This is a genomic window from Stenotrophomonas sp. SMYL89 (assembly GCF_036319985.1).
GTDB lineage: Bacteria > Pseudomonadota > Gammaproteobacteria > Xanthomonadales > Xanthomonadaceae > Stenotrophomonas > Stenotrophomonas maltophilia_Q.
On record NZ_JAWIRW010000004.1, the window covers coordinates 291,772 to 336,727 of the forward strand.

At 67.1% G+C, this 44,956-nt stretch carries 38 protein-coding genes (1 of these 38 cut by a window edge); 17 read left to right on the forward strand and 21 right to left on the reverse strand.

Translation table 11 applies throughout. From position 1 onward, the window contains the following. The 4 genes from V3B41_RS07475 to grxC form a co-directional block, all read right to left on the reverse strand. On the reverse strand, positions 1–155 hold the 5' portion of the coding sequence (locus V3B41_RS07475) for an isochorismatase family cysteine hydrolase (protein WP_049431138.1). The gene continues 589 nt to the left of window position 1, outside the view; only the first 155 of its 744 coding nucleotides appear in the window; it begins with the start codon at positions 153–155; its stop codon lies off the left edge, out of view. A gap of 201 nt (positions 156–356) precedes the next feature. Then, a complete protein-coding gene (locus tag V3B41_RS07480) occupies positions 357–1,361 on the reverse strand; it encodes an isocitrate dehydrogenase (protein ID WP_099551263.1) in 1,005 nt (334 codons plus the stop codon). 373 nt (positions 1,362–1,734) lie between these two features. Beyond that, on the reverse strand, positions 1,735–2,127 hold the full coding sequence (locus V3B41_RS07485) for a carboxymuconolactone decarboxylase family protein (RefSeq protein ID WP_005408260.1): 393 nt from the start codon (positions 2,125–2,127) through the stop codon (positions 1,735–1,737). Beyond that, on the reverse strand, positions 2,124–2,414 hold the full coding sequence (grxC, locus tag V3B41_RS07490) for a glutaredoxin 3 (protein WP_049400919.1): 291 nt from the start codon (positions 2,412–2,414) through the stop codon (positions 2,124–2,126). The genes V3B41_RS07485 and grxC overlap by 4 nt, the downstream gene beginning before the upstream one ends. 88 nt (positions 2,415–2,502) lie before the next feature. Here grxC and V3B41_RS07495 point away from each other — a divergent pair, with 88 nt between their 5' ends. From V3B41_RS07495 to lpxH, 9 genes are all read left to right on the forward strand, one after another. Continuing rightward, the gene (locus tag V3B41_RS07495) at positions 2,503–4,203 is read left to right on the forward strand and encodes a M48 family metalloprotease (protein WP_180848843.1); all 1,701 of its coding nucleotides are present in this window, start codon (positions 2,503–2,505) and stop codon (positions 4,201–4,203) included. Between the two features lie 116 nt (positions 4,204–4,319). Further along, positions 4,320–5,009, forward strand: a complete 690-nt coding sequence (phoB, locus tag V3B41_RS07500) for a phosphate regulon transcriptional regulator PhoB (protein ID WP_005408258.1) — start codon at positions 4,320–4,322, stop codon at positions 5,007–5,009. 106 nt (positions 5,010–5,115) lie between these two features. Next, entirely contained in the window at positions 5,116–6,447 is a 1,332-nt protein-coding gene (gene phoR, locus V3B41_RS07505) for a phosphate regulon sensor histidine kinase PhoR (RefSeq protein WP_100443773.1), read from the forward strand. 4 nt (positions 6,448–6,451) lie between these two features. Next, complete coding sequence (gene ppk1, locus V3B41_RS07510; RefSeq protein ID WP_049431123.1) at positions 6,452–8,539, forward strand: polyphosphate kinase 1; 2,088 nt, start codon at positions 6,452–6,454, stop codon at positions 8,537–8,539. Between the two features lie 450 nt (positions 8,540–8,989). Then, entirely contained in the window at positions 8,990–10,516 is a 1,527-nt protein-coding gene (gene ppx / locus V3B41_RS07515; RefSeq protein ID WP_049430300.1) for an exopolyphosphatase, read from the forward strand. A 399-nt stretch (positions 10,517–10,915) separates the two neighbouring features. Continuing rightward, positions 10,916–13,840, forward strand: coding sequence for a TonB-dependent receptor (locus V3B41_RS07520; protein ID WP_049430302.1), 2,925 nt, complete (start codon positions 10,916–10,918; stop codon positions 13,838–13,840). Positions 13,841–13,982: 142 nt separating this feature from the next. Next, positions 13,983–15,128: a glycosyltransferase family 1 protein gene (locus tag V3B41_RS07525; RefSeq protein WP_049430305.1), complete on the forward strand. Its 1,146-nt coding sequence runs from the start codon at positions 13,983–13,985 to the stop codon at positions 15,126–15,128. Beyond that, positions 15,109–15,648 (forward strand): phosphatase PAP2 family protein, encoded by a 540-nt coding sequence (locus V3B41_RS07530; RefSeq protein ID WP_005408251.1) that lies wholly within the window; start codon positions 15,109–15,111, stop codon positions 15,646–15,648. Before V3B41_RS07525 ends, V3B41_RS07530 begins: the two co-directional genes overlap by 20 nt. 93 nt (positions 15,649–15,741) lie before the next feature. Then, positions 15,742–16,488, forward strand: coding sequence for a UDP-2,3-diacylglucosamine diphosphatase (lpxH, locus tag V3B41_RS07535; protein WP_049430306.1), 747 nt, complete (start codon positions 15,742–15,744; stop codon positions 16,486–16,488). Positions 16,489–16,542: 54 nt separating this feature from the next. Here the strand turns inward: lpxH and V3B41_RS07540 are convergent, their stop codons facing one another. Further along, positions 16,543–17,796: a zinc-dependent metalloprotease gene (locus V3B41_RS07540; RefSeq protein ID WP_295547623.1), complete on the reverse strand. Its 1,254-nt coding sequence runs from the start codon at positions 17,794–17,796 to the stop codon at positions 16,543–16,545. Positions 17,797–18,020: 224 nt separating this feature from the next. Between V3B41_RS07540 and V3B41_RS07545 the strand changes: the two genes are divergently transcribed. Continuing rightward, positions 18,021–19,478, forward strand: coding sequence for a DUF2235 domain-containing protein (locus V3B41_RS07545; RefSeq protein WP_329860579.1), 1,458 nt, complete (start codon positions 18,021–18,023; stop codon positions 19,476–19,478). 69 nt (positions 19,479–19,547) lie between these two features. Here V3B41_RS07545 and V3B41_RS07550 read toward each other — a convergent pair whose 3' ends face one another. The 7 genes from V3B41_RS07550 to V3B41_RS07580 form a co-directional block, all read right to left on the reverse strand. Beyond that, complete coding sequence (locus tag V3B41_RS07550; protein ID WP_049430311.1) at positions 19,548–20,372, reverse strand: ferritin-like domain-containing protein; 825 nt, start codon at positions 20,370–20,372, stop codon at positions 19,548–19,550. A gap of 9 nt (positions 20,373–20,381) precedes the next feature. Further along, the gene (purF, locus tag V3B41_RS07555) at positions 20,382–21,848 is read right to left on the reverse strand and encodes an amidophosphoribosyltransferase (RefSeq protein ID WP_049430313.1); all 1,467 of its coding nucleotides are present in this window, start codon (positions 21,846–21,848) and stop codon (positions 20,382–20,384) included. A gap of 30 nt (positions 21,849–21,878) precedes the next feature. Then, positions 21,879–22,658, reverse strand: a complete 780-nt coding sequence (locus tag V3B41_RS07560) for a CvpA family protein (protein ID WP_180851815.1) — start codon at positions 22,656–22,658, stop codon at positions 21,879–21,881. Between the two features lie 46 nt (positions 22,659–22,704). Continuing rightward, a complete protein-coding gene (locus tag V3B41_RS07565; protein WP_329860580.1) occupies positions 22,705–23,748 on the reverse strand; it encodes an SPOR domain-containing protein in 1,044 nt (347 codons plus the stop codon). An 81-nt stretch (positions 23,749–23,829) separates the two neighbouring features. After that, positions 23,830–25,101, reverse strand: coding sequence for a bifunctional tetrahydrofolate synthase/dihydrofolate synthase (folC, locus tag V3B41_RS07570; RefSeq protein ID WP_111111260.1), 1,272 nt, complete (start codon positions 25,099–25,101; stop codon positions 23,830–23,832). 41 nt (positions 25,102–25,142) lie between these two features. After that, complete coding sequence (locus V3B41_RS07575; protein WP_049430321.1) at positions 25,143–25,787, reverse strand: histidine phosphatase family protein; 645 nt, start codon at positions 25,785–25,787, stop codon at positions 25,143–25,145. Positions 25,788–26,000: 213 nt separating this feature from the next. Continuing rightward, complete coding sequence (locus tag V3B41_RS07580; protein WP_049430324.1) at positions 26,001–28,166, reverse strand: S46 family peptidase; 2,166 nt, start codon at positions 28,164–28,166, stop codon at positions 26,001–26,003. Positions 28,167–28,565: 399 nt separating this feature from the next. Between V3B41_RS07580 and tdh the strand changes: the two genes are divergently transcribed. Further along, entirely contained in the window at positions 28,566–29,588 is a 1,023-nt protein-coding gene (gene tdh, locus V3B41_RS07585) for an L-threonine 3-dehydrogenase (RefSeq protein WP_197633336.1), read from the forward strand. A gap of 180 nt (positions 29,589–29,768) precedes the next feature. Here the strand turns inward: tdh and V3B41_RS07590 are convergent, their stop codons facing one another. After that, on the reverse strand, positions 29,769–30,461 hold the full coding sequence (locus V3B41_RS07590; RefSeq protein ID WP_197633328.1) for a TorF family putative porin: 693 nt from the start codon (positions 30,459–30,461) through the stop codon (positions 29,769–29,771). A 198-nt stretch (positions 30,462–30,659) separates the two neighbouring features. Between V3B41_RS07590 and kbl the strand changes: the two genes are divergently transcribed. After that, positions 30,660–31,868: a glycine C-acetyltransferase gene (gene kbl, locus V3B41_RS07595; protein ID WP_049430327.1), complete on the forward strand. Its 1,209-nt coding sequence runs from the start codon at positions 30,660–30,662 to the stop codon at positions 31,866–31,868. Between the two features lie 84 nt (positions 31,869–31,952). Here kbl and V3B41_RS07600 read toward each other — a convergent pair whose 3' ends face one another. The 4 genes from V3B41_RS07600 to V3B41_RS07615 all read right to left on the reverse strand — a co-directional run bounded on the left by V3B41_RS07600 (position 31,953) and on the right by V3B41_RS07615 (position 35,031). Then, positions 31,953–32,288, reverse strand: coding sequence for a hypothetical protein (locus V3B41_RS07600; RefSeq protein ID WP_049430329.1), 336 nt, complete (start codon positions 32,286–32,288; stop codon positions 31,953–31,955). A gap of 85 nt (positions 32,289–32,373) precedes the next feature. Further along, positions 32,374–33,183, reverse strand: a complete 810-nt coding sequence (locus tag V3B41_RS07605; protein ID WP_049430332.1) for a pseudouridine synthase — start codon at positions 33,181–33,183, stop codon at positions 32,374–32,376. A 20-nt stretch (positions 33,184–33,203) separates the two neighbouring features. Continuing rightward, positions 33,204–33,710 carry a hypothetical protein gene (locus tag V3B41_RS07610; protein ID WP_049430334.1) on the reverse strand — a complete coding sequence of 169 codons (507 nt, stop codon included), beginning with the start codon at positions 33,708–33,710 and terminating at the stop codon, positions 33,204–33,206. A gap of 220 nt (positions 33,711–33,930) precedes the next feature. Beyond that, entirely contained in the window at positions 33,931–35,031 is a 1,101-nt protein-coding gene (locus tag V3B41_RS07615; protein WP_005408234.1) for an OmpA family protein, read from the reverse strand. Between the two features lie 357 nt (positions 35,032–35,388). Between V3B41_RS07615 and V3B41_RS07620 the strand changes: the two genes are divergently transcribed. The 5 genes from V3B41_RS07620 (at position 35,389) to V3B41_RS07640 (ending at position 40,824) form a co-directional block, all read left to right on the forward strand. Continuing rightward, positions 35,389–36,408, forward strand: coding sequence for a zinc-binding alcohol dehydrogenase family protein (locus tag V3B41_RS07620; protein WP_005412353.1), 1,020 nt, complete (start codon positions 35,389–35,391; stop codon positions 36,406–36,408). Between the two features lie 186 nt (positions 36,409–36,594). Further along, positions 36,595–37,239, forward strand: a complete 645-nt coding sequence (locus V3B41_RS07625; protein ID WP_329860581.1) for a hypothetical protein — start codon at positions 36,595–36,597, stop codon at positions 37,237–37,239. Between the two features lie 102 nt (positions 37,240–37,341). After that, the gene (locus tag V3B41_RS07630) at positions 37,342–39,372 is read left to right on the forward strand and encodes an FAD-dependent oxidoreductase (RefSeq protein ID WP_197633334.1); all 2,031 of its coding nucleotides are present in this window, start codon (positions 37,342–37,344) and stop codon (positions 39,370–39,372) included. A 297-nt stretch (positions 39,373–39,669) separates the two neighbouring features. Beyond that, positions 39,670–40,128 carry a cell wall hydrolase gene (locus V3B41_RS07635; RefSeq protein ID WP_004154513.1) on the forward strand — a complete coding sequence of 153 codons (459 nt, stop codon included), beginning with the start codon at positions 39,670–39,672 and terminating at the stop codon, positions 40,126–40,128. Positions 40,129–40,212: 84 nt separating this feature from the next. Further along, the gene (locus V3B41_RS07640; RefSeq protein WP_049430339.1) at positions 40,213–40,824 is read left to right on the forward strand and encodes a glutathione S-transferase N-terminal domain-containing protein; all 612 of its coding nucleotides are present in this window, start codon (positions 40,213–40,215) and stop codon (positions 40,822–40,824) included. A gap of 121 nt (positions 40,825–40,945) precedes the next feature. Here V3B41_RS07640 and V3B41_RS07645 read toward each other — a convergent pair whose 3' ends face one another. The 4 genes from V3B41_RS07645 to V3B41_RS07660 form a co-directional block, all read right to left on the reverse strand. Next, positions 40,946–42,001, reverse strand: coding sequence for a suppressor of fused domain protein (locus V3B41_RS07645; protein ID WP_049430341.1), 1,056 nt, complete (start codon positions 41,999–42,001; stop codon positions 40,946–40,948). A gap of 46 nt (positions 42,002–42,047) precedes the next feature. After that, positions 42,048–42,551: a hypothetical protein gene (locus V3B41_RS07650; protein WP_049430343.1), complete on the reverse strand. Its 504-nt coding sequence runs from the start codon at positions 42,549–42,551 to the stop codon at positions 42,048–42,050. A 195-nt stretch (positions 42,552–42,746) separates the two neighbouring features. Next, positions 42,747–44,627, reverse strand: a complete 1,881-nt coding sequence (gene prpE, locus V3B41_RS07655; protein WP_197620062.1) for a propionate--CoA ligase — start codon at positions 44,625–44,627, stop codon at positions 42,747–42,749. A gap of 147 nt (positions 44,628–44,774) precedes the next feature. Beyond that, on the reverse strand, positions 44,775–44,956 hold a 182-nt coding region (locus V3B41_RS07660), incomplete at its 5' end, for a hypothetical protein (RefSeq protein WP_329860583.1).

Below are 44,956 nucleotides of genomic sequence, written 5' to 3' on the forward strand. Positions count from 1 at the left end.
ATCACCAGCACGGCGGTCTTCGCGGCATCCAGCGAGGCCGCGACCGGCACGCCGGCCATGTCGCGGATGGTGGAATGGGACGGCTCGGCAGCGGCAACCGGGGCGGTGGCGGCCATGCCGATCAGGCTGGCCAGGCCGAAGGCGGTGAGGTTCATGGGAGGGTTCCTGTGTGGTGGGTGTGGGGGCACAGGATGCGTAGCGATTGGCGCACGGACCAGCCGTGCGGCGGTACATGATCTGTGCGGAAACCGCACAACCGATCATTCCGTCATCCACGCATGGCGTGGATATACCGGAAAACGCAACGGGGCGCCCGAAGGCGCCCCGTTGGGTTCCAACCGAGGTCGACCGGCCGCTTACAGGCGGGTGGCGATGGCCTTGGCGAAGCTCATGGTGGTACCGGTGCCGCCGAGGTCGCCGGTCAGCGAATCCTTGGCTTCCATCGTTGCGACGATGGCCTTGCGCAGGCGCTCGGCGTTTTCCGGCTGACCGATATGGTCCAGCATCTGCGCGGCTGCCAGCAGCAGCGCGCACGGATTGGCCTTGCCCTGGCCGGCGATGTCCGGCGCGGTGCCGTGCACGGCTTCGAAGATCGCCGCGTCCTTGCCGATGTTGGCACCCGGGGCCAGGCCCAGGCCGCCAACCAGGCCGGCGCACAGGTCGGAGATGATGTCGCCGAACAGGTTGGTGGTGACGATCACGTCGAACTGTTCCGGACGCATCACCAGCTGCATGCAGCAGTTGTCGACGATCATTTCCTGGAACTCGATGTCCGGGTACTGCGCGGCCACTTCACGGGCGACGTTCAGGAACAGGCCCGAGGTCGACTTGATGATGTTGGCCTTGTGCACGGCGGTGACCTTCTTGCGGCCGACGCTGCGGGCCAGCTCGAAGGCGTAGCGCACGATGCGCTCGGAACCCTTGCGGGTGATGCGGGTGCCGGAGAAGGCGGTCTCGCCGTCGGCCGACACTTCCTGGCCTTCGGCCAGGTACGCACCTTCGGTGTTCTCACGAACGGTGATCAGGTCGACGTTGTCGAAACGCGACTTGGTGTTCGGGAAGGTGTGGGCCGGACGCACGTTGGCGTACAGGTCGAAGTGGCGCCGCAGGCTGACGTTGATCGAGGTGAAGCCACCACCGACCGGGGTGGTCAGCGGGCTCTTCAGCGCGACCTTGTTGCGCGCGATCGATTCCAGGGTCACCGCCGGCATCAGGTCGCCGTGCTTTTCCAGGGCCACCAGGCCGGCGTCGGCGTCTTCGTACTCCAGGCCAGCGTTCAGCTGGTCGAGCACGAACAGGGTGGCGTCCATGATTTCCGGGCCAATGCCGTCGCCGCGGATGACCGTAATTTTCTGCGTCATTGATCGATGTTCCGAACAGGGGGAAAAACGCCGTCCGGACGTGCCCGGAAACGCCGGCGCAAAGGAAGTTTCACCGGCAATTATGCCTGAGCCGGGGCCGAGGTCCCAAATAGACCATGGTCCCAGTCCCCGGCTCAGGCAGAATTGCCCGCGCATTCCACCTTATCCCCGCGCCTGTCGGCGCGCCCCCTTGAACAACAAGGGGGCTCCAGGACTGTTGGATCGCGGGGCAGGCCCCCTCGCGGGCCCGGTAGTGGGGGGGGGGGGGGGGGCGCCCCCCCCCCGGCGGGGGGGGGGGGGGGGCGCGCCCCGGCCGGCCGAACCCCGGCCATGCCGGATTCAGGCGATGCCGGCCAGCGGCCGGCACTACCCCTCAGTGCTCGTGCGCTGCCGGGGCGGCGGCGCCGCCTTCGAGCTGGTCGAGGAAGTCGACCGCGCGGCGCAGGTGCGGGATCACGATCGAGCCGCCGACCACCAGGCCGACCGAGAAGGTCTCGAAGAACTCCTCGCGGGTCACCCCGGCGTCCTTGCACTGGGCCACGTGGTAGCTGATGCAGTCGTCGCAGCGCAGCACCATCGAGGCCACCAGGCCCAGCAGTTCCTTGGTCTTCACGTCCAGCGCGCCGGCCTGGTAGGTCTGCGTGTCCAGTGCGAAGAAGCGCCGCACCACCTGGTTCGGTTCGCCCAGGATGCGCTCGTTCATGCGCTTGCGGAAATCGGTGAACTCGGCGATGCGGTCCTTGCTGCCGTCGTCGGCCGCGCTCATGCCTGGCCCTGCCCGGCCAGCAGCGGCTCGAGCTTGCCTTCACGGTGCAGGGCCATCATGTCATCGTAACCGCCGACATGGACATCACCCACGAAGATCTGCGGCACGCTGGTCCGACGGGTCAGCGCCATCATCTTCTCGCGCTCGACCGGGTCCAGGTCGATGCGGACCTCGGTCCACTGCTGGCCCTTGCTCTTCAGGAAGTTCTTGGCGGCCACGCAATACGGGCAGACGGCGGTGGAATAGATGGTGATGGCGGGGGCACCGCCGGCGGTCTGGGCTGTCACGGGAAACTCCACGATGGATCGACGGTCTACATATGGTACCGGTGCGCTGGAATTTCCACGCCACCGACGCAACACTGTGGATTAACGAATGGTTGCCCCCTGCCCTGCCACGCTTGGCGCGCCCTGCCCGAGGATCTTCTGCTTGCGAGCCCTGCTGCTGACTACCGCCGTCACCCTGGCCCTGGCCATGCCGCTGGCCCAGGCCCAGGAGAAGCTGCCCGACATCGGTTCCTCGGCCGGCGAGCTTCTGACCCCGGCGCGCCAGGCCGAGTACGGCGCGATGATGCTGCGCGAGCTGCGCAACTACGGCTACCTGCTGGACGACCCGCTGGTGAACGACTGGTTGCAGACCATGGGCACCCGGCTTGGCTCCAACAGCGACCAGCCGCGCCAGCCCTACACCTTCTTCGTGATGAAGGACCGCCAGATCAACGCCTTCGCCACGCTGGGCGGCTACATCGGGGTCAATGCCGGCCTGGTGCTGACCGCCGAACGCGAGGACGAGGTGGCTGCAGTGCTGTCCCACGAAATCGCCCACGTCACCCAGCAGCACGTGCTGCGCGGGGTCGAGCGCGCCCAGCGCGACCAGATTCCGATCCTGCTGGGCATGCTGGCGGCGGTGGTGGCTGCCCAGGCCAGCAACAGCACCTCCTCGGGCAATGCGACCATGGCCGCGATCAGCTCGGGCATGGGCCTGATGCAGCAGCGGCAGATCAACTACACCCGCTCCAACGAATCGGAGGCCGACCGCCTCGGCATCCGCACCCTGTCGCGCAGCGGCTATGACGTGGACGCGATGGCCGGCTTCTTCGAGCGCATGTCGGCGGCGATGCGCGGCAACGAGGGCGGCTACAGCGTGCCCGAGTTCCTGCGCACCCACCCGGTCAACATCACCCGCATCAGCGAGGCCAAGGCCCGCGCCGAGCAGATGAAGAAGGACACGGTGCTGCTGACCACCAGCACCCCCAGCGGCGAGCGCAAGGAACGGGTGAATCCGGCCGACCCGGGCTTGGCCGAGCCGCTGCTGCGCGGAAACAACCCCCTGCTGCCCAGCAGCGTGCTGCGCATTCCGGTCGGCCAGCTGGCCCGTGGCGCCAGCGGCGACTTCGAGTGGGCACGCGAACGCCTGCGGGTGCTGAGCGCCGATTCCACCGCCGAGCTGGAGCGCGAATACGCAGATATGGCCAAGCGGCAGAAGGACGGCCTCAACGATGCACAGCGCTACGGCCAGGCGCTGGCGGTCATGCGCGGCGGCCGCAGCGGTGCCACGCAGGCCCGGCAGACCCTGGCCAGCCTGCTGCAGACCCGCCCGGACAACCTGTGGCTGGCACTGGGCCTGGGCGAGGCCGAATCGCGTGCCGGGCTGGGGGCGCAGGCCAACACCCGTTTCGAGCAGCTGCTGCGCGAGCACCCCAACAGCCGGCCCGTGGCCCTGACCTATGCCGAGATCCTGAACGAACAGGGCACCCGCGAGGCCGGCCAGCGCGCACAGGCCATGCTGCGGCCCCTGCTGTCGCAAAGTGGTAACGATCCGGTCTTCCAGCAGCGATACGCCCGTGCCAGCGAGCTGGCCGGTGACAGCGTGCGCGCCAGCGAGGCCTATGCCGAGGCCGCCTTCCTCAGCGGCCGCCCGGAGCAGTCGCTGATGCAGCTGCAGGCGCTCAAGCGCAACCCGGCGCTGGACTATGTGGGCCGGGCGCGGGTGGATGCGCGCATCGAGGCGATCACCCCCACCGTGCTGGAGCTGCGCCGCCAGGGCGTGCAGGACCCGGACCTGGACCGCCGCTGAGTGCTGCATGACCGGTCGATGGCAATCCCGACCGGTTCCGGCCAGGCAGTCACAAACATGTCATCAAACCGTAGTCTACTGGCACCACTCCAGTAACCGAGCCCTACGGTGTCCTCGTGCAGAAACGCATCCTGATCGTCGATGACGAGCCCGCGATCCGTGAAATGGTCGCCTTCGCCCTGCGCAAGGGCGATTACGAACCGGTCCACGCCGGCGACGCCCGCGAGGCCCAGACCGCGATCGCCGACCGCGTTCCCGACCTGATCCTGCTGGACTGGATGCTGCCCGGCACCAGCGGCCTGGATCTGGCCCGCCGCTGGCGCAAGGAGACGCTGACCCGCGAAGTGCCGATCATCATGCTGACCGCCCGCGGTGAAGAGAACGACCGCGTGGGTGGCCTGGAAGCCGGTGTCGACGACTACGTGGTCAAGCCGTTCTCGGCGCGCGAACTGCTGGCCCGCATCCGTGCGGTCATGCGCCGCGCCCGCGAGGACGACGAAGACGGCAGCGTGGCGGTGGGCCCGATCCGCATCGACGGCGCCGCCCATCGCGTGTTCGCCAACGACCAGCCGGTGCCGATCGGCCCGACCGAATACCGCCTGCTGCACTTCTTCATGACCCACCCCGAGCGCGTCTACACCCGCGCCCAGCTGCTGGACCATGTGTGGGGCGGCAGCGTGTACGTGGAGGAGCGCACCATCGACGTGCACATCCGCCGCCTGCGCAAGACGCTGGAACCGTTCAACGCCGAGAACATGGTGCAGACCGTGCGCGGCGCCGGCTACCGCTTCTCCACCGCCACCTGAGTCTCGTCGTGCCGGCGCCACGCACCCGCGGGTGCCGGCGCCGGCAACTCTGCTATAACCCTCGGTTCACCCCAGTGAACCGCCGCACCTCAACGACGAGATCGCAATGCCCCGCCACATCCGCTCTGCCTGGTTGAAGACCCTGGCCACCGTTGCCGCGGTACTGCTGTTCTCCGGACTGGTGGGGTGGTTCACGGGTCACCTGTGGTTGTGCATCGCACTGGGCGCGCTGGCCACCCTGGCCTGGCATTACTGGCGGCTGCGCAGCGTGCTGCGCCGGCTGACCGCGCGCCAGCGCTGGGACACCGCCGAGGAAGGCACCGGCGTCTGGAACGAGCTGGACCGCCTGCTGTACCGCAACCAGGTGGAAATGCGCGTTCGCAAGCGCCGCCTGCTCGACATGCTGCGCAGCTACCGCGCCGCCGCCGCCGCGCTGCCCGACGCCGTGGTGGTGCTGGACCGCAACAGCCAGCGCGTGCAGTGGTTCAACGAAGCGGCCACCGCCCTGCTCGGCCTGCATCATCCGGGCGACCTCGGCGAGGCCCTGGTCGAACGCCTGCAGCCGATGCCGCTTGCCCACTGGCTGGCCGGCGGCCGCAATGCCGAGCCGATCCTGGACGTGCCCTCGCCGGTCGATCCGGCGATCCGCCTGAACCTGCGCCTGATCCCCTATTCGTCGGACTACTGGCTGCTGATCGCCCGCGACGTCAGCAAGCTGCTGCGCCTGGAACAGGTGCGCCGCGACTTCGTCGCCAACGTTTCACACGAACTGCGCACGCCGCTCACCGTGGTCCACGGCTACCTGGACATGATGGACCCGGAGGATTTCCCGGGAACCGGACCGATGCTGGAAGAAATGCGCAAGCAGAGCCAGCGCATGGCCCAGCTGGTGGAAGACCTGCTGACCCTGTCGCGGCTGGAATCGCAGGAACACAGCGAGGAAGAGACCGTGGCCATGCAGCCGATGCTGGCCACGCTGCGCCGCGAGGCCGAAGCGCACAGCCAGGGCCGCCACCAGATCAGCATCGACGATCAGGCCGGCGTCGACCTGCAGGGCTCCACCAAGGAACTGCACAGCGCCTTCTCCAACCTGGTGACCAATGCGGTGCGCTATACCCCGGCCGGTGGCCGCATCGCGGTGGAATTCCGCCGCGAAGGCGACGGCGCGGTGCTGGCGGTGCGCGATTCCGGTTACGGCATCCCGGCCACCCACCTGCCGCGCCTGACCGAACGTTTCTACCGTGTCTCCAGCAGCCGTTCCCGCGAAAGCGGCGGTACCGGCCTGGGCCTGTCCATCGTCAAGCACATCCTCGGCCTGCACCACGCGCGGCTGGAGATTGAAAGCGAGGTCGGCAAGGGCTCGGTGTTTTCCTGCCATTTCGATGCCGACCACGTGCGCCCGCGCGAGTCCGCCCCCCTGACTTCCATCGAAGAATGACGCCATGAGCAGCCTCGGATCCCTCCCCCTCCCCGTGAGCCCGGACAACGATCCGTTGCGCGACCCGGCGCTCTACATCAACCGCGAACTGTCGCAGCTGGATTTCAACTTCCGCGTGCTGGCCCAGGCGATGGATCCGCAGGTGCCGCTGCTGGAGCGCCTGCGTTTCATGTGCATCTCCTGCACCAACCTGGACGAGTTCTTCGAGATCCGTGCCGCCGCCGTCCGCCACGCGCAGGAGTTCGGCCTGCCGCCGGCACCGGACGGGATGAGCCCGCAGGCCATCCTCAACGCCATCCACGACCGTGCCGCCGAACTGGTGGACCAGCAGTACCGCTGCTGGAACGAGACGCTGCGCCCTGCACTGATGGAGGCCGGCATCGGCGTACTCGGCCGGCATTCGTGGAACCACCGCCAGAAGCGCTGGCTGCGCGCGTACTTCCGCAACGAGATCATGCCGGTGCTGTCGCCGCTGGGCCTGGACCCGGTGCACCCGTTCCCGAAGATCCTCAACAAGTCGCTGAACATCGTGGTGGTGCTGAAGGGCACCGACGCGTTCGGCCGCGCCGGCCATCTGGCCATCGTGCGTGCGCCGCGCTCGCTGCCGCGCATCATCCAGCTGCCGGAGAAGCTCGGCGGATCGCAGAACTTCGTGTTCCTGTCGTCGGTGCTGTCCACCTTCGTCGATGAGCTGTTCCCGGGCATGGAAGTCCAGGGTGCCTACCAGTTCCGCGTTACCCGCAATTCCGAGCTGGTGGTGGACGAGGAGGAAGTGGAGAACCTGGCGCTGGCACTGCGCGACGAACTGGTCGATCGCGGCTACCGGCCGGCGGTGCGGCTGGAAATCGCGCAGGACATGCCGCGCGAGATCGTGCGCACCCTGCTGCAGAACTTCGGCCTGACCGAGAACGCGGTGTACCGCATCGACGGCCCGGTCAACCTCAACCGCATCATCCAGCTGTACGACCTGATCGCACAGCCGGACCTGAAGTACCCGCCGATGACCCCGCGCACACTGCGCGACAGCGACGGCATCTTCGAGACAGCCTCGCGCCAGGACCTGCTGCTGCACCACCCGTTCGATGCCTTCACCGCGGTGCTGGACCTGATCCGGCAGGCGGCGGTCGATCCCAACGTGCTGGCGATCAAGCAGACCCTGTACCGCACCGGCAAGGACTCGCTCATTGTCGACGCGCTGATCCAGGCCGCACGCAACGGCAAGGACGTGACCGTGGTGGTCGAGCTGCGCGCGCGCTTCGACGAGGAGGCCAACCTGGGCCTGGCCGATCGCCTGCAGGAGGCCGGCGTGCAGGTGGTGTACGGCGTGGTCGGCTACAAGACCCACGCCAAGATGCTGCTGATCGTGCGCCGCGAGGGCCGCAAGCTGCGCCGCTACGTGCACCTGGGCACCGGCAACTACCACAGCGGCACCGCCCGCGCGTACACCGACATCAGCCTGATCACCGCCGATGCGGACATCGGCAACGACGTGCACCTGCTGTTCCAGCAGCTGTCCGGGCTGGCGTCGAAGATGAAGCTCAAGCGCCTGCTGCAGTCGCCCTTCACCCTGCACACCGGCATCCTCGGCCGCATCGAGCGCGAAACGCGCATCGCCGCCGCCGGCCGCCCGGCGCGGATCATCGCCAAGATGAACGCTCTGAACGAACCGCAGGTGGTGCGCGCGCTGTACGCCGCTTCGCAGGCGGGCGTGCAGATCGACCTGATCATCCGCGGCGCCTGCACCCTGCGCCCGGGCGTACCGGGCATCTCGGACAACATCCGCGTGCGTTCGATCGTCGGCCGCTTCCTGGAGCACAGCCGCGTCTACTGGTTCGGCAACGACGGCGCACCGGAGATGTACTGCGCCAGCGCCGACTGGCTGGAACGCAACCTGCTGCGCCGGGTGGAAACCTGCTTCCCGATCCTGGACCCGGAGCTGGCCAAGCGCGTCTACCGCGAAGTCCTGCAGAACTACCTGGACGACAACCTCAACGCCTGGGAACTGGATGCCGACGGCATCTACCACAAGCGTGCGCCGGCCCACGACGAAGCCCCGCACTCTGCGCAGATGGCATTGATGCAGGGTCTCTGACCTGGTGTGTCGACCAAGGTCGACACCCACCATCAGATCGCAGAGAACTGTCGAAGGCGGGGTGGGTCCGGTGGCAGGGGTGTGAGCCGCATGGGCCCGAGGCATGCCTCGGGCGGGTTGGGCAGGACGCCCAACCCCGGTCTTGCCGTGTGCGCAGGACTGCGCACACGAGCAAGCGGCGACCAAGCCCCCATGGGTGAGGGCGCTTTGCTTGCGAAGCACTGCTTCGCGAGCGCCCGAACGCCCAGCCGCCAGCGGCTGGGCCGGCCTGGGGGTTCACGGCGTCCCCTGCCATCGGACCCACCCCGCCATCCCACGGATAGCCCGCTGTTGCTGTTGCCGTTGCTCTGGCCTCTGCAGGTGCAGGGCGCAGCCCTGCCGCACTCCCTCTTCCAAAATGTGAAGGCCACGCGGTGACGAGCACACCGCCCCTTCGGCTAACATTCGCCCATGCCGCATACCACCACGACTCCGCCCGCATTGCAGGATGGCGACCTGCTGGCCGCCATCGACCTTGGCTCCAACAGTTTCCACATGGTCATCGCGCGCTACACGCTCGGCCAGCTGCGGGTGATCGACCGCCTGCGCGAGACGGTGCGCATGGCCGACGGCCTGGATGGCAAAGGTGGCCTCTCCGCCGCTGCACGGCAGCGCGCGCTGGAATGCCTGGCCCGTTTCGGCCAGCGCATCCGCAATGTGCCGCCGCACCGGGTACGCGCATTGGCCACCAACACCGTACGCCAGCTGCGCTCGCCGCAGTCGTTCCTGGTCCCGGCCGAAACCGCGCTGGGGCATGCCATTGAAGTGGTCAGCGGCCGCGAAGAAGCACGCCTGATCTACCTCGGCGTGGCCCACGCGCAACCGCCCAAACCCGGCCAGCGCCGCCTGGTCATCGACATTGGCGGTGGCTCCACCGAGTTCATCATCGGCATGGGCATGCAGACCCTGGAGCGCGAGAGCCTGCAGGCCGGCTGCATCGCCAGCACCCGCCGCTTCTTCCCGGGTGGCAAGCTGAGCAAGAAGCGCTGGAAGGATGCGCTGGCCGAGATCGGCCGCGAGTTCCAGCCCTTCGCCAGCAAGTACCGCGCACTGGGCTGGCAGGAAGCCCTCGGCTCCTCGGGCACGCACAAGGCGATCAGCGAGATCTGCGCAACGATGAAGCTGAGCAAGGGCGCGATCACCGCCGAGGCCCTGCCCCAACTGCGCGACGAACTGCTGAAGGCCAAGAAGATCGACGACATCCAGTTGCCGGGCCTGTCCAGCGACCGCCGCCCGATCATTGCCGGCGGCATCCTGGTGCTGGAGGCCGCCTTCCAGGCACTGGGCCTGCAGAAACTGCTGGTCAGCAAGGCGGCGATGCGCGAAGGCATCCTGTACGACATCGTCGGCCGCGCCGGTGAGAACGACCTGCGTGACGAATCGGTGGCCGCGCTCAGCCAGCGCTACGGCATCGACACGGTACAGGCCGACCGCGTGCAGGACACCGCGCTGTCGCTGCTGGAGCAGGTGCAGGAGCGCTGGAAGCTCGACGCCGACGACGCACGCATGCTCGGCTGGGCCGCGCGCCTGCACGAACTGGGCCTGATGATTGCCCACAGCGGCTACCACGTGCATGGCAGCTACGTGCTGGAGCACTCGGACATCGCCGGCTTCTCGCGGCAGGAGCAGCAGATGCTGGCGGCACTGGTACGCAGTCATCGCCGCAGCGTGACCAAGACCGCCTTCGACCCCCTGCCCGAGCGCCTGCTGCTGACTGCACGCCGGCTGGCCGCCCTGCTGCGCCTGGCGGTACTGCTCAACCGTGCCCACGAGGACGATCCGCTGCCGGCATTGGAACTGACCGCCGACGACAACCGCCTGTCGCTGATCGTGCCGCAGGCCTTCATCGACGCCCGCCCGCTGCTCCGCGCCGACCTGATCGGTGAGACCGACGGCCTCGCCGGCCTGGGCATCCAGTTCCGTCCGTTCGTGGCCTGATCCCTACTGCCAGAGCGGCGCGTCAGAACGCGTCGCCTTAGGCCTCCTCCGCGCGTGTTCGACAAGCTGTTGAAGCTCTACGACCACGGCCCTTCGGGGCCGTGGTTTTTTTCTGTTTCCGCGCAGGTTGTCGCTCCCTGCAATTGCCATGACGCTTTCAGTCCAGAGTCGAGGCGAGGATGCTTCGTCCGTCGCTCCCACGTCGATCAGATCAATCGATTGATTCACTTCCGGTTTGTGCGGAAGCGTCATGCCGTGCCATGGCGATTTCGTCCATTTCCCATACCTCTCCCCCTCCTCCTTCACTAGGTTCGAACAACCACCGCCTGCGGTGGCGTTGGCGCAGCCCGCTTGGCCGCGCACCGAAGACTTCGAAGACTGAGAGAGAGAGAGAGACCCATGACCATCCGTATTCCCGAACTCGGGTTGGCGATCCGTCGTGCACTTGCGATGACGGCAACCACTGCCCTGGCGGCTCCTGCCTTCGCGCAGCAGGCCCCCGAAGCCACCACGCTGGACCGCATCGAGATCACCGGCTCACGCATCCGCCAGGTCGACCTGGAAACCGCACAGCCGGTGCTGACCGTCAGCCGCGCCGACATCGAGCGACAGGGCTTCAACTCCGTTGCCGACATCCTGCAGAACCTTACTGCGACCGGCAGTCCGGCATTGAGCCGCGCCAGCCCACTGAGCGCCGGCGAAGCCGCCGGCGGCAGCTACGTGGACATGCGCGGCCTCGGTGCGCAGCGCACCCTGGTGCTGGTCAACGGCAAGCGGCTGGGCATGACCACCAGCGGATACCAGGACATTTCCAGCATTCCCGCCGCTGCGGTGGAACGCATGGAAGTGCTCAAGGACGGTGCCTCGGCCATCTACGGGTCCGATGCGATGGCCGGCGTGGTGAACATCATCACCCGCCGCAACGTCGAAGGCGTCACCGCCAACGTCTATCACGGCCAATACAGTGAAGGCGACGGCGCACGCACCCAGTACGACGTGGTTGCCGGCTGGTCCAATGACCGTGCTTCCATCAGCATTGCTGCCGAACATGTCGAAGAAAAGGGCGTCTGGGCCAGGGACCGTGGCTTCAGTGCCTATACCTATACCGACCGCCACGCGGATGACGGCTGGACCACGGTCGGCCAGTGGGGCCGCATCACCGGCTTCAAGGGCCCCGGCTGCAGCAACAGCCGGGGCTGCAGCTATTCGCTCGACCGTGGCAGCCTGCCGGGTGGACCGGACAGCTTCCACCTCAGCGACAACACACCATTCACCGGTGATGTCAGCAACAGCAACGAGCAGATGCATCTGCAGACGCCGATCAAGCGCGATTCGATCTTCGTCGATGCGCGCGTGGATCTGAACGACCAGGTCCGTTTCAACACGCAGCTGGCCTACAACCGGCGCACCACCACGCGCCAGATCGCCGGCTACCCCTTCCAGTCCGGCCCAGCCGGCATCACCCCGATGTCCGCCGACAGCTGGTTCAACCCGTTCGGCAGCCACCACGGCTACGACACGCCCAGTGATGTGCATTGGAACCGCCGTACCTGGGAAATTCCTCGCGTCAGCACCAGCGATCTGACCACCTGGCAGGCCGTCGCGGCATTCGAGGGCAACTTCGAATTCGGCGGTCGCGACTTCGACTGGGAAGCGGGCTACCAGTACAACCGCAGTGAGCTGACCCAACGTGCCACCGGCAACCTGCACAAACAGCGCGTGGCCGATGCCACCGGCCCCTCGTTCTTCAACCCGGAAACCGGCAGGGTTGAATGTGGCACCCCGGAAGCACCGATTGCCGGCTGCAAGCCGTGGAATCCGCTGGTTCCGGAGGGCCAGAATGATCCTTATGGGCTGACCGGCAATCCCGAACTGCAGGAGTGGCTGTTCCCGGAAGAACTCACCCGCGGGCGCACCACCACCCGCAATCTGTTCGCCAACCTCAGCGGCAGCCTGGCCACTCTGCCGGCAGGTGAACTCGGCTTCGCAGTGGGCGCGGAGAGCCGTCGTGAGGACGGTCGCTTCATCCCCGACCCGCTGGCGCAGACCGGTGCCACCACCAACCTGGCAGCCGGCCCGACCGGCGGCAGCTACCGTGTCGACGAAGCCTACCTGGAGCTGAGCGTGCCGGTGCTGCGCGACCTCGCCGGTGCCCGCGAGCTGACCCTCAACGCGGCCACGCGGTACTCGGACTACTCCACCTTCGGCGGAACCCTCAACAGCAAGTTCGGCGTCACCTGGAAGCCCATCGATCAGCTGCTGGTCCGCGGCACCTGGGCCCAGGGCTTCCGCGCGCCAACCATCGCCAACCTTTACGGCGGCGGCTCGGAGACGTTCACCACCGGCTTCCGCGACCCCTGCGACACGGTCTACGGTGCAGCGGCCAGCAGTCCTGAAGTGCGCGCGCGCTGCGCCGCCGACATCGCCAATGCCGACACCTACCGCCAGCTCGGCCAGGGCAATGAACCCATCACCGGTAGCAGTGGACAGACGCCCCTGCCCTTCACCAACGGCTCCAATCCGGACCTGCAGCCGGAAACCTCGACCAGCCGCACGCTGGGCCTGGTCTGGAGCCCGACGTTTGCCGAAGGGCTGAACATCGCTTTGGACTGGTGGAGGATCCGCATCGACAACACCATCGTTTCCGATCATCCCAATGACATCCTCCGCGACTGCTACGAGCTGGGCATCGCCGAGCGCTGCGGCAGCTTCACCCGCGATCCGGAGCTGGGCATTGTCAACAAGCTCAACTACGGCAACCGCAACAGCGGCTTCCGCCAGGCGGAAGGCTATGACCTGGAGATTGGCCACAAGGTCGAAACCCGCTGGGGCACGTTGAGCGCCGACTGGAAGACCACCTATGTGGTCAACGCCGAAGAGAAGACCACCAACGAAGCCGGCGTACCGGCCATCCCCAGCAACGGCATCGCCACCAACGGCGGCATCGGCTTCCGCGTTCGCTCCAACGCATCGCTGGGCTGGGAGCATGGCAATCTCGGCCTGACCTGGGGACTGCGCTACTTCTCCGCGGTCAAGGAACGCTGCCTGGGCGCGGAGGATTATCCGAACGAGTGTTCCCACCCCGGCCAGCGCGCGCCGTGGTTCAGCGGTACGCGCGACTACAACCGTCGTGGATCGGTCACCTTCCATGACGTGCAGGCGCGCTACAACCTGCCATGGGACGCCACCGTTTCGATCGGTGCCAACAACGTGTTCGGCCGCCAGGGGCCGGTCATGTACAGCCAGCCGAGTTCCAACTTTTCCTATTACGGCGGCTTCGACATCGGCCGTTTCATCTATATGAAATACCAGCAGCGCTTCTGATCCACGCACCAAACACGGTGCCCACCATGGCCCCTCGGGGCCGTGGTGGCGAGGGCCCCCGACCGCGTCATCTACTGGTCGCAAAGCGGTCATATCGGCTACATCGCCAGACCCGAGCATGCCGGAAACCCGGAGGCCCGCCATGCGCTATGCCATCGTCACCGAGACCTATCCGCCGGAAGTTAACGGCGTTGCCCTCACCGTGCAGGGACTGGAGCAGGGACTGCGCAACGCCGGCCATGAGATCGACCTGATCCGGCCCCGCCAGGCCAACGAAGCGTTGGACTCCGCCCCGGGCACCCTGTTGGTTCCCGGCGCCGCCCTTCCGCGCTACCCCGGCCTGCGCTTCGGCATGCCGGCACCGATCCGGCTCGGCCGCCATTGGCAGCAGCAACGCCCGGATGCCGTCTATGTCGCCACCGAAGGCCCACTGGGCTGGTCGGCGGTGCGCACCGCACGGCGCCTCGGCATCCCGGTGGCCAGCGGCTTCCACACCCGCTTCGACGAGTACCTGCCCGATTACGGCGTGGCCTGGCTGCAGGCCGCCGCGATGCGCTGGATGCGCCGCTTCCACAACCAGGCCGATGCGACGCTGGTACCCACCCGCGAACTGCAGCAGTTCCTCGGCGAACAGGGTTTCGAACGCGTACGCCTGCTGGCACGTGCGGTCGACAGCCAGCAGTTCGATCCGAGCCGCCGTGACCCTGCGCTGCGCGAGGAGTGGGGCGTGGACGGCAACGGCCTGGTGGCGATCTACGTCGGCCGAATCGCCGCCGAGAAGAACCTCGGCCTGGCGGTGAAAGCATTCCGCCGGCTGCAGCAGATCCGTCCCAAGGCGCGCTTCGTGTGGGTGGGCGATGGCCCGGCCCGCGAAAAACTGGCGCACGAGAATCCCGACTTCATCTTCTGCGGCATCCAGCGTGGCGAAGCCCTTGCACGTCATTTCGCCAGCGGCGATCTGTTCCTGTTCCCCAGCCGCAGCGAGACCTTCGGCAACGTGACCCTTGAAAGCATGGCCAGTGGCGTGGCAACGGTGGCCTTCGACTACGGCGCTGCGCGCGAGTACCTGCGCAATGGCGAGAATGGCGCCGCAGTGGACAACGATGAGCAGTTCATCGAAGCGGCCGTGCAACTGGCCGCGGATGACGCACAGCGCCACGTGCTGGGCAACAACGCCGCACGCGCCATGAAGCGTCTGCATCCGCAGCAGGTGGTGGCGGAGTTCGACGCCCTGCTGGCCGAACTGGCCCAGTCGCGGAGGACCGGCCATGCGCACAACGCGGCTTGAACTGCTTGCCGACCGCGAGGCACGCCTGTGCCGGCGGGCCAACCACTACTGCCGACGTCGCCGCGTGCGCCGCCTGTTCGCGGTCATCAGCCGGCTCGGTGATGGTGTGTTCTGGTATGTGCTGATGGGCGCGCTGGTGCTGCTTGATGGCTTCGACGGCCTGCGCGCATCCGTGCACATGGCCGCCACCGGCCTGGCCGCGCTGTTGCTGTACAAGGGCCTCAAGCGCTGGACCCGGCGACCGCGCCCGTATGCCGCCGACCTGCGCATCCGCGCCTGGGTGGCACCGTTGGACGAGTTCAGCTTCCCTTCCGGGCATACCCTGCACGCAGTGTCGTTCACCATCGTGGCGCTGGCCTACTACCCGTGGCTGGCGCCACTGCTGGTGCCGTTCACGGCGGGCGTGGCGCTGTCGCGGGTGGTACTGGGCCTGCACTACCCGTCCGACGTGCTGGCCGCCACCGGCATCGCCATCGGGCTGGCCTCGGCCAGCCTGGCCTGGTTGCCGTTGCCGGTGTAGCCCCCGGGGGCAGATCCCTTCTCCTTTGGAGAGGGTTCTGGCCCCACGATGCCGGCGTCGCTGCCGTCATCGTTGATGCCCTAGAATGCCCGCATGACCACGCTGTTCATTTCCGACCTGCACCTGGACCCCAGCCGTCCGGAGATCACCGATCTGTTCCTGCGCTTCCTGCGCGAGCAGGCACCCGGCGCCGATGCGCTGTACATCCTCGGCGACCTGTTCGAAGCCTGGATCGGCGACGACACGCCCTCGCCCGCCGCCGATGCGGTGGCCGATGCACTGAAGGTACTGTCCGACAGTGGCGTGCCGGTGTACTTCATCCGCGGCAACCGTGACTTCCTGCTTGGCGAGGACTACGCGCGTCGCGCCGGCCTGCGCATCCTGCCCGACCCGTGCATGATCGACCTCTACGGTCGCCCGGTGCTGCTGCAGCACGGTGACCTGCTGTGCACCGATGACATTCCTTACCAGCAGTTCCGTGCACAGACCCGTGACCCGGTGTTCCAGGCACAGTTCCTGTCACAGCCGCTGGCCGCGCGTATCGCCTTCGCGCAGAAGGCGCGCGAAGCCAGCCAGGCCCGCCAGTCGGAAATGAAGCAGGGTGATCGCGCGCAGTTCGAGACCGTCACCGACGTGGCTCTGTCCGAAGTCGATGCCACCTTCGTGCGCCATGGCGTGGACACCATGATCCATGGCCACACCCATCGTCCGGCGATCCACTCGCTGCAGGCGGGTGGTCGCGCCTGCACCCGCATCGTACTGGGCGACTGGTACGAGCAGGGTTCGGTGCTGCGCGTGGACGCCAGCGGCTGGTCGCTGGATACCCTCGCCCGCGGGTAATTCCCGCTGGCAGGAAATCCGCGGCCGCGCAAGGCGGCCGCGGACCGTACGGACTCAGCGGAAGGCCGCGATGGTGGCCTTGGTGTTGACCAGCACGCGTTGGTTGTCGGCGGTACTGGCGTTGCCCATCGGGATGCCGTTGTAGCTGATGTTCGGGTTGGACCAGTAGTTCAGGCGCGGGCAGCTGCGGGTGCAGTTGTAGGCCATGATCGTGCGCCAGCCGGTGCCGGTGGCCGGTTCATAGCGGTAGCCGTGGCCATAGGCGTAGGGCGAGGTGCTGGAGTCGGTGGCGATGTCATGCCGCGCGCTCTGCAGGTGGCCGATCTCGTGCGCGAAGGAGTAGTAGCCGGTCGCGCAATCCCAGTACACCGCGGCGAACGCGGTCGATGCGGTCGAGCCGATGCCCGAAGCGAGGCCACAATAGGCGCTGTTGTTGATCAGCAGTACGCCCACATCGGCCGCCGTGTTGTTGCGGCTGGTATGGATGCTGTCCATGTAACCGTCACTGGTGCCACGGAAGCGCGCCAGGTCGGTATCGAAGCTGCCGGACTCGGTGTAGCTGGTGGTCTCGTAACCGGCCAGCTGCATGGTGATGCCGACGTTGCTGTTGACGTAGCCCTGGTTGGACTCGGCCACTGCCAGCTGAACCAGCGATTGCATGTTGCCGCCATAGGCGGTGACAGCAGCGTTGGTCGCCACCACCAGCACGCGGATCGTCGCCGGCGTGCCGGACGAGGCCTGCGCGATGCCGATGTGGTCGTTGTCGACCATCGGGATCTTCGGCAGCTGGTTGTAGTCAGCCGGGTGATCGGCCGGCATCCGCGATTCGTCCACTTCCACCAGCACGTGGCGGTTGCCCAGCGGACGCAGGCGATAGAGCTTGCCGTCCTTGCGGATCGAACCGGTGATGGTGTCGCCCGAACGCACCAGGATCAGCGAATTGCCCGGATCGTCCTGGCCGTTGGAGGTGGCCGCGGTCAGCCGGTCGGACGGCGAACGGAACTGGCCGTACCAGATGCTGCCGCCGTCGGGCAGCGCTTCGACCTTGCTGCGCACCGCCTGCACGCGCTTGCCGAGCAGCTCGAATTCCAGCTGCGGCTGCGCGGTGGCCGCCGCGTCGACACGCACTTCCTGCACCGTCGCCGTGGACGGGGTGGCCAGCAGCTTGCCCAGGGCAGGCTCACTGTTTGCCGATGCGCGGCTGATGACCGTTACCGGTTCGAACAACGGTGCCGCATGCGCGGCCGCTGCCACCGACAAACCCAACACGAGGCCACCTGCCGCTTTGCCAATCGATCTGGACAACATTGCGTCGCTCCTTGAATGATGTGAACAGCGTTGATGCAGCACGCCCGGTTTGCCGGGTTTGGCCATATGGCCTGCGCGGGTCGTGTGAATTCAATAGAAGATGGGAATGAAAATCAGGAACTGTGATCGACCGCATCTGCGTTCAGTGAGGTCAATAGCGTCACTACACTTCGCCAATACACCGCTTTCGCGCTACCGTGACGCAGCCACGACGGGGAATGCACATGGCACCATCGCAGGACACGGACGAAGATGTCGGCTTGCTGCGGATCGGCCTGTTCTTCGACGGCACCCGCAACAACGCACACAACCTGGCGCGCGGTCGCCCGCAGGTCCCGCAGCCGCGGCCGGCGCAGCTGCGGGCCGATGATGATTCGACCTACCAGAGCCGGCTGACCAGCAGCTACGACAACGGCCTGACCAACATCGCGCGCCTGCAGCAGCTGTATCCCGACAGCCGCCGTGATGCGGTGGCCGCCCCCTCGTTGTCGATCTATGTCGAAGGCGTGGGTACCCGCGATGATGCCGACGACGATCTGATCGGGCTGGCCTTCGGAGTCGGTGCCAGCGGCGTGCGGGCGAAAGTGCAGCGCGCGCTGCAGGTGCTGCTGCCGACCGCACTGGCGGAACTGTCCACGCGCTGGCAGCGACCGCTGCAGGGTGTGCAGCTGGACCTGTTCGGTTATTCACGCGGTGCTGCTGCCGCACGTGACATCGCCAACCAACTGCAGGGCTGGAACAGCGTGCGCTGGCGCCAACTGCTGCAGACCGCCGGCCTGTCCTGCACTGCGAACTTCGCCCCCGCCACACCGGTGCTGCGCTTCATCGGACTGTTCGACACCGTAGTCGCAGTCAATGGTGGCCGCGCCGACGAGCAGCCGCAACTGGCTCTGCGCAGTGGCATCGCACGCCACGTCGTGCAGCTCACCGCGCGTGATGAACATCGCCAGCACTATGCGCTGACCAGCGTGGCACCGCCGTTCACCGAGATCGCGCTGCCCGGCGTGCATGCCAACATCGGTGGTGGCTACAACCAGCTGGAGGAAGGCCCCAAGCTGCTCAGTCGTCCACGCCGGCAACAGCTGCGTCGGCCAGCAGTGGCTGACTACCAGACGCCACCGCTGGCCCTGCTGCAGGCGACCACGGCCTACGCTGAAACGCAGGCCGATGCCGAGCGCTGGCGGCAACAGCTGGGCGTTGGGGAAAAAGAGATCTGGGTGGATGTCTGGCACCAATGGCAGCAGCAGCGCCGTGCCGGCAGCCGCAGCGTGCTGCTGTCACCGGTGCTGTATGTGACCGCTGCAGTAGTGCTGCGCCGGAGGATCGACTGGCGCTACCAGCTGATCGCACTGCAGGTGATGCAGCAGCAGGCCATCAATGCCGGCGTGCAATGGACCGCCAATGCCGCCGAAGTTCCCGGGTGGGAGCTGCCGTCGGCCCTGCAGCCGATCGCACGGCGGCTGGTCGACGGACAGGCACTGACCCAGACCCAGGAAATGCTGCTGCGCCGCCGCTACCTGATGCAGTCGGCACACTGGAATTTCGATGCGCTGGGCGACACCGCACTGACCTACGCCGCCGATGCCGGCGTCAGCGAACTGCCGTACCGGCCAGGGCCGGGGTTGTTCTACATCAATCGGCCGACCGTGGACGGCAAGCGCGTGGTGCTGCCGAATGCTTAGGAAAAGGGGGACGGAGGGGATTAAGTCGTTTGTGGCATTAACGACTTAATCCCCTCCGTCCCCTTTTTCTCAACCCGCCTGCTCGACCAGGTTGGCGAGCTCATCCGCATCGAACCCTGCCAGCAGGCGCGCTTCGATGTTGAACGGCCCGTGCAGGTAGCCGCCGGCGTACTCCACCAGCAGTTCCTTGAAACGTGTGCGCGGTTCGACACCGGCGCGATCGCAGTACCAGCGGTACCAGCGCGAACCGGCAGCGACGTGCGCCACTTCCTCGCGCAGGATCACTTCCAGCACATCGGCGGTTTCGCCATCGCCGACATTGCGCAGCTTCTCGATCATGCCCGGCGTCACGTCCAGGCCTCGCGCTTCCAGCACGCGCGGCACCAGCGCCATGCGTGCCAGGCCATCGTGCGCGGTCTTTTCGCACATTTCCCACAACCCGTTGTGCGCGGGGAAGTCGGCATAGTCGTGGCCATGCACCTGCAGGCGCTCGCGCAGCAGCATGAAGTGCCGCGATTCGTCGTCGGCGCAGCTGACCCAGTCGGCATGGAATGCCGACGGCAGGCCGCGGAAGCGGTATACCGCATCCCAGGCCAGGTCGATCGCGTTGAGTTCGATATGCGCGATGGCGTGGATGAAAGCGGCCCGCCCTTCCACACCACCCAGTCCGCGCCGCGGCACTTGGCGCGGGTGCACCAGCACCAGCTGCGTCGGCCGGCCCGGCATGCGGATCGGCTCCGGCGGTAGCGCGTCGGCGGCCACCTTCAGGCGGCCGGCACGGAACGCAGCGGCGTAGGCCTGGGTCAGCGCAACCTTGCGCAGAGGTTCGGCTTCGGCCAGGCACTGCTGCGCAGCGCGCAGCAGGTCGCCACCAACGTCGGGCACATCAACCACGCCTGGACCTCAGGCGCGGCGCTTGTGCTTGGCGTCGTCCGAACGCAGCTGCTGGATGCGCTCGAAGTAGCCCGGTTCGATGCCGGTCGGGTAATGGCCGTTGAAGCAGGACGAGTCGAAGTTGCGCAGCGCCGGGTTGCCCTCGCTCACTGCCGCTTCCATGTCTTCCAGGTCCTGGTAGATCAGCCAGTCGCAGCCCAGGTGGGCTTCGATCTCTTCCACGCTGCGGTTGTGCGCGACCAGTTCTTCTGCAGCCGGCATGTCGATGCCGTAGATGTTCGGGTAGCGCACCGGCGGCGCGGCGCTGGCCAGGTAGACCTTGCGTGCGCCCGCATCACGGGCCATCTGCACGATCTGCTGGCTGGTGGTGCCGCGCACGATCGAGTCGTCCACCAGCAGCACCACGCGGTTGCGGAACTCCAGGTGGATCGGGTTGAGCTTGCGACGCACCGACTTCACGCGTTCGCCCTGCCCCGGCATGATGAACGTACGGCCGATGTAGCGGTTCTTGATGAAGCCTTCGCGGTACTTCACCCCGAGCACGTTGGAGATTTCCAGCGCGGCATCGCGCGAGGTGTCCGGGATCGGGATGATGGTGTCGATGTCGTGGTCCGGGCGCAGGCGCAGGATCTTCTCGCCCAGCTTGATGCCCATGCGCATGCGCGCCTTGTGCACCGACACGTTGTCGATCATCGAATCCGGGCGCGCGAAGTACACGTACTCGAAGATGCACGGGGTGTGCTCGGCCGGCTCGGCGCAGATCTCCGAGAACAGCTCGCCGCGCGCGGTGATCACCAGTGCTTCGCCCGGCTGCACGTCGCGCACGCGCTGGAAGCCCAGCACGTCCAGTGCGGCCGATTCGGAGGCGACGATGTACTCGTCCCCTTCGGCATGGCTGCGCTTGCCCAGCACCAGCGGGCGGATGCCATGCGGGTCGCGGAAGGCCACCAGGCCCAGGCCCAGCACCACGCTGACCACCGCATAGCCGCCCTTGCAGCGACGGTGCACGCCGGCCACGGCACGGATGGCCGCTTCCGGGCTGAGCTGGCGCTGCTGTTCCAGTTCGTAGGCGAACACGTTCAGCAGCACTTCGCTGTCCGAATCGGTGTTGACGTTGCGGCGGTCCTGTTCGAACACCTGCTGGCGCAGCGCCTCGGTATTGATCAGGTTGCCGTTGTGGGCCAGCGCGATGCCGTACGGCGAATTGACGTAGAACGGCTGCGCCTCGTCCATGCCTTCCGAACCGGCGGTCGGGTAACGCACGTGGGCGATGCCGACGCTGCCTTCCAGGGTGGACATGGTGCGGGCATCGAACACATCGCGGACCAGGCCGGTGGCCTTCTGCACGCGCAGGCGGCTGCCATTGGCGGTAGCAATGCCCGCCGCGTCCTGGCCACGGTGCTGGAGGACGGTCAAGCCGTCATACAACTGCCCGGCGACGTTCTGGTTGCCGACGATTCCGACGATGCCACACATGGTGCGAGGTCTCCGCTGGGCTGTGCCCAGTTACAAGGAAGGTGGCCGTACCTGGCCGCGGTGGTCGCCGCGCCTGCGGTCGACATTGGCCGGATCGCCCGGCTCGATACTGTCCGGCAGTGCTGGGGCGTCCGGACGCACTTCGGCCGGATCGTAGGAATCGCCCTGTTCCGCTTTCGCAGGCCGCAGCCATCCGCTGCCTGCCACTACCTGGTTGAGGATGCCATTATCGCCTGCCGCGCCCGGCTTTCCCAACCCGGCGCCTGCGTTCCTGCCCAACTCCATCAATGCAGATGGGGACAGCGCGTCGGTCGGCAAGGCCTTGGGCAGCAGATCGGCCCCGGGAACCTCCCAGTGCGGCAGCTTGCTGTTCATCCAGGCAACAGTGGGGTTCAGCAGTGGGCGCACTGCCGAACGCTGCCAGGAAGGCTCGGCGGTCAGCGGGGTGAAACTGCCCAGCAGCAGCAGGATCGCGGCGATCAGGCCGCCACGGACCACGCCCAGCACGCCACCCAGCAGGCGATCCAGGCTCGTCAGCATGCTGCGGTGGACCAGGGCCTTGATGACCATGCCGACCACGGCGACCACGATCATCACGCCGATGCCGACGCCCAGGTAGCCACCAACGAAGTGTTCGCCGCCTGGTGCGGCCGGCGCGGCCCACCAATGGGCCGCGTCATTGCCGAAGGCGAAGGCCGCCCACGCGGCCAGCAGCCACGACAGGGTGCCGATGACGATGCCGACGAAGCCGCGCAGCATCCCCAGCAGCGCCGAGGCGGCGATCACGATCAGCAGCACCACGTCGATCATGGCGCCCCGCTCCTTCGGCGGCGCTGGCAACGGGGCTGCGCGTGGGTCATGGGTGCGGTCGCACCATGCCGGCCACGCCGACCTTGGCGGCGACCTGCGCCTTCAGCTGCTCGGCATCGGCGCGGTTGGCCACCGGCCCGACGCGGACGCGATGCAGGGTGCCCTTTTCAGTGCGCACCTGCTCGACAAAGGCGCTGAAGCCCGCGGCCCGGACCTTGTCGCGCAGGGCGTTGGCATCGTTGGCCTGGCCGAACGCGCCCAGCTGCACGGCAAAGCCGACGCCGCTGGCCGCCGGTGCGGCGGGCGTGGTCGGGGCCGTTGCCGGCTTGCTGGCGGCGGCATCAGTCTTCGGCTCCGGCTTCGGGGTTTCGGGCTTCGGCGCCGGCTTCGGCGGCTCCGGCTTGGCGGCCGGGGTGGTCGTTGCGGTCGGCGTACTCGGCGGCAGGCTTTCGCTGCGCACCGGGTTGCTGCTGGCCGACGGCGCGGTGGCTGCGGACGGGGTGCTGGCGCCTGGCGTGGCCGGTGCCGGGGTGGCTGCCACCGGGGCGCTGCTGCCCGCTGCGGCATCCAGGGTGATCACTTCGGCCTTCACATCGGCGCGGATCTTCACCGCCTGCAGGCGGGCCGCCTCGGCCTGTGCGCGATCGGCATACGGCCCGACACGCACGCGCCATGCCTGGCGCCCGTTGATGGTCGCCGTTTCGGCGAAGCCCGGCAGCTGCGAGCGTTTCAGGTAGGCGATCACTGCGTCGGCGTCGGCCTTGCTGCCGTAGGCACCGAAGGTGACCGCATAGTTGCCGGCGGCAACCGCCGGCGAGGTGTCGACAGTCGGCGGCGTGGCAGGTGCCGCAGCCTCCGCAAGCGGCTTGGCCTGGCCGGTCTGCAGCCCCGTGGCGCCGCCCGCAGGGGCCACCAGCGGCAGTTCACGGGTTTCGAACTGGCCATCGGCCGGTGCATCCGGCGCGGCGATCGGCACATTGGCGACGCCGCTGTCCGGTGCGGGTCCCTTGACCAGCATCGGCAGGAAAATCACGGCCAGTGCCACCAGCACGATGGCACCAATCAGACGCTGTTTCAGAGGCGTATCCACGTGAGGCAGGCAACTGTCCGGAGATTGCCGTCGATTATACGGGTGCCGGACCGGACGGCGTCGGCGTTGGCTGAACGCGTATCAGGTGGCGCCCTGCAGCCATTGCAGGGCGGCGGCGGCGGTATGGAAGGAGCCGAACACCAGTACCCGGTCCCCACGCTCGGCCTGTGCCAGCACCTGCGCCAGCGCCTGCTCGACGCTGCCAGCCAGCAGCGCAGTGGCGGCGGCCGTGCCGGCCAGGCGTGCCTGCAGCTGGGCGGCGCTCTGCCCACGCGGGCCTTCCAGCCCGGCCAGGGTCCACTCACCCACCACGTCCTCCAGCGCCTGCACCACGCCCGCTGCGTCCTTGTCCTGCAGCGCGGCGTACACCGCCAGGGTGCGCCCGGCCGAGACCTCGGCCTTCAGCGCACGCGCGAGCTGGCCGGCGGCCTGCGGGTTGTGGCCCACGTCCACACGGATCTGCACGCCATCGCGCTCGAATGCCTGAAGCCGGCCGGAAATGCGCGCCGCTGCGACACCGGCGGCCCACGCCGCGCGCGGCACCGGCTTGTCCAGCGCGCGCAACGCGGCGATGGCGGCACCCGCGTTGGCAAGCTGGATCGGGCCGGCCAGCGCCGGGGTCGGCAGTTCCATGCGCAGGCCGACATCGCGCCAGCGCCAGCGCTGGGCATCGATCGGCTCGTAGAAATAGTCGCTGCCGCCACGGATCGCATTGGCGCCGACCAGATAGGCACGGCGCAGCACGCTCGACGGCGGATCGGTCTCGCCCAGGATCACCGGCTTCCAGCCACGGATGATGCCGGCCTTCTCGGTCCCGATCGCCTCGCGATCCTCGCCCAGCCATTCGGCGTGGTCGATGTCCACGGTGGTGATCACGGCCACGTCGGCGTCGATGATGTTGACCGCATCGAGGCGACCGCCCAGGCCCACTTCCAGCACCGCCAGATCCAGCCCGGCGTCGGCGAACAACTGCAGCGCGGCCAGCGTGCCGTACTCGAAATAGGTCAGCGTGGTCTGGCCACGCGCGGCCTCGATGGCATTGAACGCAGCGACCAGCGCGGCATCGTCCACGTCCTGGCCGTCGATGCGCACGCGCTCGTTGTAGCGCAGCAGGTGCGGCGAGGTGTACGCGCCGACCTTCCAGCCGGCGGCACGCGCGATGGCTTCGATGAAAGCCACGGTGGAGCCCTTGCCGTTGGTGCCACCGACCACGATGGTGCGCTTGGCCGGCGCGCCCAGGCCCATCGCCGTGGCCACGGCGCGCACGCGCTCCAGGCCCATGTCGATGGTCGCCGGGTGCTGGCGTTCAATGTAGTCCAGCCAGTCGGCCAGGGTGGTCGGGGTGTTCGTCACGGCAGCGGTTCCAGCAGAAGCAGTTGATGCGGGGGAATGGATCAGAGGGCGCGGTGCTTGGCTTCGCCGAAGAACGGCGTGTGGTGGGCGCAGTCGTTCAGGCGCACCACTTCCAGGCTGTCCAGGTCGGGGCCTTCGAGCAGGTTGAGCGTGGTCGGTGCCTGGCGGAAGGTCCACAGGCGGGAGATCGGCAGGCCCAGAACCTTGCACAGGATCACGCGGTTGACCGCATCGTGCGCAACCACCAGCAGGGTGTCGTGTTCGCCGAGGCCTTCGGTGGCACGCGCCAGCCCACGCCAGCTGCGCTCCAGCACCAGGCGCAGCGATTCGCCGCCGGGCATCAGCACGGTATCGGGTTCCTCGCGCCAGGCCTGCAGGCGCGACGGATCCTTTTCGTTGATTTCGCTGGCCAGGAGGCCTTCCCACTCACCGTGGGCGATTTCCTGCAGCTCCGGCTCGGTCAGCAGCATGTCGGCACGGGCGGCGCCGAGTGCCAGCTGCGCAGTGCGCTGCGCGCGCGACAGCGGCGAAGCGACGGCACGGGTGATGTCCACCGAGGCCAGCCGGGCACCCAGTGCCTGGGCCTGGGCTTCACCGATCGGCGAAAGCGGGATGTCGATCTGGCCCTGGTAGCGGCCTTCGGCGTTCCACGGCGTTTCGCCGTGACGGGCAAGCAGGATGCGCATGCGAACAAGGGGTCCTGGGGGGAGGAGGTTTCCGCGTTTCGTTCACATCCTGTGAAGTCCGCGGAACAGGGATGATACCTGTTCGGCGGACCGGGCCGGGCCGGGCATGAAAAAACCCCGCGACGTGGGTCGCGGGGTTGGTAGATCCACGCCACGCGTGGATGAATTGCGCACCGGGCGTGCCGGCGTTGCCGGCCAGCGGCCGGCACTACCTTACTTCGCCAGGTTCAATTCCTTCAGCAGCTCCGGTGCCGGCGCCACCTCCTGCATGATCCACTGCATGTAGCGGCTGTCGACCGAGATCATGCGGGTCATCACCGGGTCGAACACCCAGTTGGAGCTGACCGATTCCCAGTTGCCGTCGAAGGCCAGGCCGACCAGCTTGCCGTTGGCGTCCAGCACCGGCGAACCGGAGTTGCCACCGGTGATGTCCAGGTTGGACAGGAAGTTCACCGGCACCGAGCCGATCCGCTTGTCTTCCAGGCCGCCGTAGCGCTTGGCCTTGACCGCATCGAGCAGCGCCTTGGGCGCATCGAACGGATCCACGCCGGTGTCCTTGGCGACGATGCCTTCCAGCGTGGTGAACGGGGTGTAGGCCACGCCGTCCTTGGGCTCATAGCCCATCACGTTGCCGAAGGTGATGCGCAGTGACAGGTTGGCGTCCGGGTACACGAACTCACCCTGGCTCTTCTTGTAGTCGGCCAGTGCCTGCAGGTACAGCGGGCGCGCGGTCAGCGACTCGCCTTCGCGGATCTTCTTCTGCTCTTCCTGCTTCAGCAGCGACGGCATGATCGCCACGGCGTACTGGATGGCCGGATCGCTGCTGGCTTCGAACGCGGCGCGGTCGGCCTTGAACCACTTCAGGCGCGCGTCCAGGCTGCCCAGCTCGGTGCCCGACAGCTTGGTGACCAGTGCCTTGACCGCGTTGGCATCGCTGCCGCCCAGCCAGGTGTTCAGCACGTCATTGTTGCGCTGTGCGGCCGGCAGGGCGACGTACTGGTCCAGCCAGTAGGTCTGCAGCTGCTGGTCCATCTTCGCCACGTAGCGGCGGTCCATCTGCTTCAGGCCGCCTTCCAGGGTCGGCAGGTCGCGCTGCTGGTAGCCGACTTCGCGCTCGGCGTCCGGCTTGGTGCGCTCGATCGACAGGCGATACAGGCCGATGGCGGCGCTGACCGCCTGGGTGTTGTTGAACTGGCCGACGAACAGGTCACGCTCGCGGGTGGCCTTGCTGGTGTCCAGGTGCTTGACCAGCTGCGCGTGCGCGGCCAGCGCCGGCTTGCCGGCGGCGCCCTGCTTCTTCAGCCACGCCAGCACAGCGGCTTCTTCCGCCTGCTTCTGGCCGGCCGCGTCGATGCGCTTGAAGCCTTCCAGCTGGCCCGAGTAGTTCTTGGCCACGTTGTTCATGCTGGCGGCGGTGGCGGCGTACTTCACCTTGACGTCGGCGTCGGCCTTGCCGGCCTCGTCGATCATCTTCAGCACCGCGTTGTAGTGCTTGGCGATGGTCGGGTAGGTCCAGTTGGCGGTTTCGTTGAATTCGCCGGCCAGTGCGTAGCGGTTGGTGCGGCCCGGATAGCCGGCCACCATCACGAAGTCACCGGCGCCCAGCGGCTGGTCGGTGAACTTCAGGAAGTGCTTGGGCTGGTACGGCACGTTGTCGGCCGAGAACGCCGCCGGCTTGCCGTCCTTGCCAACGTAGGCGCGGTAGAACGAGAAGTCACCGGTGTGGCGCGGCCACATCCAGTTGTCGACGTCGCCGCCGTACTTGCCGACGCTGCCCGGGGGCGCGTAGACCAGGCGCACGTCCTTGATTTCCATGTTGCGGAACAGGCGGTAGGTGTTGCCGCCGGAGAAGGTGTACAGGCGGCAGCGGAAGCCTTCCTCGGCTTCACAGGCGGCGACCTGGGCCTTGTCGAAGGCGTCCAGCGCGCGGCTGCGGGCCAGCGGGTCGTTGCCGGCGGCGGCAATCGCGGCCTTGGCCTGCGCGGTGACGTCGGTGATCTGGTCGAGCACGTAGACGCGGGCGTTCGGGCCGGCGCTCAGTTCATCGCTGTGCTTCGGGGCGTTGAAGCCGTCCTTGATCAGGTTCTTCTGCGCGGTCGAATTCAGCTGGATGGCGCCATAGGCGCAATGGTGGTTGGTCACCACCAGGCCCTGCGGCGAAACGAAGCTGGCGGTGCAGCCGCCCAGCGCAACCACCGCGCCCATCGGGTCGCCGGTGAGGTTGGACAGCTGCTCCGGGGACAGCTTCAGGCCGGCCTTCTGCAGCGGGCCGGCGATTTCCGGCAGCTGCTGCGGCACCCACATGCCTTCAGCGGCATGGGCGACCTGGGCCAGCCCGAGGCTGGCGACGATGGAGAATGCAAGCAGGTTCGAGCGCATGGAGCGGCCCCTGGTAGTGGAACCCTCGATTGTAGCCCGCCGCCCTGCCCCGGCCCGAACCCCGGAAGTCATGGGCCTGCTTCTTGCTCTGCCACGCGCACGCCGGCCGCGCACACGGAAATCGTCCAGAGGGGGCGTGGTCACCCTGGACGGGACCGTTGGCGCCATGGATGGCGCCATCGAGCACCATGGATGGGCTTTTGCGTGTCCCGGCCAGGGTGACCACGCCCCCTTTCCCGGATCAGGGAGGCGCCGCTGTTCGCAGTACGTTCGAAACGCCCGCCGGCGCACGCCTTTCGTTCCACCACTGCACCCGCAGCGCAACATGGGAAATCCGCGCGGCACCCTATAATCCGCGCTTTCCCCCTGATGAGTTCCACCCCGATGGCGCAGCAAACGATGAAGGCCCTGGTCAAGCGCGAAGCGGCCAAGGGCATCTGGCTGGAAGAAGTTCCGGTTCCGACGCCGGGCCCGAACGAGGTCCTGATCAAGCTCGAGAAGACCGCGATCTGCGGCACCGACCTGCACATCTACCTGTGGGACGAGTGGAGCCAGCGCACGATCAAGCCGGGCCTGACCATCGGCCATGAATTCGTCGGCCGCATTGCCGAAATCGGCCCGGGCGTGACCGGCTACGAGATCGGCCAGCGCGTCTCGGCCGAAGGCCACATCGTCTGCGGCCACTGCCGCAACTGCCGTGGCGGCCGCCCGCACCTGTGCCCGAACACCGTAGGCATCGGCGTCAACGTCAACGGCGCCTTCGCCGAATACATGGTGATGCCGGCCAGCAATCTGTGGCCGATCCCGGACCAGATCCCGTCGGAGCTGGCGGCATTCTTCGACCCGTACGGCAACGCCGCGCACTGCGCACTGGAGTTCGACGTGATCGGCGAGGACGTGCTGATCACCGGTGCCGGCCCGATCGGCATCATCGCGGCGGGCATCTGCAAGCACATCGGCGCGCGCAACGTGGTGGTGACCGACGTCAACGACTTCCGCCTGAAGCTGGCCGCCGACATGGGTGCCACCCGCGTGGTCAACGTCGCCAACCAGTCGCTGAAGGACGTGATGAAGGAACTGCACATGGAGGGCTTCGACGTGGGCCTGGAAATGAGCGGCAACCCGCGCGCGTTCAACGACATGCTCGACTGCATGTACCACGGCGGCAAGATCGCCATGCTCGGCATCATGCCCAAGGGCGCCGGCTGCGACTGGGACAAGATCATCTTCAAGGGCCTGACCGTGCAGGGCATCTACGGCCGCAAGATGTACGAGACCTGGTACAAGATGACCCAGCTGGTGCTGTCCGGCTTCCCGCTCGGCAAGGTGATGACCCACCAGTTGCCGATCGACGACTTCCAGAAGGGCTTCGACCTGATGGAAGAAGGCAAGGCCGGCAAGGTCGTGCTCAGCTGGAATTGACCCGAAGGGTCAATTCCCCCGCATGTTTCCTTATCCCCGCGCCTTTGGCGCGCCCCCTTGAACAACAAGGGGGCTCTTCCCCAGATGAGATCAGGAACACCGCGGAATTGAAAAAGGCGCCCAATGGGCGCCTTTTTCGTAAAGCGTGCCAGGCAAGCCTGGCACCTACCGGAGCACGGGTTATTTGCCGATCGCCACGGTCAGCAGCACGCGGCTGTGTGCCAGCTTGCCCGAGTTCTCGCGGCCGTTGCTGTCGGTGCCGTAGTAGCCCAGGCCGACGTTGAACAGGCCGAACTGGCGCGCGACGCCGACGTTCCAGTCGGTGTAGTCTTTGGCCAGGCCCTTCTCGAAGCTGCTGCGGCCGACATTGGCATTGAGCGTGAACTCCTTCGGCAAGCCCCACTGGCCGCCGACACCGTAGTACCAGCCGTCGGTGCCGCTGTTCCACTGGTCGTTGGTGTAGGCCACGGTCAGCTTGTAGGTCTCGTCCAGCGTGGTGGTGGTGACCAGCTCGTTGTAGTTCTGGTGGCTGGCACCGATGTAGGTGTAGCGGTTCAGCAGCACATCGAAATTAACGCGCGGGGTGACGTCCACGCCGTAGCCGATCTGGTAGTCGACCTCGGTGTTCGGATCACCCGGGCCGAAGTCCACGCCCGAACCCCAGACACCGGCGTACAGACCCACCGGCGAGGTGTAGGTGAAGCCCGCCTGCAGCGTCGGCTTCTCGTCAGTCTGCGACACACCACGGAACAGGTAGTCCGACACGGCGGTGACGTTCCAGCTGTACGGCGATTCGTTGTCCTGGGCGCTGGCGGCGAACGGCGCGAGGGTCAGGGCGGCGGCAATGGCGAGGCAGGCACGGGCGTGCTTCATGGGCGTCTCCGAGGGTGGCGGGGGCGGGAAGGGGGGAGCGGGCAACCGGTGCCAGACAGGCGCGGTTCACGAATTTTTAACCCGTTTGCTATTGCGATGCAACATGTGCCGCCCGTGGCGGTGCCCCGCCCGGCACGGTCGATGGCCGCCGTTGCCCGGTAGAATCGGCGGTTTCCCGTGCTGAGCCGTGCCCACGCCATGACCGACGCCTCCTCCGCCCTGACCCGCCACTATGCCGAGGAACTGGACGCCATCCGCGCCCAGGGCCTGTTCAAGTCCGAGCGGATCATCACCAGCCCGCAGTCGGCCGAGATCACCCTCGACGACGGCCGCAAGGTGCTGAACTTCTGTGCCAACAACTACCTCGGCCTGGCCGACCATCCGGACCTGATCCAGGCCGCCAAGGATGCGCTGGATACCCACGGCTTCGGCATGGCCTCGGTGCGCTTCATCTGCGGCACCCAGGACCTGCACAAGCAGCTGGAGAAGCAGATCGCCGACTTCTTCGGCAAGCAGGACACCATCCTGTATGCGGCCTGCTTCGACGCCAACGGCGGCCTGTTCGAACCGCTGCTCGGCGAGAACGACGCGATCATTTCCGATGCGCTGAACCATGCTTCGATCATCGACGGCGTGCGCCTGTGCAAGGCCAAGCGCTTCCGCTACGCCAACTGCGACATGGCCGACCTGGAAGCGCAGCTGCAGGCCGCCGATGCCGCCGGCTGCAAGACCAAGCTGATCACCACCGACGGCGTGTTCTCGATGGACGGCTTCATCGCGCCGCTGGACGAAATCACCGCGCTGGCGAAGAAGTACAACGCGCTGGTGCACATCGATGAGTGCCACGCCACCGGCTTCCTCGGTGCCACCGGCCGCGGTTCGGCCGAGGTCAAGGGCGTGCTGGAGAAGATCGACATCATCACCGGCACCCTGGGCAAGGCCATGGGTGGTGCGCTGGGTGGCTTCACCTGCGCCAGCGCCGAGGTGATCGAACTGCTGCGCCAGCGTTCGCGCCCCTACCTGTTCTCCAACTCGCTGCCACCGCACGTGGTCGCCGCCGGCATCAAGGCGTTCGAGATGCTGGCCGCCGCCGATGACCTGCGCGACACCCTGGTGGAGAACACCCGCCACTTCCGCGAGAAGATGGTCGCCGCCGGTTTCGACATGAAGCCGGGCGTGCATCCGATCAGCCCGGTGATGCTGTACGACGCACCGCTGGCGCAGAAGTTCGCCGAGCGCCTGCTGGAAGAAGGCATCTACGCGATCGGCTTCTTCTTCCCGGTGGTGCCCAAGGGCCAGGCGCGCATCCGTACCCAGATCAGTGCCGCGCACACCCGCGAACAGCTGGACCGCGCGATCGATGCGTTCACCCGCATTGGCGTCGAGCTGGGCGTGATCAAGGGTTGATCCCAGCGGTCAAAGCGTGCCGACCAAGGTCGGCACCTACCGGAGCTTGAGGGCGTGCCGACCGAGGTCGGCACCTTCCCGGCATCACTTCTTTTTCTTCTTGCCCTTCGGCTCGTCCTTGCTGGCCACCACCACCGGCTTGGCGGCAGCGTCCTGCGCGTTGCCCTTGGCCACGCGGATGCCGTTGGCCTTCATCCAGGCATCGAACTCGTCGGCGGTCATCTTCTGGTCGCCGTTGCTCATCATGAAGCGGTAACTGCCGCGACCATCCAGCTCCGGGGTCTTCACTTCCACCACCGGGGTCTCGGCCGGCGTTTCCGCCTTGGCCACCTTTTTGTGGCCGCCGCACGCGGTCAGCAGCACCATCGGCAGCAGCAGGCCTGCGCAGCGCAGGGTTTGATTGAGGGTCGGGTGGTACATGGGCAGGCTCCGTTCGGGAAATTCAACAACCAGGCGCCCCCTAGGCCTGGAACGGTGGCCGGCAGCTGCCGGCCGCGGGCGATGATCAGCCCGGTGCAGCGGCCCCCAGCCGCTGCTGGTCGCTGACCTCCAGCACCCGCCACTGCCCCTTGCCGAGATCGCCGAGCTGCAGCCCACCGATCGCGACCCGGACCAGGCGCAGCACCTGCAGGTCGAAGGCCGCCAGCAGGCGGCGGATGTGGCGGTTGCGGCCCTCGTCGAGGACCACCTCCAGCCACGCGGTCTTGTCGCCGCTGCGCAGCACGCACACGGCCTGGGCGACGAGGAATTCGCCCTCGTCCTCGACACCGGCGCGCAGCGCAGCCAAGGTGTCCTCGTCGGGCAGGCGGTCCACCTGCACGTGGTAGGTCTTCTGCGGGCCGGTTTCCGGATCGGTCAGGCGCGCGGCCCACTGCGGATCGTTGCTGAACAGCAACAGCCCCTCGCTGGCCTTGTCCAACCGCCCGACCGGTGCGATCCACGGCAGGCCTGCGCCATCGAAGCAGCGATAGACGGTGTCGCGGCCACGCTCGTCCTGCACGGTTGTCACCACCCCGCGCGGCTTGTTGAGCATCAGGTACAGGCGCTGCGGCGCGCCCAACGGCTGGCCGTCGACCTCGATCGGCGGCGCCGGCTGTGCAATCGGAAACTCGGGGTCACGGACGATGCGCCCGGACACGCGTACGCGGCCATCGGCAATCCAGCGCGCGGCCTCGCTGCGCGAGCACACGCCGGCCTTGGACAGCACGCGCGCCAGGCCATGACGGACACCGGCGGCTGCGGCAGCGGGAGTCGCACGCCCACGCGGTGCGTGGGAGCGGGCGGCGGGGGCGGCAGGTGGGCGGCGCGTGCGCAAGCCTCTGCTCCCCGCAGCGCTTACTTCTTGTCGACCGGCTTGGTCTCAGCCGGTGCTTCGGCCGGAGCCGGCGTGGTGGCCGGAGCCGGACGCGCCTTGACCACGCGCACGCCGCGCGCCTTCATCCAGGCGTCGAACTCTTCGGCGGTCATGCGCTTGCCGTTCTGGCTCATGTCGAAGCGCCAGGGCGTGTTGTCGAATTCGGTCTGCGGCTTGTAGGCCGCCGGATCGTTCGGCTTCACCGCCGGTGCGCTCGGAATGGCCTTGGCGATGTTCTGGCAGCCGTCGATGCGCAGGCGCTGCAGCACCTGGTCCAGCGACTGCGACGGATCGTAGTTGCTGCTCAGCACACCGGCCGGCATGCCCAGCTGGTTGCCACGGATGTACAGCTCGTCGGCCACCGGCGCGATGGTCGTGGCCGGCAACGGCAGCGGCGAGGCGCTGGCGTTGACCGAGCAATCGACCGCAGCGTGGGCGGCGGGAACCAGGGCCAGCGCCAGGAAGGCGGCCGATGCAGAGCGCAGCATGAGGGGCATCCACGAAAGGAAGTGACGCGGCGAGTTTAGCAATGCCGCGACAGCTTTCAAGCGCCACTTTCAATGAATACGGCAACTCATTGGTTTTACGGACAAAAACCCGACGAACGGTTGCTCCCGGGCCCAGCACTACCTGGATTCCGGGCCGCAGAAACAACAAGACCCGGCCGAAGCCGGGTCCTGCTGTGTCCTACTGGCAGAGCGTCAGAACTTAGTTCTGGACGTTCAGCTCGGTACGACGGTTCTTGGCGCGACCTTCCGGGTTGTCCGAACCATCCGGGTTGGTGTTCGGAGCAATCGGACGGCTCTCGCCGTAGCCGATCGGGCCGACCAGGCGACCGGCGTCAACGCCGTTCTTGGTCAGGTAGTTGTACACGGCGGTAGCACGACGCTCCGACAGCTTCTGGTTGTAAGCGTCGGTACCCTTCGAGTCGGTGTGACCGGCGACTTCAACGCGCAGATCCGGGTAACGCTTCAGGATCTCGGTGGCTTCGCTCAGGATCGCCACGGCGTCCGGACGCAGGTTCGACTTGTCGAAGTCGAAGTTGACGCCCTTCAGGTCGATGGAGACCGGGACCGGGCAACCGTCCGGACCGATGGTCTGACCCGGCTGCGAGTTCGGGCACTTGTCGTCGCAGTTGTTGACGCCGTCACCGTCGTCATCCAGGTCGGCGCAGCTCGGGGCAACCGGAGCCGGGGCCGGAGCAGCCGCGACCGGAGCCGGGCCCAGCGGGATCACGACGCCGACCGAAGCCAGCACGTCGCCGAACCAGCTTTCATCGTTGCCGGCACGCTTCGGGTTCACGCTCTGGTCGTCGAAATCAGCGCGGTAGGCGACTTCGGCGCGGACAGCAACGCGCTTCTCGAAGGTGGTCTGCAGACCGACGCCGACCTTGGCGGCAAAGTTGCCGTCCTTGCGGTCAGCCAGGCCACCGCTGATCGGGTTGTACTCTTCTTCCGACTTCTGGTAGCCCAGGCCGGCCAGCAGGTACGGGTTCCAGCCGCGGCCTTCCTTGATGAAGTGGCGACGCAGGTCCAGCGAGACGCCGTACTGCGACCAGTTCATGTCCTTGTTGGCGTCGAAGTTCGGGTTCTGGTAGTTCAGCTCACCGTCCAGCGACCAGTTCGGGCTGATGAACTTGCCCAGGCCCAGGGTGACGAACGGAGCGTCATTGGTCAGGCGGTCGCTGTCCTGGAAGTTGAAGCCGGCCGAACCGGTCAGGTACCAGCGGTCATCGAACTCCTGCGCGGACGCAGCCTGGGCGAAAGCCAGACCACCCAGCAGCGCGGCAGTAAGGATCTTCTTGTTCATTGAGTACAGCTCCTATTTCGGGGGTATGAAACCGGTAGAGGCATGGGCCAGCACTAGTGCGTCGATGTTCGACAGCCGATTCAGCACGCCACCGCCGCGAACATTATGCTCAGGCGGGTGAAGGTCATGTTAACAGTCCCGTAACATGTGAAGTGTTGTGCCCGACCCTCCACCGGTCCGACGTTGAAACCCTATACAGGATGATGAAAAACCGCAAGACCCTCACGCCGCAAGGGTTTGACGGGGTTTAGGTGCGGAATACGACATATTGCGCAACAGGTTGCTCCACGCGATTCAGCACATCTGCTGAAACGTGAGGAACTCTATGATGGAGCCACGAACCCAGCCGGAGCCGAGATGAAAGCCGTCGCCCTGAGTCGTGAATCCGCCCCCGCCCTCTGCGATATCCACCTGCCTCCGCCGCTGCCTCCGGGTGGCCGCGACCTGCTGATCCGGGTCGAAGCCGTCTCGGTGAATCCGGTCGACGGCAAGCAGCGGGCGGCCACCGATCCAGCCACGCTCGAAGCACCCCGCGTGCTCGGCTGGGACGCCGCCGGCGTGGTCGAAGCGATCGGCGAGGACGCCAGCCTGTTCGCGTCCGGCGACGAGGTCTACTACGCCGGTGATGTCACCCGCCCGGGCTGCAATGCGCAGTTCCATCTTGTGGACGAACGGCTGGTAGCGCGCAAGCCGACCACGCTCGACTTCGCCGAAGCGGCCGCCCTGCCACTGACCACGCTCACCGCATGGGAACTGCTGTTCCAGCGCATGCCATTGCAGCTGGATGACCGCCGCCATGCCGGCCAGCACCTGCTGGTGATCGGCGGAGCAGGCGGCGTTGGATCGATGGCGATCCAGCTGGGCCGGCATGCAGGATTCGAGGTGATCGCCACCGCCTCGCGCGAGTCGTCGATCGACTGGTGCCGGCAGATGGGTGCCCAGCATGTGATCGACCACCGGCAGCCGCTGCTGCCCCAGCTGCAGGCATTGGGCATCGACGCAGTACAGGTCGCCCTCAACCTGGCCGACACCGACCATTACTGGGACGCATTGGGCCAGCTGCTGGCGCCACAGGGCCATGTCGGCCTCATCGTCGAACCGCGCGGTGCGCTGCGCATCGGTGATCCCTACAAGGCCAAGTGCATCGGCATCCACTGGGAATTCATGTTCGCGCGTTCGCGCTTCGCCACTGCGGACCGCATCGAACAGCACCGCATCCTCAGCCGCGCGGCCAGCATGATCGACGCTGGCCAGCTGCGCGGCACTCTCAGCGAAACGCTGGGCACGATCAATGCGGCGAATCTGGACATCGCGCATCAGCGCCTGGCCAGCGGACGCACGGTCGGCAAGCTGGCGCTGGCGGGCTGGGGCGATTGAGCCAGGCTGGAACGCCGGTGTAGAGCCGAGCCCATGCTCGGCTGCTTTGCCTGGCATCGCCAGCCGAGCATGGGCTCGGCTCTACAGGTCCCGCCTGTGGCGGCGGATTGGCCGGCATCTGTATCTATGGCGACGGATGAATCGGGATTACGGTGGAAACAGATCCCCCTCTCCCCGAGCGCCGCCATGCCCACCGCCCTGCCCCTGCGTCTGCTGCAACTGATCATCGGCCTGTTCCTGTATGGCTTCGGCGCCTCGCTGATGATCCGTGCAGCGATCGGCGTGGCCCCGTGGGACGTGTTGTCGCAGGGCATCGCCACACAGACACCGCTGTCGTTCGGCCTGGCCACCAATGTGATCGGTGCGCTGGTGCTGCTGCTCTGGTGGCCATTGCGACAGAAGCCGGGCGTCGGCACCGTGCTCAACGTGATGCTGATCGGCCCGTCCGCGCAGTTCGGTCTGTGGCTGCTCCCCCCGGCGGTCGGCCTTGGCTGGCAGCTGGCGATGTTCTGCGCCGGCATGCTGCTGGTCGCCCTGGCCACCGGCCTTTATATCGGCGCCAAGCTGGGGCCCGGCCCGCGCGATGGCCTGATGACCGGCCTGCACGCCCGCACCGGCTGGCCGATCTGGAAGGTACGCAGCCTGATCGAGGGCAGCGTGCTGCTGCTGGGCTGGTGGCTCGGCGGCAACGTCGGTGTCGGCACCCTCGCCTTCGCCCTGCTGATCGGCCCCCTGTGCGGGGTAACGCTGGGCTGGTTCGGGATTGGCCGGCCGCTGCCAGCGGGTAGCGCCGGGCCACGCCCGGCGAGCGCGCAGCGCGGCCACGGGTAGCCGCGTCGCCGGCCATGGCCCGGCGCTACCGATTCGCCAGCCCCTTGCCCCGGCCGCCGTTTCCCGGCACGCTTCGCGCTTCCGTACGCAAGCGTATCGACCATGTCGCCAGCCAACGAAAGCGCCTATCCCCATCTGTTCGCCCCGCTGGACCTGGGGTTCACCCAGCTGCGCAATCGCGTGCTGATGGGTTCGATGCACACCGGCCTGGAAGATCGCGCCCGCGACTTCCCGCGCCTGGCAGCCTATTTCGCCGAGCGCGCCGAGGGCGGTGTCGGCCTGATCGTCACCGGCGGCTTCGCGCCCAACGTGGTGGGCTGGCTGAAGCCATTCGGCGGCAAGCTGTCCTGGCCCTGGGAAGTACGCCCGCACCGGCAGCTCACCGCCGCCGCACACCAGCATGGCGCGAAGATCTGCCTGCAGCTGCTGCATGCCGGCCGCTATGCCTACCATCCGCTGTCGGTGGCACCGTCGAAGCTGAAGGCGCCGATCAACCCGTTCACCCCGCGTGCGCTGTCGGCCAGCGGTGTCGAGCGGCATATCGCCGACTACGCACGCAGCGCAAAGCTGGCCCGCGAAGCCGGCTACGACGGCGTCGAAGTGATGGGGTCGGAGGGCTACCTCATCAACGAGTTCATCGCCCCGCGCACCAACAAGCGCTCCGACCGCTGGGGTGGCGACGCCCACCAACGCATGCGTTTTGCGGTGGAGATCGTGCGCCGCATCCGCGAGGCCTGCGGGCCGGACTTCATCATCATCTACCGCCTGTCGCTGGTGGACCTGGTGGAAGACGGCAGCAACTGGGAAGAGATCGTGCAGCAGGCGCAGGCCATCGAGGCCGCCGGCGCGACGATCATCAATTCCGGCATCGGCTGGCACGAGGCGCGCATTCCCACCATCGCCACCTCGGTGCCGCGCGCGGCCTTTGCCGGTGTCACCGCCAAGCTCAAGCCGCATGTGAAGGTGCCGCTGGTGGCAACCAACCGCATCAACATGCCCGAGGTCGCCGAGCGCATCCTGGCCGATGGCGGCGCCGACATGGTGTCGCTGGCGCGCCCGCTGCTGGCCGACCCGCAGTGGCCGAACAAGGCCCGAGCCGGTCGCCCCGAGGCGATCAACACCTGCATCGCCTGCAACCAGGCCTGCCTCGATCACGTGTTCGAGAACAAGCTGGCCAGCTGCCTGGTCAATCCGCGTGCCGCACACGAGACCGAGCTGGTCTACCACCCTGCTGCCACGCCGAAAAAGGTCGCGGTGGTCGGCGCCGGCCCGGCCGGCCTGGCCTGCGCCACCGTGGCCGCCGAGCGCGGCCACCAGGTCACCCTGTTCGATGCCAACGACGAGATCGGCGGCCAGTTCAACGTGGCCAAGCGCATCCCGGGCAAGGAAGAGTTCCACGAGACCCTGCGCTATTTCCGCCACAAGCTGGCTGAAACCGGAGTGCAGCTGCGCCTGGGCACGCGAGCGGATGCGGCCAGCCTGGCCGGCTTCGACGAGGTGGTGCTGGCCACCGGCATCACCCCGCGCAGGGTCGACTTCCCCGGCGCCGACCACGCCAAGGTGGTCAGCTACCTGGACGTGCTGCTGGGCCGGGTCGAGGTGGGTGCCAATGCAGCGATCATCGGCGCCGGCGGCATTGGCTTCGATGTCGGCGAGTTCCTCAGCCACGCCGGTGAGTCCCCCTCGCTGGACCCACAGCGCTGGATGGCCGAATGGGGCGTGGACAGTACCTTTGAGACCCGCGGCTCCCTGGCGCGGGCGCAGGCAGAGGCCTCGCCGCGCCGGCTGTGGCTGCTGCAGCGCAGCCCGGGCAAGCCCGGTGCGCGGCTGGGCAAGACCACCGGCTGGATCCATCGCGCCACGCTGAAGGCCAAGGGCGTGCGCATGCTCGGCGGCGTCGAGTACCTGGGTGTTGACGATGAAGGCCTGCGCATCCGCGTTGAGGGCAGCGAACAACTGCTGCCGGTCGATCAGGTGGTGATCTGCGCCGGGCAGGAACCGAATCGTGCGCTGCAGGCGGAACTGCAGGCCGCTGGCATCAGCGCGACGTTGGTCGGCGGCGCCGATGTGGCCGCAGAACTGGATGCAAAACGGGCGATCGACCAGGGCAGTCGGGTCGCCGCCGCGCTCTGATAAGTGCCTGAATGGGGGGCGGAATGTGATTTCCGTCACCTCCGTTGAACCTGAATGTCAAGCCGAGCGGTTCACGATGCGTTCGGCTATCCCCCCCTACCTTGCGCCATCTTCCGCTCACCAGCCAGTTTCCGGTGAGCCGGTGCGGCCCCCTCGATCGGTACTGATCGTTTCTTTTGGGGCCGCCCACGGGGCGGCCCCGATGGCCGCCTCCCCATGACGCCAAGTCGTACCCCGCGTCCTGTCGCCCCCGCGACCGGAAGTGGAGAGTGCGGCCCATACGGAGCAAGGAGTTATATGAAACTGGCCTGGATTCTCTGGCTGTCGCAGTTGTTGCCGCAGCCGGCCGCTGATTCATTGTGTTTGAGCACCACCGTTTATCTGGAAGCCCGTGACCAGACCCTGCGCGGCCAGCAGGCCGTTGCCGAGGTCGCCCTGCGCCGTCTCGACAGTGGCCTGTGGGGCGACTCGATGTGCCAGGTGGTCACCGCGCGCAAGCAGTTTGCACCGACGATCGTCTCCCCCGGCACCCAGTTGGGCAACGACGCGGCCTGGAGCGAGGCGATGAACGTGGCCTTCGACGCCGAGCGCAACTGGGCGCTGCCGGCCGGCGAGCGCCGCGAGATCGTGCCCGGTGCCAGCCACTTCGCCGCGTTGTCCATCGCCAGCCCGAACTGGCGCAACGCCTACCAGGTGGCCACCATCGGCGATCACACCTTCTATAAGGTGCAGAACCTCAAGCCGCGGCAGTCGTAACGATCCGTGCTGGCGGCAGCGTTGCCGCCCGCCGGCAGGCTCTGGGATAGTGGGCGTTTCCCGCCCGCATCACCTGGAGTTCCCATGAAGCTGTACAGCAAGCCCGGTGCCTGTTCCACCGCCGACCACATCGCCCTGCAGTGGACCGGCCAGCCGTTCGAGGTCGAACTGCTGAACAAGGACACCCTGAAGGGTCCGGAATTCCTCAAGATCAATCCGGCCGGCGCGGTGCCCGCGCTGGTCGATGGCGACTTCGTGCTGCTGCAGAACGCCGCGATCATGGGCTATATCGCCGACACCTGCCCGCAGGCCGGCCTCGGCGGTGATGGCAGCCCGCGACAGCGTGCCGAAGCCACCCGCTGGCTGGCCTTCGTCAATTCCGACGTGCACCCGGCCTTCTCGCCGCTGTTCGCACCGGGCAAGTTCATCGCCGACGAAAGCCAGTTCGATGCGATCCGCGCCGCCGCACACAAGCGCCTGCGTGGCCTGTTCGAGACCGCCGACAAGCAACTGGCCGACAAGCCGTGGCTGGCCGGCTTCCGCAGTTTCGCAGACCCGTACTTCTACATCACCCTGCGCTGGGCCGCCGGCACCAAGGTCGACCTGTCCGGCCTGGACAACCTGGCCGCCTACAAGGCACGCATGGACGCCGATGCCGGTGTGCAGGCCGCGCTGAAGGCCGAAGGCCTGGCCTGAGGCTTATCTGGGGTCAACGCCGTTCGCGTGGCGAACGGATCCGACCCCATCGCCCTCGGAGTCGGGGTCGGATCCGCCTGCACCGCAGGCGGCTCTGACCCCATCAGTTCCATCGTCACACTCAGCCAATCTGGCGAATCACTTCACCGTTGGCGTCGCGCAGGTAGGTTGGCACTACTTCGATGCGCAGCGCTCCCGCCACCGGGTAGATGCCACGTTCGGCACGCACGCCTGCCAGGGCCTGCAGCCCCGTCTCGTCCAGGGCCCAGCGCGCGCTGTCGGCCGACACTTCGCCCACGTCACCGCGCCCGGCTGGAATGAACTCCCACTGCCGCTCGCGGCTGGCCAGTTCCAGCGACTTTCCGTGGCGCAGGCGCAGCGGCAGCAGTTCGCAGACGCTGGCGACCTGGCCCGCGCCGAGCACCAGGGTGGTGACGCCGGCCTCCTGCCTCCAGTCCAACGTCTCGATGAACAGCATGCCGGTGCTGGAGCCCTCGCGCTCGCTGCCGGCCTGCACCTGGGCTGCCAGTGCCGGATCCTCCAGCAGGTTGCGACGGTGCAGATCACTGATCCACAGCGGCATCGCCGGCTGCAGCGCCTGCAGCACACCGCGCGTCGACCAGCGCTTGACCGCCTCCATCTCTTCGTCGGTCAGGCCGACCAGTTGCAGGAACTGCAGGTGGCCATTGGCGGTGTCGCGCGCAGGCAACTGCGGATCGGCAATGAAGGCCAGGTGGCACAGGCGCGTATCGGTCTCCAGCGCGATCGGGCCGTTGGCATTCAGATGGTGACCATCCTCGAACACGTTGCCGCTGCCAAACACGTAGCGCGCCAGGTTCTGCAGCAGGTTCATCGGCCACACCGGCGGCGTGCTGCCGGCGTGTTCACCGGCTTCGGCAGCGAGGCGGAAGGTCAGCTCGAAACCATAGCCGCTGGCGGCGGCATCACTGCTCTCCTTGGTGTAAAGCTCGGAGAAGCCGTAGGTGATGTAGTGCCAGTGCGGTACCGGCGCATCCACCCAGTACACGCTGATGCCATCCAGAGGATCCTGGCCGCCGAGCGTGTAAGGCAGCGCGGTGCCGAAATGACGCGGCTCCTGCCCGGCATACAGGGGCGCCAGCGCCGCATTGATCGCGTCCCAGCCGGGGGTATCGGTGTCGTCGTGGTCGTCCTGCACGCGGGACTCCTTGTGGGGAAGTGAACCGATAACTTTACGCGGTGAGTCAGGCCTGCACGACCTCATTGCCAGCGTTCACCACCGCCGCCTGGGTTTCCTGCCACCAGCGCTGCGCCAGCGCCGGGCTGCGCGCCTTCCCCACCGCGGCCAGCAGCTCCGGGCACAGGCGTTCCAACGCCAGTGCATCGGCGCAGCGTTCAATCTTCAACTGCATGAAGTAGCCCTTCAGGCCGAGGTGGCGCCGCACCGCCTCGCTCATCGCGTCGTACAACTGCTGGTACAACGCCGGATCCTGTTCGCGGCCGGTGCTGATTCCACGTGCCGGTGCCACCTCGGCATTGCCACCGATCACTTCGATCAGGCCCTGCACTTCCAGCTGCTCCAGTGCATCGGCCGGTGCGCGCAGGCCTTCGAACAGGCCGCGCAGTTCGGTGTCGTCGCGATGGCCATCGACCATCAGCAGGATCGAGCGCAGTGCTGCCGGCAGGCGCCGGCCACGGTCTTCGATTTCCTGACGGCCAGCAGCCGTCTTGGCGTGCAGCAATGCCATTGCATCCCCCCAATCCTTGATGCGCTTCACCTGCGCGCCCTGGCGGGCGCGCTCCCCTGGGGCCGAGCTTAGCGCACCGGTTGCCGGGAGGAAGCTGCGGTGCAGCAACACCCTCCTCTGTAGAGCCGAGCCGATGCTCGGCTGCTTTGGCGAGGCATGCGGAGCCGAGCATCGGCTCGGCTCTACAGAAGCAGGTCAGCGCCCCAGCGCCCGGCGGATCTCCTCCAGTGCGCTGGGATCATCCAGCGTCGACAGGTCACCCGGATCACGCTGCTCGGCCAGCGCCTGCAGCGAGCGCCGCAACAACTTGCCCGACCGGGTCTTGGGCAGTGCGTTGACCACATGCACATGCGCCGGGCGCGCGACCGCGCCGAGCGAGGTGGTCACCGTGGCCATCATCTCCGCCACCACCGGCGCCGGATCCTCACCGTTGAGCCCCTGCTTGAGGGTGACGAACACCAGCGGCACCTGCCCCTTCAACTCGTCCTTGACCCCGATCACCGCCGCCTCGGCCACGCGCGGATGGCTGGAAATGGCTTCCTCGATCTCACGCGTGCCGAGGCGATGCCCGGCCACGTTGATCACATCATCAGTGCGCCCCAGGATGAAGGTGTAGCCATCGTCGTCGCGGATCGCCCAGTCCAGCGAGCTGTACAACAGTTCCTTGAAGTGGCTGAAGTAGCTCTGCAGGAAGCGGCTGTCATCATTCCACACGGTGCTCATGCAACCCGGCGGCAACGGTGGCGACACCACCAGCACGCCCTTCTGCCCCGGCGCGACTTCCTCGCCGGTGTTCTCGTCGATCACCTTCATCCGGTAACCGAGATTGGGGAAACCGGGTGAACCGAAGCGCACCGGCTTCATTTCCAGGCCCGGTAGCAGGGTCAGCGCCGGCCAGCCGGTTTCGGTCTGCCAGTAGTTGTCGATGATCGGCTTGCCCAGCGCCTCACTGATCCAGTGCGCGGTGGGTTCGTCCAGTGGCTCGCCGGCCAGGAACAGGTACTTCAGTGCGCCCAGGTCATGCCGGTGGATGAAGTCCGCGTCGTGCTTCTTCAGCACGCGGATGGCGGTAGGCGAAGAGAACATCGTACGCACGTTGTACTGCTCGCACAGCGCCCACCAGATGCCCGGATCGGGATTGGTCGGCAGCCCTTCGTACAGCAGCGAGGTGCAGCCACCGATCAACGGGCCGTAGACGTTGTAGGAATGGCCGACGGCCCAGCCGACATCGGAGGTGGAAAACATCACCTGCCCTGGCTTGCAGTCGAACACGGTTTCCATCGACTGCGCCATCGCCACCGCATAGCCACCGACATCACGCTGCACGCCCTTCGGCTTGCCGGTGGTGCCGGAGGTATACAGCAGGTAACTCGGCTCGCTCGCTTCCAGCCACTGCACCGGTACATCGACCTCGCCGATCTGCGCGCGCAGCGTGGCGTACTCCACGTCACGCCCCGGCACGCGCGGTTCGGCTGCGTCCAGTCCGCGCGACACGATCAGCACGTGCGGTGGTGGCGAGGCCGCTTCGGCGCAGGCGGCGTCGACCATCGGCTTGTACGGAATCAGCTTGCCACCGCGCATGCCGGCATCGGCCGCGATCAGCAGCTTGGGCTTGGCGTCGTCGATGCGCAGCGCCAGGTTGTGCGCGGCGAAGCCACCAAACACCACCGAGTGCACCGCACCGATGCGTGCGCAGGCCAGCATCGCGAACACGGCTTCGGCCATGTTCGGCATGTAGATCACCACGCGGTCACCGTGGCCGACACCGAGGTGCTTGAGCACTGCGGCGAAGTCGTTCACTTCGCGGTACAGCTGGCGATAGGTGATCTCGCGTGTGCTGTTGGTCTCGGTGGAGATGGCGACCAGCGCGAGCTGGTCAGCGCGCTCGGCCAGGTGGCGGTCGACGGCGTTGTAGCAGAGATTGGTTTCGCCGCCGACGAACCAGCGCCGGAATGGCGGGTTGCTGTAGTCGAGCACCTGCTGCGGCGGTTTGTGCCAATGGATGCGCTTGGCTTCCTCGCCCCAGAAGGCATCCGGCTCGTCGATCGAGCGACGGTAGGTTTCCTCGTAGTTCATGACGCAGCCCTCCCAGACAAAGTCATGGGTTCGAGGATAGTCCGGCGCTGGCGTGCGGGCCGCCCTACCTTGGTAGGGGGTGGGGTTTTGTTCTGCAGGGCTTGCAGCCATGCACCTGCAGAATCAACGTCAACGTCAAAAGCTGGGCTACTGGGGAATGGCGGGGCGGATCCGGTTGCGGGAGACGCCGTAAACCCATCCCTGAAGTGACCCCCGGGAGTTGGACGCCAGATCCAACCCCGAGGGATACATGAACAGATACGACGCGCGTTTCAAACTGCAGGTCGCCAAAGAGGCCTGCAAGACCTCCACATCGGTCAAAGCCGTTG

What these genes read in the sequence shown, in the direction of transcription:
- V3B41_RS07480 (WP_099551263.1), bottom strand. Translation starts at nt 1,361, where the DNA reads ATGACGCAGAAAATTACGGTCATCCGCGGCGACGGCATTGGCCCGGAA.
- V3B41_RS07485 (WP_005408260.1), bottom strand. Translation starts at nt 2,127, where the DNA reads ATGAGCGCGGCCGACGACGGCAGCAAGGACCGCATCGCCGAGTTCACC.
- V3B41_RS07495 (WP_180848843.1), top strand. Translation starts at nt 2,503, where the DNA reads ATGGTTGCCCCCTGCCCTGCCACGCTTGGCGCGCCCTGCCCGAGGATC.
- phoR (WP_100443773.1), top strand. Translation starts at nt 5,116, where the DNA reads ATGCCCCGCCACATCCGCTCTGCCTGGTTGAAGACCCTGGCCACCGTT.
- ppk1 (WP_049431123.1), top strand. Translation starts at nt 6,452, where the DNA reads ATGAGCAGCCTCGGATCCCTCCCCCTCCCCGTGAGCCCGGACAACGAT.
- ppx (WP_049430300.1), top strand. Translation starts at nt 8,990, where the DNA reads ATGCCGCATACCACCACGACTCCGCCCGCATTGCAGGATGGCGACCTG.
- V3B41_RS07520 (WP_049430302.1), top strand. Translation starts at nt 10,916, where the DNA reads ATGACCATCCGTATTCCCGAACTCGGGTTGGCGATCCGTCGTGCACTT.
- V3B41_RS07525 (WP_049430305.1), top strand. Translation starts at nt 13,983, where the DNA reads ATGCGCTATGCCATCGTCACCGAGACCTATCCGCCGGAAGTTAACGGC.
- V3B41_RS07530 (WP_005408251.1), top strand. Translation starts at nt 15,109, where the DNA reads ATGCGCACAACGCGGCTTGAACTGCTTGCCGACCGCGAGGCACGCCTG.
- lpxH (WP_049430306.1), top strand. Translation starts at nt 15,742, where the DNA reads ATGACCACGCTGTTCATTTCCGACCTGCACCTGGACCCCAGCCGTCCG.
- V3B41_RS07540 (WP_295547623.1), bottom strand. Translation starts at nt 17,796, where the DNA reads ATGTTGTCCAGATCGATTGGCAAAGCGGCAGGTGGCCTCGTGTTGGGT.
- V3B41_RS07545 (WP_329860579.1), top strand. Translation starts at nt 18,021, where the DNA reads ATGGCACCATCGCAGGACACGGACGAAGATGTCGGCTTGCTGCGGATC.
- purF (WP_049430313.1), bottom strand. Translation starts at nt 21,848, where the DNA reads ATGTGTGGCATCGTCGGAATCGTCGGCAACCAGAACGTCGCCGGGCAG.
- V3B41_RS07560 (WP_180851815.1), bottom strand. Translation starts at nt 22,658, where the DNA reads ATGATCGACGTGGTGCTGCTGATCGTGATCGCCGCCTCGGCGCTGCTG.
- V3B41_RS07575 (WP_049430321.1), bottom strand. Translation starts at nt 25,787, where the DNA reads ATGCGCATCCTGCTTGCCCGTCACGGCGAAACGCCGTGGAACGCCGAA.
- V3B41_RS07580 (WP_049430324.1), bottom strand. Translation starts at nt 28,166, where the DNA reads ATGCGCTCGAACCTGCTTGCATTCTCCATCGTCGCCAGCCTCGGGCTG.
- tdh (WP_197633336.1), top strand. Translation starts at nt 28,566, where the DNA reads ATGAAGGCCCTGGTCAAGCGCGAAGCGGCCAAGGGCATCTGGCTGGAA.
- V3B41_RS07590 (WP_197633328.1), bottom strand. Translation starts at nt 30,461, where the DNA reads ATGAAGCACGCCCGTGCCTGCCTCGCCATTGCCGCCGCCCTGACCCTC.
- kbl (WP_049430327.1), top strand. Translation starts at nt 30,660, where the DNA reads ATGACCGACGCCTCCTCCGCCCTGACCCGCCACTATGCCGAGGAACTG.
- V3B41_RS07600 (WP_049430329.1), bottom strand. Translation starts at nt 32,288, where the DNA reads ATGTACCACCCGACCCTCAATCAAACCCTGCGCTGCGCAGGCCTGCTG.
- V3B41_RS07610 (WP_049430334.1), bottom strand. Translation starts at nt 33,710, where the DNA reads ATGCTGCGCTCTGCATCGGCCGCCTTCCTGGCGCTGGCCCTGGTTCCC.
- V3B41_RS07615 (WP_005408234.1), bottom strand. Translation starts at nt 35,031, where the DNA reads ATGAACAAGAAGATCCTTACTGCCGCGCTGCTGGGTGGTCTGGCTTTC.
- V3B41_RS07620 (WP_005412353.1), top strand. Translation starts at nt 35,389, where the DNA reads ATGAAAGCCGTCGCCCTGAGTCGTGAATCCGCCCCCGCCCTCTGCGAT.
- V3B41_RS07625 (WP_329860581.1), top strand. Translation starts at nt 36,595, where the DNA reads ATGCCCACCGCCCTGCCCCTGCGTCTGCTGCAACTGATCATCGGCCTG.
- V3B41_RS07630 (WP_197633334.1), top strand. Translation starts at nt 37,342, where the DNA reads ATGTCGCCAGCCAACGAAAGCGCCTATCCCCATCTGTTCGCCCCGCTG.
- V3B41_RS07635 (WP_004154513.1), top strand. Translation starts at nt 39,670, where the DNA reads ATGAAACTGGCCTGGATTCTCTGGCTGTCGCAGTTGTTGCCGCAGCCG.
- V3B41_RS07640 (WP_049430339.1), top strand. Translation starts at nt 40,213, where the DNA reads ATGAAGCTGTACAGCAAGCCCGGTGCCTGTTCCACCGCCGACCACATC.
- V3B41_RS07650 (WP_049430343.1), bottom strand. Translation starts at nt 42,551, where the DNA reads ATGGCATTGCTGCACGCCAAGACGGCTGCTGGCCGTCAGGAAATCGAA.
- prpE (WP_197620062.1), bottom strand. Translation starts at nt 44,627, where the DNA reads ATGAACTACGAGGAAACCTACCGTCGCTCGATCGACGAGCCGGATGCC.